Below are 57671 nucleotides of genomic sequence, written 5' to 3'. Positions count from 1 at the left end.
TGATCGTCCATTAGTTGATTTTGGCGTAAGGCAACCAGTTGGTGTTGGCGATATGACTAGCGGGTTATTTTTAGCTAATATTTTACTGGGGAAATCATTGGTTGAAGCCTTAGAACATACTACTTCAGCTGTCTATGCTGTTATGCTTGAAACGTTAAGACAAGATGAGTATGAGTTACAATTAGTGGCAGCACAACATGAAATTGAAAAACCAACACAATGGTTTAATGCAAAAAAAATTGATTAGTTGTAGAATATGTAAAGAAGGTGTTTTACAGCGGTTAGTATTAAGTTTATGAGGGGATAATGGACAATATTTCACTAGGAGTGATGCTCACTGATTTACGAGAACAAATGGGATTAACTCAAGATGATATTGCCAATAAAATTCATGTGCGGAAAACGGTAGTTGCTGATATCGAAAAAGACCAATTGCCTCACGCCCCTCTTGTTTTTGTAAAAGGTTATATTCGATCTTATGCCGATATTGTCGGTTTACCTGTTGATCAGTATCAACCTTATATTGATGAGTTAACCCAACAATCTAAATCTCAGCAAAAGAAATACCAAACGCAAGCATTTATAACTAAAAAGCCAGGAAAGCTCCCCTTTATTTTTATTGGCTTATTTATTCTTTTTTGTGCTCTCGGTATAACGTTATATTATGTGAATAAAGAAAGTAAAAATAACCTTATTGAAGTAAGCCATTATATTTCACCATCCCCATCTACTCGTGTTAATAGTTAGCAAATTTTCTTATTCTCATACAGACATTTGTCTTAAATCTTGTTAAGATTGCTGGCTAGTTATTTTGTAATATAGTTAAGAGTGTATGAGCCATCAAGATTCGCCAATTTTTAGACGAGAATCTACCCGAATTTATGTCGGTAATGTCCCTATTGGTTGCGGAGCGCCAATTGCGGTTCAATCGATGACAAATACTCGTACCACTGATGTAGAAAAAACCGTAGCCCAAATTCAAGCGCTTGAGCGTGTTGGTGTGGATATTGTGCGCGTTTCCATTCCAACGATGGATGCAGCAGAGGCATTTAAATTTATTAAACAACAATCCAAAGTTCCGCTCATTGCTGATATTCATTTTGATTATCGTATTGCTTTAAAAGTGGCGGAATATGGTGTTGATTGTTTGAGAATTAACCCTGGTAATATTGGTAATGAGTCAAGAATTAGGGCTGTTGTTGATTGTGCCAAAGATAAAAATATTCCTATACGCATTGGTGTTAATTCGGGTTCGCTGGAAAAAGATATTCAAGAGAAATATGGGGAACCAACACCAAAAGCGATAGTTGAGTCAGCAATGCGCCATGTTGATATACTTGATAGGTTTAATTTTGATCAGTTTAAAGTGAGTGTAAAAGCTTCAGATGTATTTACTGCAGTGGATGCTTATCGATTGTTAGCGAAGCAAATTAAGCAACCATTACATTTAGGTATAACTGAAGCCGGTGGCGTGCGTAGTGGTGCTATTAAATCGGCGATTGGATTAGGGTTATTGTTATCAGAAGGCATCGGCGATACGCTCCGAGTATCTTTAGCCGCAGATCCTGTTGAGGAAGTTAAAGTCGGTTTTGATATATTAAAATCACTGCGTATACGGTCTCGGGGTATTAATTTTATTGCATGCCCAACCTGTTCTCGCCAAGAGTTTGATGTGATTAATACAGTCAATATACTAGAACAGCGATTGGAAGACATTATTACACCAATGGATGTATCTATTATTGGTTGTGTGGTCAATGGTCCAGGGGAAGCATTAGCTTCAACTATGGGAGTTGCTGGCGGTCATAACAAAAGTGGTTTTTATGAAGATGGTGTGCGTATTGGCCGTATCAATAATGAACAGATGATTGATGAATTAGAAGCTAAAATTCGTGCTAAAGCATCCATGTTGAAAAATAGAATTGCAGCAACTGAATTATAATTTTACTAAATAGCGAATAAATAAATGACTGAGAAAAAGATCCAATCAATACGAGGAATGAACGACTTACTTCCAACAGATAGTGCAAGTTGGCAACAAATTGAAAAAATTGTCAAAGGCGTATTAAATAGCTATGGTTATAACGAAATTAGAACACCGATTGTTGAAGATACGGCACTATTTAAGCGAGCTGTTGGTGAAGTCACTGATATTGTTGAAAAAGAGATGTATACTTTTAACGATCGTAATGATGAAAGTATAACGCTGCGCCCAGAACTCACCGCAGGTTGTGTTCGTGCGGGGATTGAGCATGGTCTTTTTTACAATCAAGAGCAACGCCTTTGGTATTTAGGACCAGCTTTTCGTTATGAAAAACCTCAAAAAGGACGTTATCGCCAATTTCATCAATTTGGTGTAGAAGTATTTGGACTAGAGGGTCCAAACATTGATGCGGAGCTTATTTTATTAACAGCTCGTTTTTGGAAAGCGCTTGGTATTGAACAATATACTTCTCTTGAGCTTAACTCAATTGGTTCGTTAGAAGCCAGAGCCAATTATCGAAATGCACTCGTTGCTTTTCTTGAACAATATAAAGATAAATTGGATGAAGACTGTGTGCGTAGAATGTATACTAATCCATTACGCGTACTTGATTCAAAAAATCCAGTGGTACAAGAGCTACTAAACCAAGCTCCTCAACTATTTGATTATATAGATGAAGAGTCCGAAATTCACTTTGAAGGTTTATGTCGATTATTGGATAATGCTGGAATCAAATACAATATTAATCAAAGATTAGTTCGTGGGTTAGATTATTATAATCGTACTGTTTTTGAGTGGGTCACAAGCAGTTTAGGTGCTCAAGGTACCGTTTGTGGTGGTGGTCGTTATGATGGTCTGGTCAGTCAACTGGGTGGTCAACCAACACCAGCTGTTGGTTTTGCCATGGGCGTTGAGCGTTTAGTGTTATTAGTTCAGGCGGTTAATCCAACATTAAATTGCGATAATTCGATTGATATTTATATGATATCATCTGGTGATGAGAAGACAATTGCAGCCACACAGAGTGTTGCTGAGCTGTTGCGTGATGGTCTACCTGATTGGCGAATTATGACAAATTACGGTAGTAGTAATTTTAAGAAACAATTTGCTAAAGCCGATAGGTTAGGTGCTAAAATAGCTGTTATCATTGGTGAAAATGAACTAGCTAATCATTCAGTAATGATTAAAAATTTACAAACAGGCGAACAAGTTGAAGTTGCACAAAAAGACGTAGTTCAAACTTGCTTGTCAATTAAGTAAAAAATAGGAGAAAAACGTGAGTCATCAATTATCGAGTGAAGAACAACTTGAAGAGATAAAGGGCTTTTTTGCTAAAACATGGAAAATTATGGTTGCGGTTCTTGTGATCGGATTATTCGCTTTTTATGGCTGGCGTTATTGGCAATCTTGTAAAGCTGAAAAAGCGATAGAATCATCAGATAAATATGAGCAATTACTTACTCAATTAGATGATAATAAGCCAGATTCAGTTAATGAATTGATTTCTTTTGCGAAAGATGACGATACTATTTACAGTGTGTTTGCGAATTTACGCGCTGCAAAATTTTATGTTGAAGTATTAAAAGATTACCCTGGTGCACAAGCATTATTATCTGATGTATTAAAGAAAACCGATTCAGAGCCTGTCAGAACCATTACCCATATTCGTATTGCACGCTTACAGTACCAACAAGGTCAATATCAAGACAGTTTAACATCGTTAAGCAATGTAACAAGCGAAAGTTGGGGAGCTGTTGTTAATGATATCCGTGGTGATGTGTTAGTTAAAATGATGCGTTATGCAGACGCAGTTAACGCTTATAACGTTGCTCTAACTTCTAATCCAACCAAAGATTTAGAAGGAAATATTAAAATGAAGTTGAATCAAACTGAATATTTGCAATCAAAACAACAAGTTGAACAAGAAGCCCAAGCAGCTAAAGAAAAGGCAGAACAAGAAGCTAAGGCAAAACAAGCTGTAACTGACGAAAATAAAAATTAATTATCCTGCGATAAGGGGCTATACAATGAAGTTATCAAAATATCTTTTTACTGGTGTTTTAATGTTTTCACTTGCTGGGTGCTCTTTATTCGGTGGGGACGAAGAAATTGTTCAAATTTCACCTTCACCGAAAGTGGATAACCAATTTTCTATCCAACAAGTGTGGAAAAATAGTACGGCTGGCAATACTCATATTTACTCATTATTAGGACCAAGTAATTATGATAATGCTATTTATGTCGCCAGTCGTAGTGGACAAGTTAAAGCCATTGATTTAGCTAGCGGTAATACTATATGGGATGTAAATTTATCTCAAAGTACCTTTTTTAGTAGTAAAACAGCACTATTTTCAGGGGGCGTAAGTGCCGATGATAAATATGTCTATGTAGGTAGTGAGCGTGCTGTTGTATATGCATTAGATCGCTTAGATGGGAAAGTGGTCTGGGAAAAACCTGTAAAAGGTGAAGTGCTTGCTCGCCCTGTATCTTCTCAAGACAAATTAATTATTCATACAGCAAGTGGTATTTTGCAAGGTCTTAATCGCGATACCGGTGATAATTTATGGGATGTTTCTTTCGAAGTTCCTGCACTGTCGTTAAGAGGTAACTCTACACCAACGATTGCCCATGGTGCAGCCATTGTTGGCGATGATAATGGTCGAGTAAATGCTTACTATATTAACGACGGCCAATTAATTTGGCAGCAACGTATTTCTCAGCCATCAGGCTCTACTGAAATTGCTAAATTAAATGATGTTGACTCTAGTCCTGTAGTTGAAGGTAATTTAGTCTATACTGTTGGTTATAATGGTAGTGTTGTTGCACTCGATTTAAGTAATGGTCAGCCTGTTTGGCACAAAGAACTTGGCTCTATTCATAACTTTGCGGTTGATACACATCAATTATTTGTTATTGATCAAAATGATAATGTTCAAGCGATTGCTAAGAACAGTGGGGCTGAGCTTTGGACTCAAACAAGTCTTTTACATCGCCAGTTAACAGATCCTGTTATCTACCAGAATTATGTTGTATTTGGTGATTTTGAAGGTTATTTATATTGGTTGAATGTTGAAAATGGCGAAATTGTTGCTAAGACAAAAGTCAGTAGTAGTGGATTAATTTCGAAACCATTAGTTGTGGATAATAAAATTATTGTTCAGGCTAAAAATGGTGATATTTACGCATTCACAAAAAAATAAAGTAATTGAGAATAAATATGATACCTGTTGTCGCACTAGTTGGTCGTCCGAATGTTGGAAAGTCGACTTTATTTAATCGATTAACTCGAACTCGAGATGCCTTAGTAGCTGATTTCCCTGGATTAACGCGTGACCGTAAGTATGGGCGCGCAGAGATCAAAGGGCATGAATATATCGTCATTGATACTGGTGGTATTGATGGCACCGAGGATGGGGTTGAAAGCTTTATGGCTGAACAATCCCTACAAGCAATAGAAGAAGCAGATATTGTGCTTTTTTTAGTTGATGCAAGAGCTGGTGCTATGCCTGCTGATCATGCCATTGCTAAACATCTTCGTTCTCGTCAAAAAGCAACATTTTTAGTTGCTAATAAAATTGATGGTATTGATGCTGATAGCGCTATTTCTGATTTTTATAGTTTAGGATTAGGTAACATTCATCCGATTGCAGCAAGTCATGGTCGTGGTGTTAATGTGTTAATCGAAACGGTATTAGATCCTATTTTTCATTTTGAAAATGATCAGCATGAGGTTTTGTCTGATGAGCCTACCGATGATGAGCTTCTTGATGCTTATGATGATGTTGAAGATGATGCTGAGTCACTGATTAACCAGCCAATCAAAGTTGCTATTGTTGGTAGACCGAACGTTGGTAAGTCAACACTCACTAATCGAGTTTTAGGTGAAGAACGCGTCGTTGTCTATGATATGCCGGGTACGACGCGTGACAGTATTTATATACCTATGACACGTGATGATCGTGAATATGTCATGATTGATACCGCAGGTGTTCGTAAACGCGGAAAGGTTACCGAAACTGTCGAAAAGTTTTCAGTTATTAAAACATTACAAGCAATTGAAGATGCTAACGTTGTTATTTTGGTTATAGATGCCAGAGAAGGTATATCTGATCAGGATTTATCATTACTTGGTTTTATTATTAATAGCGGGCGATCACTTGTGATAGCCGTTAATAAGTGGGATGGTTTATCTCAAGATATCAAAGAGCAAGTAAAGTCAACGTTAGATGATCGGTTAGATTTTATTGATTTTGCACGTGTACACTTTATTTCGGCACTTCATGGCAGTGGCGTTGGTAATTTATTTGATTCCATTCAAGAAGCCTATGATTGTGCAACGCGCCGAGTTAATACCGCTTTATTAACCAAGATTATGCAAATGGCGCAAGACGATCATCAGCCACCTTTGGTTCGAGGGCGTCGCGTTAAATTAAAATATGCACATGCGGGTGGCTATAATCCTCCAATTGTGGTGATTCATGGTAATCAAGTTGAAGATTTACCTGATTCTTATAAGCGCTATTTAATGAACTACTTTAGACGATCGTTAAAAATTATGGGGTCACCAATTCGAATTCAATTTAAAGAAGGAGCCAACCCATTTGAAGGGCGTAAGAATAGTTTGACGGCTTCTCAACAACGTAAACGTCGCCGTTTAATGAAACATGTACGAGGTCGTAAATAGCTGATGACAACAAAAAAGAGCGTTGATGGTGGCGGGCAAGAAGGTATTTGCCCAAAATGCCATAATAAAATGAGTACTGTGTCGCCACAACATTACGACTGTCCTTATTGCAAACAGCATTACCTAGAACAGTATGTCTGCCCCATTTGCCAGCAGAGTGCTCAAATGGTTAAAGGTTGTGGCGCTATAAACTATATTTGTCACACTGATGGCTTAATCTCCAGCAGTAAAGTGATATTTCATTATTTACCAGAATAGAAAATTGTATCTATATTTAAAGCCATAAGAGGTTATTTTATGCGAATTATTTTATTAGGCGCACCAGGAGCAGGAAAGGGAACTCAAGCACAATTTATTATGCAAAAATACGGTATTCCCCAAATTTCAACGGGTGATATGTTACGTGCAGCGGTAAAAGCGGGTACGCCTCTTGGTTTGCAAGCAAAAGAGTTAATGGATGCAGGTAAATTGGTTACCGATGAGCTTGTTATTGCATTGGTTAAAGAGCGTATTGCGCAAAGTGATTGTGCAAATGGGTTTTTATTAGATGGCTTTCCACGTACCGTTCCGCAAGCAGATGCAATGAAGGCGGCTGGCATTAACGTTGACTATGTACTTGAATTTGATGTGCCCGATGCAGTGATTATTGATCGTATGAGTGGCCGTCGTATTCATGCTGCTTCAGGTCGTGTTTACCATATTCGCCATAATCCGCCAAAGGTTGAAAACATTGATGATGTGACAGGTGAGCCCCTCACCATTCGCAAAGATGATAATGAAGAGATCGTTCGTAAACGCCTTGTTGAATATCATGATTTAACTAAACCACTTATTAATTATTATCAGCATGAAGCAAAAGAGGGACGCACAAAGTATTTCCGTGTTGATGGAACACAGCCTGTCGCTCAAGTAACAGAACAATTAGCGAAAATTTTGGGATAATTCGTTATCGATTAAAAGCGCAAGAGGGTTAACATGATCTTGCGCTTTTTTAATTCATTAGGTTAATTTTTCTATTTATACAACAATAAACTAAAAGACAAGATATCATAAACTTCACTAAAAAACATTCAGAAAAGTTATTGATTTTATTAAAGTTTTTATTTTTGGTAAAATATGGATTTTACTCAATTTTTTAGCTATCGGATTGATTCAACTCAACCTATTTTATAATCAATAGAGAGCCTTATTTGTGAAAATAAGACTCTATTTTTAATAAAAAATAAAATATTATAAAACCATTCTAACAATATCGATTTCGCTTAATTCTTTATAAAGATTTTCAACTTGATCAATATGAGTGGCATTAATAGTAATTGACACAGAATGATAATTACCTTTGCTACTTGGTTTAATTGATGGCGTATAATCACCAGGAGCGTGGCGTTGAATCACTGATACCACTTTGTCTACCAGCTCTGGCTTTGCTTCTCCCATGACTTTATAGGTAAAAGAACAAGGAAACTCTAATAATTCATTTAATTTTGTTTTTTGCATAATTGTATTTTTCTCACTTAATTGGAGCAATGTATCAGTAAGACTACTAAGAATAGTCACTATATATAGGCAATTTAGTCTTCTTCAAGTAATGAAATATAAACATTGCTTTTTAAAGGCTATAATTTGATCTATGATAAGAAAATTCTAACAGCTTGATAAATGTATCTTGCTATTCATTCTCTATAAGGTTAATACAATATGTTATCTCAGCTCAGTGATAAAGAACCTTTCGGAACATTATTAGGTTATGCGCCAGGTGGCGTTGCCATTTATTCTTCTGATTATGAAACATTGGATCGAACCCAATACCCGACTGATGCATCATTTCGTAGCTATTCTGGGTATGAGTATATGGGATATAAATGGCAATGTGTTGAATTTGCAAGGCGATTTTTATTCTTAAATTACGGTATTGTATTTACTGATGTGGGTATGGCTCACGAAATTTTTTCACTACGCTTTTTAAGGCAAGTTGTTAACGAAGCCATTTTACCTTTACAGGCGTATGCTAATGGCAGTAAAAAAATACCAGAAGCAGGATCTTTATTGATATGGGATGATGGCGGTGTATTTGATAGAACAGGTCATGTCGCTGTTATTACTGAAGTGTTTGAAGATAAAATTAGGATAGCTGAGCAAAATGTAATACATACCCGCTTACCCATTGGGCAACAATGGACGCGCGAACTTAAAATGACAGTGAGCAATGAGGGCTATCAATTACATGATACGTTTGATGACACGAAAATCTTAGGTTGGATGATTCAAACTGACAAAACCGAATATACTTTACCACAACCAACAATTCCTAAGCCTTTACTGGAAATCCACAGTGCTCATATTAAAAATGAAAGCCAATTTGCTAAAAAATGGTTAAATGAATCAGACCCATTAGAAAGTGCGTATGTATTAGCAGCAGGTCATGCGATTAGCCATGATGATCAATATCGTTATTTCACCATTTCAGAAAGTGCCGAACAAGAGTTAATTCGGGCAACAAACGAATTACATTTAATGTATTTACATGCTACCGACAAGGTGTTAAAGGATAATAATTTATTAATTAATTTTAATGTTCCTGAAATATTATGGCCAAGATTACGTCTTTCTTGGCAGCAACGCCGTTATCAAATGATTACTGGACGATTAGATTTCTGTATGGATGAGCGTGGCTTTAAAGTTTATGAATATAATGCCGATTCGGCCTCTTGCCATACGGAAGCGGGGCATATTTTACAAAAATGGGCAATCCAAGCGGGATTAACCCGAGGAACTGATCCTAGTTGTGGCCTACTTAATTCTTTAGCTAACTGTTGGGTGCATAGTGACGCCGAACCTTTTGTTCATATTATGCAAGACAATGATAGTGAAGAAAATTATCATGCACTATTTATGCAAAGTGCTCTTACTCAAGCTGGATTTAGTAGTAAGATTTTACGGGGCCTTAATGGGCTATGTTGGGATAAACGTGGGCGGCTTGTGGATGATGAAGGCCGTCAAGTAACTTGTGTCTGGAAAACATGGGCTTGGGAAACGGTTTTAGAACAGCTTCGAGAAGAAAGTGAAGCACAAGTTGCTGGGTTACCTATTCGTACAGGGCACCCTGAAAATTCAGTGAGATTAATTGATGTATTATTACGGCCAGAAGTGTCTGTTTTTGAGCCATTATGGACGGTTATTCCAAGTAATAAAGCTATTTTACCTGTGTTATGGTCATTATTTCCTAACCACCGTTACTTATTAGAATCGACTTTTGAACTTAATGAAAACCTAATTAAAAAAGGTTATGCTATTAAACCGATCGCAGGACGGCGGGGTAGCAATATTGAATTAGTGAATAGTAAAGAACAAGTGCTTGATAAAACACAGGGTAAATTTGTAAAACAAGAAAACATCTATCAAGAATTATGGTGTTTACCTAAGGTCGATGATCGATATCTACAGTTATGTACTTTTACTGTTGGTGGGCATTATGGCGGTGCTTGTTTACGGTCAGATCCTACATTGGTTATAAAAGGTGAAAGTGATATGCAACCATTACGCGTTTTAACAGATGATGAGTTTATAAAGTGAGTTTTTATAAAGAGGTTGCAGATAATTTATACGTTTTAGTATAAAACAGAAATAATAGCAATTGTGCTTATTGGATAAAATTAACCGGATAATCGCGTGGCTTTTTTAAAATAATTTTTATATAACCTATTATTTTTTATGATGAATTGATTGTATTTTGAGTTAAAAAACAGACGAAAAGCTCATAATATCGGCTAGCAAACCAATTACAACATTCAAGTTTTTCTGTTAGAATTGATATAATCCTATAAAAAGATAAATAAAATTAAGGAATAAAAAGGAATATATGGCAAATACATTACTTCGAAGTGGTGATATCAAAGATTTCAAAATGTTAGGGCATGATGGTAAGGCTGCCTATCTCGTTGCAACTCAAATCCGCGAAATGTTTCGAGTTAAATTAGGTAAGCAATATGCTGATTGTTTAGCTATCCCCCAACGTAATGATCAAGGCAATATTATTGATTGGTATATTCCTTTTGACTCAGACCAGCCTGATGGCCAATATTATATCGTACCTTGGAGCTCTGCTAGCGAGTCTGAGCAAGAATCAGCACTAACTTTGCTTAGAGAATTTGAACATAAAGTGATGAATTTCGGTAAGCAACTAGCGAGTAATCCTAATTTAGAAGGGGATCAACTCCTTTTTAGCCGCCTTATTTATGATCCCAAAAATAATGCCGACAGCGCTGAGCCTAATTTGATGGCGATACGTTTTCCAAGTAATCAATTTGTTTATATCGTTAATGACAAACCCGTTATTACTTTTTGGGGATTTGTTTATCCGCAAACACCTCAAGTTAATTCTCCATTCTATTGTTTAGAACCCGCAAAAAAAGTTGCATCAACAGCAACGGTGCCTCCAGTTCAGACACCTATTAATAATAAACCATGGTGGAAGCGTTGGTGGATATGGTTACTGGGATTATTACCTTTATTGTTGCTTTTGCTAGCATTGTTTTTATTGCGTGGTTGTTGGTTAAAACCTGAAATATCGATTAATCCAAATTTGTCTTTAGAAAATGCTCCAATTAATCAAGCAGAAAAAAATGAACAACAAGATGAGAAAAAACCTAACGTTGCATTAAAAACTGAGCCAAAAGATGTCGTTGTAGAAAATCGGTTAGGCGCGACCAATAACGTGATACCAAATGACACAGCTTTAGGTGATACGAATAATGTTAATCGTGTTCCTACTAATGCTGATGCAACTGGTGATTCGGTTGATCATCCTGTACCAGCTGATAGCACAAATGATGATAAGAATACTCCAAAACCAGATGCTAAAGATAATGAAAATGGGTCGGTACCATCTCCAGATCTGGATAAAACTGATGGAAAGGATGAAAAATCCAATGTTCCCGATCCGGATAAAAAAGATAATGTTGACGAGAAAAATAGCCAAGATGGCACTGACCAAACGACTTCTCCAACCGATAAAAATAATAAATCAGATTCGACTTCAGCTGCTGATCAGGCTGACCATTTAGCTTTGCCTACTGATGCAATCAAGCAAGGAACCACCGATTTCTTAAATGGTCAATGGTCTGCAAACGGGGGGATCCAAGATAAAGCTACCGGCAAGCCATTGCAATTAAGTTATAACTTTAATGATGGCAATGGTGAAGTGACTATAACACGTAGTGATGGTGTAAAATGTACAGGTAATGTTAGCACTGGCATTAAAAACGCTAATTTAGATATAACAGGTAACACTGAGGCTGTTTGTAGTGACAATACCAAATATCAATTACCAAAAATTCAATGTACGCAAGGCAAGGATAATAAAGCCAATTGCCAAGGAATTTATAATAATGGGACTGCATTCCCAATAACGATGAAAAAACAATAAAGGTTGTATATGCTTCCAGAATTACGCAATTATGGTCAAGAAGTGACACTTATTATGAATAGCGGTATTCAGTTTCTTGACTTTGCTCTTAAAATTGATTGGAAAGATAACTATTGGCGCAATAGAGTTAATGGTAACTTTATTGATCCCTCCGAAAGTGGCGCACTGATTAGATTGATTGAAGATGTGGATAATGGTCAATTTTTTTCGCCAGATAATCCAACATTTGCCGTTAATCCAACACAAGAAATAAGTGTTGAGCAATCGTTAAAATTATACGACGGTATTTGGTTACCAGTGCCTGTTTTACGCTCAATACCGCCTGAACGCTTTGATAAAGGACCTCATAACTGGAGCCGAGTTCGAATTGTTAGTATTCCTGAGGGGGAAGATCCCGATGGTAATACACATCGAATTACTTTTGCTTTTGATACAAAAGTGTTTGCTAATTTACAAGATGTGGCTTACCTTGCACCAACGGAAAATGATGTAATGACTGGTGCCGTATTTAGTTTAGCACATCGTTCAGATCACATTTCCTGGTATTTAGAACTAAAATGGATCACCAATTGGTTAATTGATCTTTTTCAAGAGTTGGCGGGTGATCCCCAGCGCTTAAAAATTCACAGAGATGATCTTAATATAGAGATGAAAAATAAAGCTTATTATGGTCATTATCTTAATATCATCCATTTACTTGCCGACTCATTACATTTACCGACAATTAAAATTGTCTCAAATACTAAAAATGATTTGGTGAAATCAATTCCTGTTGACATGATTTTAGATGTAGGAAATTCTCGCACTTGCGGCATTTTAATTGAAGATCATGTTCAAGATAAAGATAGTTTAAACCATCGTTATGAGCTTGAAATTCGGGATTTAACGCAACCAGAGCATATTTATAATGAACCATTTGAAAGCCGAGTAGAATTTTCCCAAACCTTTTTTGGTAAAGAGCATTTTTCTTTGCAAAGTGGGCGACGAGATACGTTTCGTTGGCCAAGCATTGTTCGTGTTGGTCAAGAAGCAAGCCGGCTTGCCAGTAGGCGGGAGGGCAATGAGGGGGCAACTGGGCTTTCAAGTCCAAAACGTTATTTGTGGGATCAAGATAAATACGAACAAGGTTGGCGTTTTAACTCTCATTATGTCAAAAGCGATCATGAACCGTTTGCAACCGCAGAGCCTTTTTCAAGTTTAATTAATGAATATGGGGAAGCGTTACACATTCTTAGCAATGATATTCAAGAAGAATATGATCGCAAAATGCCCGTTTTCCATCCAAAATATTCTCGCAGTTCTTTGATGACATTTATGCTCTGCGAAGTATTAATGCACGCATTAATGCAAATCAATAGTGTTGCCCAACGTAATAAACTTGAACATGCTAAAACACCGCGTAATTTACGTTCAATTATTTTAACGATTCCTCCAGCGATGCCTAAGCCTGAACAAGCTATATTCAAAAGCTGTGTATATCAAGCAATCGGCTTGGTTTGGAAAAGCCTTGGTTGGGATAGTTCAGATGACAATATTGACTTCAATAATCCAGAGCAATTACAAAGTGTTTGGCCAAATATCCCTGAAGTTTATATTCAATGGGATGAAGCAACGTGCGGTCAAGTTGTGTACCTTTTTAATGAGACACAAAATAATTATAATGGACGTAGTGAAGAATTTATTGCTTCCATGATTCGCCCAGACAAAGAAAATAAACAAAAACTGACCATTGCAACGGTTGATATCGGCGGTGGTACAACCGATTTAGTCATTAATGATTATCAATTAGACTACGGCGTCAGTGCACAAACCAATAGTAGTAATGCCTATATCGTACCTACACAACGTTTTCGTGATGGATTTAAAGTTGCTGGTGATGATATCTTGCTTGATATTATCCAAGATACCGTGTTAACGGCTTTAACAATTGGCTTAAAACAAGCGGGCATTGCTGACCCGAATCCAATTTTATCCACAATTATTGGTTCGCAACAACTATCTATACAAGATGCAGTATTGCGTCAGCAACTTACTTTACAGTTATTTACGCCTGTTGGTTTACAAATATTAAAAGCGTATGAGCTTTACGATCCGTTACACGCAGAACAGCATGTGTATCGCTCTACCTTTAGGGAATTATTACACCATAACATTATGACGGATAACGTGCTTAGTTTTATTAATGATCCAATTAAGCGCGCATTAAACAATCCTGATTTTTCGGTGCTTGATTTAACTATCGAAATTAACTTAAAACGTATTCATTATTTGTTTATTCGTGGTGATTATTACAATATTTGTAAAACCTTTGATGCACTATCGGAAATTATTAGCTGTTATCAATGTGATGTGCTTTTATTAACTGGTCGCCCTTCGCGTTTACCAGGTATTCAAAGTTATTTTCGATCACGGTTATCAGTACCTGCTGGGCGAATTTTACCATTACACGGGTATCACACCGGTAGCTGGTACCCATTCCATAAACAAGAACGTATTGATGATCCTAAAACGACAGCCGCAGTGGGAGCTATGCTGTGCTTTTTAAGCAAGAATTTACGATTACCTAATTTCTATTTTAGATCATCTAATATGGATTTATATTCAACTGTTAAATACATTGGGCTGCTAGATAATTTGAATATGATTAAAAAGGAAAATGTCTATTACCAAGATATTGACTTGGATAATCCTGATTATGATTTTCCTGAACTATCATTTGAAATTAGAGGAACCACAAGGCTTGGATTTAGGCAGCTTGAAGTTGACCGTTGGCCTGCATCGCCTATCTATATTTTGACAATTGAAAATAGTGACGTGGCTAAACGATTGAGTGCTGAAGGTGTGGTGTTACAAGTGACTTTAGGTATAAAGAACAAACAAAAAATGGTTGAAAATTTTTATATTAAAGATTTAAAAGCCTCTGATGGGCGGGCTTGTAATAAAAATCAGGATATTAAACTCAGCTTAAACACAATGGTTAACTCTGGTTTAATTAGTGCACAATATTGGCTTGATAGTGGAATGATAAAACGATGAATAACTTAAATGAACAACTTCCTAAATCTTGGGATCAGGTCTATCAAGCGTCCGCAAAGGCTATTGAATGGGTGCATCAAACACGTCATTCATCCAAACGTTTAAATAGTGAAGCCGATAATTTAATTCTGGATTTGCGCCGTTTGCGTAATAGTGCAAAACGATTAGGTGATGTTTCTGCCAAATCTGTTGCAGTTGGTTTTTTTGGGTTATCACAAGCGGGCAAATCTTATCTTATTTCAGCATTAGCCGCTGGTGAAAATGGTAAACTTGAAACCATTGTGGATAATGAAGTTCTCGATTTTATCGATCACGTTAACCCAGTCGGAAGTGGCAAAGAGGCAACAGGCCTTGTTACCCGCTTTAGCCGTATTGCCAAAGGTGGTATACCTAACTATCCATTAGAATTGAAATTATTTAAAGAGATAGAAATTGTCAAAATCTTGATAAATGCTTACTTTAAGGATTTTGATCAACAAAAAGTCTCCAATAAAATTGAGTTAGTACAGCTAAATCAGTTGATTCAACGTTTAGAAACTAAAAAACAGACCAGTTATGTAGGTGGCGTTAACGAAGACGATATTGTTGATCTTTATGACTACTTATCTGAAAACTTTGGCAATTCCCTTGATGAGTTGAAAGGGGGATATTGGGAAAAAGTCATCCTTTTGCTCCCTTACTTACCAATAGCTGAGCGAGGGGAGTTATTGGCTGTTTTGTGGGGTGGGCTTGCCGAGCTCACTACAATTTATACTCAATTAGCCACAACACTATCGAGTTTAGGTCATGTTGAAACTGTGTATGCGCCACTTTCTGTATTAGTTAAAGATAATAATGGCACTAAATCACAAATTGACAGTATTATGAATGTTGATATTCTTGAACGATTGAACACTAATAAAGATTCATCAGTGACCATAACGCCGTTCAATGGAGTGCCGACAGATATCTCTTTAGCTCAACTGGCTTTTCTAACCGCTGAATTACTCTTCCCTTTAGTTAATAAAACCAGAGTGCCAACATTTGAAAACGTCGATTTGCTCGATTTTCCTGGATATCGTGGTCGCTTAAACTTGGTTTCAGTTTCAGATGTTAAAGAAGGTAACCCTATTGCTCAGCTTTTATTGCGAGGCAAAGTTGCTTATCTTTTCGAAAAATACACAGATAGCCAAGAAATGAACGTGCTAGTTGTTTGCACTCCGTCAGATAAACAATCTGATGTTAATGATGTAGGTCCCGTTCTTGAGCGTTGGATTGATAAAACTCAAGGTGAAACTGCTGAAAAAAGAGCCACTAAAAAAGCGGGTTTATTATGGGCAATCACTATGTTTGATAAACGCATTGGTACCTCATTAACACTATCAGAAGATAATCTTAAAAATAGTTGGGGTAAAGGTGGTTTGCTACAACAAACTATTTTAGAACGCTTTGGTAGTTATGATTGGCTAAGTAACTGGTCCAACGAGCATAAATTTAATAATGTCTTCTTAGTTCGCAAACCTGGATTTGATGTGCCGTTTTTAAATGTCGATTCAAAAACTAGCCAAGAACAAGCTTATAATGAAAATTATCAAGATAAAATGAATGTATTAAGAAGCACATTTATTCAAAATAGTGATATTAAAGAATATGTTTTTCAGCCAGAGGAAGCGTGGGATGCTATGCTAAAACTCAATGATGGCGGTATAGGGCGAATTAGTCAATATTTAGAACAAGTTGCTATAACTGAAGTTAAACAACAGCGGATTGTTGAACAACTTAATGAAAAAATTGATTACATTATTAATATGCGTTTTGATACTTGGTATCAAGCAGATAGTAATGAAGAGCTCGTTAAGAAAAAACAAGTTATCGCTAATGTTGTTAAAGAACTACAAAATAAAGCTTTATTATTAGGCGAATTACTTAAAACGTTTGAATTACCCGATCAAACAATTCGAGCACTTTATCATTCTAATACGATAGAAAATGAAACACAGCAAGATAGTAATGATAATTTGTTAGATAATTTATCAAATGCTTTCGGATTAAATGCGGATTTTGAATTATTTTCTGATGTGAATTCATCGTTAACTACCAAACAAGCAACTATATTAACAACAGAATCAAAGTTTGCAAAAACGGTTTTTTCGGCATGGTTAGAGCATTTAAGAAATATCGTTTTAGATAAACATATTTTACAGTTTTTTGGAATTACTCAAAAATCACTTTCTTTTATTATAGAAGAACTTATTACTGCTGCGAATCGCATGAAACTTGAAGCAAGTTTAAGTGAGCATATTTTGAATAATGAAAATATGGGTAATAAACGTGATGATCTTGAGTCTAGGCAAATCAGTACTATTCATAATTTACTGGCAGACTTTATTGCTTGGTTAGGTTTTATTCAAGGTCAAGTAACTGATATACCAATGAGCAAAGTTAATCAAGGTAAGCCAATATTTTCTTCACCATTAAGTGAATTTAATGTTCAATCATCGCATTCATTACCAAAGCTAGACGATAATACTAAAAATTATTCTCAATATGCGATCTTTGATTGGTTTATTGCGTTTGCGGTGCTTGCGCAAGAAAATGTAGGCCACCATGCAGGGCGAGAAATTAGTCAAGAACAAAATAGTCGATTAGGCGAAATTCTTGGTTTTTTCAAGCAATCGCAGATTAATTAAAAATAAATAATAACGTATTGAATAAATATAGTAAATGAGCCTTTTTGAATAAAAGGCTTATCACTCGATAGAGTGAATGATGCTCAAAATGTGGGTGTAAAATAGAGGATATCATGGCATTAAGAATTGAATTAGACGGTTATAAACCCGGTGTTGCGAAGTTTTTAGCTCAAAAATGGAAAGGCAGTGCTGAAATTGATATGCTTATACAACGTAATCAGGATGGGTACTATTTATCTGATTTGAATCAGTGGGCTCCTGAAAAAAGCTGGCATACAGTTGAAAATATGTCTGTAGAGAATGAACAGCTAACAGGGCAAGTCAGTGAATGGTTGGTTGACACTTTGTTGTCACAGGGAAATCAGGTTCGTTTTCTTATACAAATTCGTGATAAACAAAATGAGAATTATATTGATGGCGGGGTTGTTAGTATTGCTGACACCGTGTTTGCATCAACGGCATTAAATGTGCAGGCAGCATTACCTAATGACGAACCAGTTATAGCAAAACCAGAATTAGCAAACGAATCTATTGTTGAAGAAGAGACGCCATTAATTGAAGAGTCCAGCATGGATACTGAGAAGACAATGCTGGCTGAACCTGTTGAAACGGAAACAATACCAGAGCCTGAACCTGAAATACCGCTTGAATCGGTTAAACCGAAAAGTCGCTTAGGATTAATCGTTGCTATTATAATTGGTTTTATGATGTTAATCGGGATTGCTTTTGCTACTTGGTATTTTTTCTTTTTCAAAAAGCAATCACAACCAATAACACCGGTGCAAATTAGTGCCCAATGCAGTTTAAATAATGGTTTTACCAATGACTTAACTTTTATTCAACAATGTTTACAAACCAAGCCAGAAGTTGATGCAATTATTCAGATAATTACTGAAGCTAAAAAAGCTGAAAAATGTAATATTGCTCAACGATTATATGCAAATCAAGCTCAGCAAAATGCGAAGATTGCTATACTTTATGCTAAAGAGTACGACGAGAAGTTTTATGAAAATAATAGTTGCTTTAAAGCAGATAAAGAAACCGCTATTTATTGGTATGAAACATCTTTGAATCATGATCCTGATAATACCTTAGCCAAAAATCGCTTAGCTGAATTGCAAAAATAGTGAGGAAAGGATATGAAAAAAATAGCAATTTCAAAACTCGTTATTGGTCTAAGCCTCGCTTGTGTACCTTGGATAGCTTCGGCAGCTGAACCGCTCAAACAAGAAGGTAAAAAAACCTTATATCAGCGTGTATTAAGCACACCAACGTGTGAATTAAAAAATAATATTACAGATCCTACCGGCAAATCTGTGCCAGCATTTTCTCGCTATTATGTTTATGAACGTAAAAACGACAATAATCAGCAATGGCTTAAAGTTGGGCCTGATTCTTATGGAAAAGCGATAGGTTGGATTAATAATTCATGTGCAGTTGCTTGGAATATGCAAATGACATTAGTTTTTACAAACCCTGTTGATCGTGATCCTTTGTTATTTTTCAAAGATAAGGCTGCATTAACCGCTATTGTTGATGCTGATAAGCCAGAGGTTTTATTAAAGCCTATTCGTGACACGTTAAAAGCCAATAAGCCAGCTTCAGATGTGGTTGCTCAAGAGCCTAAAGAGTTTGTTGATTTTAAAAGTAACTTCTATTTATTACCTATTTTACAAGGTGAAGAGGTTATGAATGGGCAAGGTTTTTATGAGCGAGTGCTAGAAGTAGCATCAGTAAGTAAACAGGATTCATTGGTAAAAAATAATACAAAACCAGCTAATGGCCAAACTACTGATGATAGCACTAATCAAGTTGCTCCATTTAAAGCCGCCATTGTGTTTGTTATTGACTCCACTATTTCAATGGATCCTTATATTTCAAGAACTAAAGAAGCGGTAACGCGAGTTTATCAGCACATTGAAAAAGAAAATTTACAAGATCAAGTTAAATTTGGATTGGTTTCATTTCGATCGAGTTTAAAGGCCTCGGATAAACTTGAATTTGTTTCTAAACTTTTTGCCGATCCCAATAAAGTGAAAGATAAAGAGGATTTTAAACAGCTAAGCGCTTCGCTTAAACAAGCTTCTGTATCAACCGCATATTTTGCCGAAGATTCTTATGCTGGGGTTGCTCAAGCATTAAATGATATTAATTGGAATAGCTTTGGCGCGCGTTACATGATTTTGATAACAGATGCTAGTGCAATTCCCGGTGATGATAAACTTTCTAGTACAGGAATGGATGCTGCGCAATTAAGACTTGAAGCTCAGCATAAGGGCGTCGCTATTTACGCACTACATTTAAAAACGCCAAGTGGTGAAAAAGATCATCAGATTGCTGCAACGCAATATTCGGATCTAACTTATAATGATTTCATTCATAAATCGCTTTATTATCCTGTTAATGCGGGAGATGTACATCAGTTTGGCCAAAAAGTTGACTTGCTGGCAAAAGCCTTATCAGAACAAGTTAAGCTTGCGTATAAAGGCGAGGCTTCTGTCGGCAATGCACTTAATGCAAAAGATGATAATTCTGATATGTTAAAAGATGCATTGCTACTCAGTAAGGCCATGCAGTTAGCTTATTTAGGCGATACCAAAGGGACTAAAGCACCAACCTTTTTTAAAGCATGGATTGCAGATAAAGATTTCGTTAAACCGACGATTCCAACAGCCGAGCCTCGTATATTATTAACTAAATCGCAACTTAGTGATTTGAGTGATATTGTCAGCAAAATTGCTAATGCGGCTAATGACGGGTTAATTTCAGCCGATGATATGTTTTCCCAGCTTCGTTCTGTTGCTGCTGCGATGGGGCAAGATCCAAGCAAATTAAAATCAGATTCGGTGACCAAAATTGCTGACTTAGGTCTGCTTGGTGAATATCTAGATAATATTCCATATAAAAGTGATGTGACAGGGCTTGATCAAGATACTTGGAAAAGCATGAGCGGACTTGAGCAAGAAAAATTTATCCGTAATTTAAATAGTAAAATTCGTTACTATCAAAAATGTAATGCCGATGTCGATCGTTGGATTTCGTTAGCCGAAGGCAGCGACCCTCGTGAAAATGTTTATCCTATTCCATTAGAAATGTTGCCTTAGATATGTTAACTATTAAGCAGTTATCTATTTTGCGCTCAACAGGTAAATCCTTTTTTAGTGTTTGCCTGCCAGAGCTAACCGTCAAAGCTGGTGAAGTTGTTGTTATTCAGGGCGATAGTGGTGCAGGCAAAAGCACATTACTTGAAATGGTAGGAATGATTTTAAAACCAGATGAAATTGGCCACTATAAATTGATTGTTGATAATTATGCAATCGACATTGCAACGCTAATCGAGCAAAACCAGCTTGATAAACTGGCTGATATTCGAGCTCAGTATTTGGGTTTTATGTTACAAACAGGTGGATTACTACCTTTTTTGACAGTTCGTGATAACATTTTATTATCATTGAAGTTATTACAAAAAAAAGTGGATAACAGCCGGTTTGATTATCTAGTGCAAAAACTTAAAATTGACCATTTGCTAAACAAATATCCTAAACAGTTATCTATTGGTGAAAGGCAACGCGCTTCTTTTATTCGTTCCATTATTCATAAACCGGCATTATTACTTGCCGATGAGCCAACCTCGGCATTGGATCCCTATAATGCAAGTTTACTTTTTGATTTAATTATTGAGCAAGCTCAGCAAGACAATATTGCTGTGATGATTGTAACGCACGATTGGCAACGCATTGCAAGCAAAGGGTTATTTACTTTATCAGCTAACTTAACTTCCCCCCAATCCTCAGTATTTTTACCATTACAAGATAAGGCGTAAAAAATGACTAAAGCAATATTAAAATGGTTACTTGTTACTCGCTTATCTTTAGCTGACTTATGGTATGACAAAAAAGTTTCGTTTTGTATTATTGCCTCGGTGATCTCAGTGATTACGCCATTATTATTGTTATTTAGCTTAAAATATGGTGTGGTTTCTCAACTTAGAGAACAATTACTTAATGATCCACAAAATTTAGAAGTCAAAATCGTTGGTAATTTACAGTTTACGAGTGAAATGTTTGAGTGGATAAAAAAACAGCCTGAAACGGCTTTTGTTATCCCTCTAACACGCTCATTAAATACACAAGCTGATTTAATGAAAGATGCGAGTCATTTTGTGAATAATGCCGAAATTATTCCTACGGCTACAGGTGATCCAATAACAGAAGCTACGCCTTTGCTTAATAATAAAAATCAAATTATATTAAGCGCATTATCGGCAGAAAAAATGCAAGCAACTATCGGTAGTCGTGTGAAAATGGTGATAACAAGGCAGCTTGATGGAAAACTGGAAAAAGGCATAACCACATTAGATGTGGTAGATATTATTCCCGAGAGTCGTTATAGTCGAGCAGCTGCTTTTGTTTCTTTAGATTTACTTATTGCCATGGAAGATTTTTATGATGGCTACCAAAGTGATATTTTTTTAACGTCTACTGGGCAATCAAATCCGCCAAAACATACTTCGTTTGCGCGAGCCCGTATTTATGCCAATTCACTAGATAATGTCGCCCCATTAGCCTTTAAATTACGAGAAAAAAATATAGAAACGCGTACACAAGCTAATGCGATTGAAAACATGCAAGCAATCGATCGAGTGCTCAATTTTATTTTTAGTGTCATTGCAATTACAGCTGTTTTAGGGTGTATTTTGTCATTTACAGGGGCATTTTTATCAAATATTGAACGTAAACGCAAAGATATTGCCTTTATGCGATTACTTGGATTTCGTTCAAAAAGCATTATGCTTTATTTAATCAATCAAGCAATGATTTTAAGCTGTTTAGCTTTTGTTATCTCTTGTGTGCTTTTTGGATTAGGAAATAGTGCCTTTAATTTAGTTTTAGGTAAAAATTTGATTTCACAATCCGTGGTGAGTCAATTACAATTTTATCATCTTATCGTTGCTTTTTTACTGACTTTATTTATATCAAGCGGCGTTGTGGTTATAGGAGGGCGACGTGCTATTAAAATTCAACCAGCAGAAAGCTTACGTGAAGCATAGTTATCCCCAATGTATTCGATTGGCTTATTGGGGATTGGCTACAATAAGCTTACTTCCCTCATTAAGCTTTGCTGAGCCTTGGGACAGTAAATTTTATAATCCCAAACCAGCCAAAGATGATGTCATTTTACCCATGCCGTGTGATGGTAGTTTAGTGATGAAAAAGGTATTTACTCCTACCAATAAATCGTTAGATGATGTCAAAGTTATTTTAGGAAGTAATCAAAAAGAGCTTGGTTTTGCTGAATATGCGACACCCAACTATATAGCAGGAAGTTTTTCTGATGCAGGTAAAGAACGGTACTATTTGATAGGTAAATATGAAATTACCGTATTGCAATATCAATCTGTAATGAATGACACCTGCCCAATACCTAAAGTGAACCTCTCTTTTCCTATCACTGATATTAGTTGGTTTGATGCTATAGCTTTTACGAATAAATATAATCGTTGGTTAATTGAAAATCGGTCAAAGCTAAAATCAATTAGTTTGCCTAATGGTTATGTCCGTTTACCGAATAATACCGAATGGGAATATGCTGCACGAGGTGGTTCGAAAGTAACCGAATCAGAATTTCGTGAATCACGGTTCCCAATGACGGGTAATCTTGAAAATTACGCGTGGTTTTCTGGTGCCAAGTCAGCTAATGGAAAATTACAACTTATTGGACGGCTTGAACCTAATCCGCTAGATTTGTTTGATATCTTAGGTAATGCAAGCGAAATGATGTTTGATTCGTTTCGAATGAATAAGCTCGATCGTTATCATGGTCAACAAGGCGGTATGACAGTGCGTGGTGGTAGTTATTTGACACCTGAATCATCAACTACCAGTGCTTTTCGTACCGAAAAACCTTTTTATGATGATAAAGGTGCTTATAAGAGTAAAGATGTTGGGTTTCGTTTGGTTTATACAACAGAAGTGATGAATTCTAGTGATAAAATCAAAGAGTTAGAAAAAGAATGGAACCAATTAGGTAGCGAAACGGAAAGCTCAGAAAATGCTAATGTTGTTAGTGAGCTTGAAAAAATCACCAAACAAGTGGAAGACGAGAAAACGAAAAAAGAATTAAATCAACTTAATACACTGTTACGTAGTGCTAACCAAGCTCGTGATGAACAACGAGATCGATCCATTCAGTCAGCATTACAATTAGGTGCATTTTTGTGTGCGAATGTTTCTGATTTAAGCAGTAAATTTGAGTATAATGACAATTTATATAGAACCATGGCTAATGAAGTTTGCGATCCAAAAGAAAGCGATACTTTAGATGATGATAATATGTGTTCAAAAGTGAAGCTAGATAATTTGAAACAAGTTGTTGATGAGTCTAAAAATGCTCGGGACTTTATATTGAAATATTATTCCGATACTATTGTTAATACTGCGTCAAATTACGAGAAAATTACTATTAATGATCAAGTTAGCTCTACTCAATTTATTTTAGAGAATAGTGGCAAAGCTAATATGAGTGACTATTTAAAACTCTATTTCAAACATATTAATCAATATATTGAATCGGGGAAAATTGCGAGATCAGCTTGGCTACAAACATGCAATGAAATAAAAGGAAAAAGATGATGAATAAAATTATAGTAACGCTGTTTTTGTGTGTATCGCTTATTTTAACTGGCTGCCAAGGGGGGGGAGGAGTCAGCTCTAGAAATGCCGATCCTGCTCTAACGAAAAGTAACACGGCTAAGTTTTTTAGTAAATCCGCATGGCAGTCTTGTGCTGTTGGCGCGGGTTTAGGCGGTATTGGTTGTATGTTAGCAGGTGGAAAAGCTGGCGTTTGTATTGCATCAGCTGCGGTTGGTTGTGGTGTGATGATGGGCGCTAACTATTATCTTGACAGTAAACGAGCAGAATATGCTAATGCCGAAATGCGCCTTGATGTTTATATCCAAGACATTCAACAAAATACTTACGAAGTTCAAGCAGTAACTGAAACAGCTAAAGCTGTGTTGGATAAAAATTTAGCGACTCTTAAAGTGTTAAATAATCAAATCAAAAAAGATACGTTAAATAAAAGACAAGCTAAAAATGATTTAACGCAAATTGATGCTAATATTGCCTATTTAAATGATAAATTAAAACGCATGAGAAAAGTTGAAAATGATTGGGTTTTAATCTCTTCTCAAGAACAACAATCAGGCGTTAATGTATCAAAACTCGATAAACAAATAAGTCAATTACATAAACAAATTACAGTACTTGAAAATCAAATTAATCTTGTTACACAACAACGTTCAGCAGTTAAGGTTAGCTAATTATGAAAAAAACACATCTTCTATTACTCAGCCCACTTATTTTTTTAGCTGGTTGCTCAACGACTCCCGAGCAGTGCGATCCGACTAATACTAACATTGGTATTATGGATAAAATTAGCTGTAATTATTCAGGAAATTACCAAGCTCGGATCGATCAGAAAAAGCAAATTCTGGAAAATGAAGTAAGAGCGAATCAGCAATTTAAAGAAATCTATGCGGCAATTGAAAAACAGAAAAACGATACCTCATTAAGTGTTAAACAAAAACAAGCGCAACAACAAAAATTGAAAAATGATTTAACTAAATTAACAAACGAAGTTAAACAAAAGGCTAAAGGTCGTGATGATCTACAAGCTCAAGTTAAAGACATTGAACAGCAACTAAAAAAAGCTAACAATTCAAATAATTCACAAATTGAAAAGCAAGTTGAGTTAGAAACGTTAAACAAAAAACTTCAACAGTTGCAAAAGGCATTAAATATATAAATTTTTGTTTAATCGCTTTTTTATAACAGTATAAGAAATAAAAGGAAACAGTTACGCAATGCAGCGAATAGCAAGGTTTATGTGTGATCATAATAATTCCGAAAAGATGTCTTTATTAGATCAATATAATTCTTTGCTAGCGCTGCTAGAGCCACATTTAACCGAGCGTACTTTTTCAATTTTAGCTATACCGAGATTGATTAACGATAATCAATATATTGGTTGGTATACCCTTTTAGAAGGGCAAGCTGTCTTATTGAGTGAGATTTGTAATCAATCACAGAAAAGTAAGATAGAAAAAACATTGCAAGATCGTATTAACGATATCGAAGCAGTGGTTAAGTCAATGCCAATAACTGCTGAGCAGCAAGGATTTATTTCATCATGGTTACCTAGAATTAAAAGCTTAGGTAACCCTATTTATGTTATTAATGACGAACCCGTTATCATTAATAACTTTGAAGATCCGATTTTGCCTCCCGCGCCACCTCCTATTATTCCACCAAAAACATTCTGGCGCTGGTGGCATTTTTTACTTTTAGCTTTATTATTGCTTGGTCTGTTTGGGCTCCTTTGGTATTTATTTTGCCCATATGAAAAACAAAAGCCTGTGGCTCAAGTTGCTGAGCCAGCCATTACTCAACCAGTAGAAGAAAAGAAACCAGAACCTGTTGTGGAACCCCGCAAAGAAGAAGTTGAACCAGTTGTAAAATCGACATCAGAGCCAACTTCAGAACCAACTTCAAAGCCAACGGTCGTTGCACCTAAGAGCTGTATCGCCCGTGAAGAGATTGTCAGTAACAGTGATGCACCTAAAATGGTTATGATATTTGATAATTCAGCATCAATGATGTTTACATTGATGGAGTCTCAAGCTGCTATTAATAAATTCTTGAATACAGAAGATTTAATGTCGCCAGAAGAAGCTGAGGCTTATATAAAACGCATGACACGCCTGCCTAATCGGTTATCAAGTAGTAAAAAAGTAGCATTAGCAAGCATTGATAAAATACAAGCAAACGTTGATATTGCATTAGTCACACTCTCATCTTGTCCTGTAGCACAAACTACACCGTTTTATAGTTATGACAATAGAAGTAAGTTAAAAAATAAAATTAACAGGTTAAAACCACTAGATAATAACAGTGCAACGCCATTATATAGTGGCATAAAACAAGCCAGCAAAATGCTTGATGGTGTAAACCGTGATGATTACATATTAGTTATTAGTGATGGTCAAGACAATTGTGCCAAAGCTAATATTTGTTCGTTAGCGAGCAAAATAGCCACTCAACAGCCGCGTTTAAAGATAAATATTGTGGATATTGCTGGGAAGCATAAAATTGATTGTGTAGCTAATAAAACTGGCGGTAAAGTCTATGTAGCTCAAAGTCCAGCACAGATAGTTGCACAAATGAATAGCGCCGTTTCAAGTATGAATATTAGCAAACCACTATGTGAATAATTATTTTCAAATGATGCTATATAAATGTATCTAGCATCATTTGTATTTCTGTTTATGGGCATGTTTCAAAATGAGTACAGTTTTAGTCTAAAATTGAACTATAAGGGATTAAATTAATAATGCAGCGAATAACTCGGATAGCTTTTGAACACCATGACTCCGAAAAGATGTCTTTATTAGATCAATATAACTCTTTGTTAACACTGCTAAAACCGCATTTAACAGAGCGTGCTTTCTCGATTTTAGCAACACCAAGATTGATTAACGATAATCAGTATATTGGTTGGTATACGCTTTTAGAAGGGCAACCTGCTTTATTGAGTGAGATTTGTAATCAATCACAAAAAAGTAAGATAGAAAAAACATTGCAAGATCGTATTAACGATATCGAGTCAGCAGTTAAGTCAATGCCAATAACTGCTGAGCAGCAGGGATTTATTTCATCATGGTTGCCTAGAATTAAAAGCTTAGGTAACCCTATTTATGTTATTAATGATGAACCCGTTATCATTAATAGCTTTGAAGATCCGATTTTGCCTCCCGCGCCACCTCCTATTATTCCACCAAAAACATTCTGGCGCTGGTGGCATTTTTTACTTTTAGCTTTATTATTGCTTGGTTTGTTTGGGCTCCTTTGGTATTTATTTTGCCCATATGGAAAACAAAAGCCTGTGGCTCAAGTTGCTGAGCCAGCCATTACTCAACCAGTAGAAGAAAAGAAACCAGAACCTATTGTGCAACCCCGCAAAGAAGAAGTTGAACCAGTTGTAAAATCGACATCAGAGCCAACGGCCATTGCACCTAAAAATTGTGTTGCTCGTGAAGAGATTGTCAGTAACAGTGATGCACCTAAAATGGTTATGATATTTGACAATTCAGCATCAATGTCATTGACGTTGATGGAATCTCAAGATTCTATTAATAAATATTTGAACACTGATTTCTATTCAATGTCGCTAGAAGACGCTGATGCCTATGAAAAACGCATGACACGCCTGCCTAATCGGTTATCAAGTAGCAAAGAAGTTGCATTAGCAAGCATTGATAAAATTCAAGCAAACGTTAATATAGCATTAGTTACACTCTCAGCTTGCCCTGTAGCACAAACTACACCGTTTTATAGTTATGATAATAGAAGTAACTTAAAGAATAAAATCAACAAGTTAAAACCACTAGATGATAACAGCGCAACACCGTTATATAGTGGGATAAAACAAGCCAGCAAAATGCTTGATGGCGTAAACCGTGATGATTACATATTAGTTATTAGTGATGGTCAAGACAATTGTACCAAGGCTAATATTTGTTCGTTAGCGAGCAAAATCGCTACCCAACAGCCACGTTTAAAGATAAATATTGTGGATATTGCTGGGCAACATAAAATTGATTGTGTGGCAGAGCAAACTGGTGGTGAAGTTTATGTAGCTCAAAGCCCAAAACAAATAGTTGAACAAATGAACAATGCTGTTTCAAGTATGAATATTAGCAAACCGCTATGTGAATAATTATGTTGAAATAATATTATATAAATGCATATAGCATTAATTGTATTTCTGCTTATGAGCATGTTTTAAAATTAATGTAGCTTTAGTGTAAAGGTAAAATGTAAGGGATTAAATTAGTAATGCAACGAATAACTAGAACTGTCTTTGAACATAATAATTCAGAGAAGATTTCTCTACTAAACCAATATAAATCCTTACTACTATTACTAAAGTCACATTTAACTGATCGTACGTTTTCAATTTTAGCAACACCAAAGTTAATTGATAACAATAAATATATTGGCTGGTATACTAATCTTGAAGGTCAACCTGTTTTACTTGATAGTATTGCTAATGAATCACATAAAAATCAAATAGCTAAGACATTACAAACACGTATTAATGATATTGAACAAGCTGTTAAATTGATGATCTTAAGCGATGAAGATCAGCGTTTAATTTCGTTTTGGCTTCCAAGAATTAAGAGTTTAGGTAATCAGATTTATGTTATAAATGAAGATCCTGTTATTATTAATGCCTTTGAAGAGCCTGTTATGCCCGCACCGGCTCCTGTTATTGTGCCTAAACCATTTTGGCGTTGGTGGCATTTTTTACTTTTAGCTTTATTACTGCTTGGTTTGTCTAGTTTCCTTTGGTATTTATTTTACCCCTTTGATAAAGAAAGGGCAGTTGCCCCTCAGCAGCCAGCGCCAGTTATTTCATCATCTGTTGAAACAAAACAAGTAGAACCTAAAACAGAGCCAGTTGTTGAACCACAAGATCTTTTGCCGACATCAGAGCCTGCGCCAATTGTAACATCTGAGCCTAAACCAGAGACAGTGCCTGTACCTGAGCCAGCACCAAAGGTAAAAAATCCACCTAACTGTATAACCAAAGAAGAGATGAATAAAGATCCTAATCCATCTAAAATGGCAATTGTGTTTGATAATTCATTATCCATGACGGTGACATTGAATGAATCGCCATCAGAAGTGGAGCAATATTTTCAATATTTGACTTATGGTTATAGGAATATGTCCGAGCAGGAAAGAATCCAATACGAAAAGCGAATGACGCGCTTACCAACTCGTTTATCAAGTAGTAAGAGTGTGGCTACATCAAGCATTGATAAGATACAACCGAACATTGATATCTCGCTTGTGACACTAACAAATTGCCCAGCAGCATATGTTTCGCCATTTTATAATTATGCTAACCGAGGAACACTAAAGCGTAAAATTAAAAAATTAACACCAACTGCAGCAGGAGGGGGAGGGACACCTTTATATAACGGGCTAGAAAAAGCCAGCAAAATGTTAGATGGTGTAAAACGTGATGACTATATACTTATTATTAGTGACGGCGAAGATAATTGTACAAAAAATAACATTTGCACCTTAGCGAATTATATTGCTACGCAAAAGCCTAGGTTAAAAATTAATATCGTTGATATTGCCGGTGAACACAAAATAGACTGTATTGCTAATGTCACTGGTGGCAAAGTTTACATTGCTCAAAGTCCAAAAGATATGATCAAACAGATGAATAAAGCGGTTTCAAATTTGAAAATTAATAGACCAGTATGTCAATAAAAAAACACAAAAAATAGTGGATTTATTAGCTAATTTATTGATATAGATTATTGATAATTATGCTATCATCTATTTTTTATTTATAAATTATTAAGCGTTATCACAAGATCTAAGTAAAAATTTTCACAACTTGATTTAGCGTTTAATATTTAGTTTTGTCAGCTATTCATTCGGTACACTTCGTGTTTGTTCCAAATTATTCAAAAAGCATAAATATTGGCTAATACTATTTGTTCATTAGTCATTTAATTTTTTATGCGGAACCATTCTTAACAAATCCTTACAAATATTTTAATCGCAAAAGTGGTCAATTTTTTTTCAAACGTTATAATTCAGGTGATAACAAATTAATTTAACTTATTTTACTAGCCAAAAGTTATAACAGAGTTAAATAAAACAGATAAGTAATTGAGGAAAGGAGTATTTTGTGCATTACCGCGATAGAATGCAGCAGCTTTATGTTTTAAATCTATTAAATCACTATTGTAGACAGGTTTTCTCGTTCACTTCATTAATATTAGTAAAATTCCCTATAACATTATCCCTGTTATTGCTATTGCCGTTTTCGTTCGATTCTCAGGCATTATCAGCTACCACAACAAACACGATTCAAGGTAGTGCGCCTTATTTAACGTTTAATAACGGTAAAACAAAAGTGATAAATACAGAAGATTTATTAGCTATTACCTTATCAGATGGCACTACCATTACTCCAATTACTAATACTTCAGCAACAAACCCAATCGTACTTCCTCGTGTTGGAGAGACTTTTGCTGATGTTGGCATGTTAGTACCATCAACAACTGATACGATAGAGTTAAAAGCACTTATTGATGCGCCTTATTATTATTGGGGTGATGATGATGGTGATGGGCAGGAGGTTAATGGCGTAACGGCTATGGGTAGCTTAACCGTTAATATTACAGATAAAAATAATCAGGTAGTTGGTCGCGCTGATACTTTAGATATTGCTAGAGCGCCTTATAAAGTAGTGTTAAGTAATACAAATAGTAGTTTAAGTACCCAGTATGGTGTACCTAATCGTAGTACTTTTAACGCTGGCACAGTGACTTACTACATCATTCCAAAATCATCACCAGCCGTTCTTTATGCTAAGCCTAATTTGAGGCTTGGCGGAAATAATGAACCAGGCTTTAATGGGTGGAAATTTGCTGGTCCAGCTAATATTTGGCAGCCAAACAGGGGCTTTCTTCCTCAATCTATAATACCGACATCATATAACCTTAACTTCCCAACCACGGGCGCAAATGGCCTATATTTTGATTTAGATATATCGGAAGGTACCCAATTGACTTGGCCTTCCATTACCGATGAGGGAATAACGGCTATTATGACACCCAATGCGAATGGCACCCGTGTGCGAGTTTTGCTAACAGGTCCTGTGGCAACTGATGATCAAATAAAGGAGGCAAACCCAGCTCGAATTTACACACCAGCCTTACCAAAAACTTTTGAGTTAGTTGGTTATGATAGTAGCGGTGCAGCAGTGATAAAATATGGGTTTGTGTTACAGAAGTGGTTTGTCAGCCGTGGTGAAAGGTCAGCAACCAACATCGAAACTGAAAATTGGTGTGCTAGTTTAGGTTATCGTCTTCCACAAGCAAAAGATCTTACTAATGCGGTCTGCTCAGGAGCAAACGAAACTATTTACTGCCGAAGTTTAGTTGGTGCCACGCCAGCATCAAGTGGCCATCATTATCAGCGTCAAATCGGTGCTGGATTTTTCTCTGAGTGGGGGGATATAACCCATTATAAAGGTGCTGGTATTGTAAATGCTTGGTTCTGGACGAGTGATCCCTATGGAGGATGGAGATTTCGTATCGATTCAACTTCTGGTGCTGCTGATGGAAGTTATCCTTACAGTCACAACAATGGGTTGTGTATCTATCCGTGATGATAATTAGCTTGACAAGCAGGATTATCAGCTAATTAAGGCTAAGCATTAAAGAAGTTGCCTCAACTTAAAATGGAGAAAAACGCAATGATAATATTGAAGAATAACGTGCTTATTATTAATGTTAATCAACAACAATAAGCGTCGTTTCAATATAAAGCTAAAAGGATCAAAAAGAATTCTATACTGAAACGCATACCTAATTAAAAATTTTTAACAAGATTCTGTTTTTCTTTATAACTTGTTAATTCAATTTGTTATTTCTCTTGTTTTAATCAATAAAAGACTAGGTTGGGTGCCTAGTCTTTTATGTTGTATATTAAAATAGCGTGACCTTTAAAAATCTAAATTGGCTGCTTTAAGAGCATTTTCTTCAATAAATAATCGACGAGGTTCGACTTCATCACCCATGAGAGTTGTAAACAATTGATCTGCTTCAATAGCATCTTTTATGGTGACTTGTAACATGCGGCGACTGGTTGGATCCATTGTAGTTTCCCATAACTGTTCTGGATTCATTTCTCCAAGGCCTTTATATCGCTGAATTGTTAAGCCTCGGCGAGACTCTTTAATTAACCACTCAACCGCTTCTTCGAAGGATTCAACTGGCTGTTTTCGTTCACCTCGTTGAATAAATGCGCCACTTTCAAGTAGATCTTTCAATTGTGCTCCAAGGTGGCAGATATTACGATACTCATTGCTATGAATGAAGACTTGATCTAAAGGGTAATGAGTATCTACACCATGGGTTCTGATTTTAATAATTGGCACATGTAGTTGTGTTTTTTCATTATATTCAGTTGAATAAAGGTAGCTACTACCATGTTGCTCCTTGTTGGATAATTTTTCAACAATAGTTTTTGCCCAATTTTCTGCCATTTGTTGATTTTGTAAAATATTTTCGTCTAATACCTCATGATACACTAATTCAGATAGTAGCGCTTTTGGATAGCGGCGTTCCATCTTGGTAATGAGTTTTTCGACTTTTTGATATTCAGCAATTAGCCTTTCGAGAGCTTCGCCGGCAAGCGCTGGTGCATGATCGTTGACGTGCAATGATGCGTCTTCAAGAGCTAAAGCGATTTGAAATTGTGTCATTGCTTCATCATCTTTAATATATTGTTCTTGCTTCCCTTTTTTGACCTTATATAGTGGTGGTTGAGCAATATAGACATAACCACGCTCAATAATTTCAGGCATTTGACGATAAAAGAACGTTAATAATAATGTACGAATATGTGATCCATCGACATCGGCATCGGTCATGATAATAACACTATGGTAACGCATTTTATCTGGGTTATATTCATCACGACCAATTCCACAACCGAGAGCGGTAATTAATGTTCCCACTTCTTGCGAAGAAAGCATTTTATCAAAACGGGCTTTTTCTACGTTTAAAATCTTACCTTTAAGTGGTAATATCGCTTGGTTTTTACGGTTACGACCTTGTTTTGCCGAACCACCCGCAGAGTCCCCTTCCACTAAGTAAAGCTCAGATAAGGCAGGATCTTTTTCTTGGCAATCAGCAAGTTTACCGGGTAATCCGCCTAAGTCTAAAGCGCCTTTACGACGGGTCATTTCTCGAGCTTTACGGGCTGCTTCACGGGCTCTTGCGGCGTCAATGATTTTCCCAACTACAATTTTGGCATCACTTGGGTTTTCAAGTAGATATTCTGCTAATTTTTCGCCCATTACTGATTCAACCGCAGATTTAACTTCTGATGACACTAATTTATCTTTGGTTTGTGAGGAAAATTTAGGATCTGGCACTTTGACTGAGACTACGGCAATTAACCCTTCGCGCGCATCATCGCCCGTTGCACTGATTTTGGCTTTTTTACTATATCCTTCGTTTTCCATATAGTTATTTAATGTGCGAGTCATTGCTCCACGGAAACCAGCTAAATGCGTTCCCCCATCTCGTTGAGGAATATTATTAGTAAAACAGTAGATATTTTCTTGATAGCCGTCGTTCCATTGCAATGCAATTTCGACACCAATGTTATCTTTTTCAGTACTAAAATAGAATATTTTCGGATGAATAGGGTTTTTATTTTTATTTAAGTATTCAACAAAAGCTTGAATACCACCTTCATAATGATAATGCTCACTTTTGCCTGTTCGCTCATCAAGTAATCTTATTGATACACCTGAGTTTAAGAACGATAACTCACGTAGTCGTTTCGCTAATATTTCATAAACAAATTCAATATTAGTAAATGTTTCAGGGCTTGGCCAGAAACGGACATAGGTTCCTGACTCAGTTGTTTCGCCAATAACTTTAAGAGGGGCTTGTGGTACGCCTAATTGATAAATTTGTTGGTGAATTTTTCCTTCACGATAAATAACTAATTCTAATTTATCTGATAAAGCGTTAACCACTGAAACGCCAACGCCATGCAAGCCACCAGAGACTTTATATGAGTTGTCATCGAATTTACCACCAGCATGTAATACAGTCATGATAACTTCAGCCGCTGAAACGCCTTCTTCCTCATGGATGCCAGTTGGAATGCCACGACCATCGTCACGCACAGAAACGGAGTTATCAGGATGGATAGTGACTTCAATATGGCGACAATAACCCGCTAATGCTTCATCAATGGCATTGTCTACCACTTCAAAAACCATATGGTGAAGTCCTGTGCCATCATCAGTATCACCAATATACATACCTGGACGTTTACGAACAGCATCAAGTCCTTTGAGTACTTTAATGCTAGAAGAATCATAAGAATTAGACATGGATTTCTCGACTTAATTGATTGTTTATATCATTCTATAAATTTACGAAATTATACCAGATTTTATGTAAAAAATCTTATCATTTTCATCGATCATATGGGTAATTTGTTCTTGGTTAACCGCGGTAATAAATACTTGCGAATTGGCTAATTTTAACCGTTTGGCTAATAACTCTCGTTTATGGTTATCTAATTCAGAGGCAAAATCATCAATTAGGTAAACACAAGCTTGAGTATTTTGCTTTGAATAATATTCACCTTGAGCTAAACGTAAAGCACACATTAATAACTTTAATTGACCGCGGGATAATAAGTCTTCAACAGGAATATTGCTGACACGTAACCGAATATCAGCTTTATGTGGCCCTACTGATGTATAGTTAAGCAGCTTGTCTCGCTCGTAGTGTTTGTTTAATATTTCAGCATAATCAGTGTCATGTTCCCAACCTTGATAATAGTGGCAACTAAGGTGATATTCAGGTAAAAAATCCAGGCAAGTTTGAATGATTTCAGGAAAAATTTGTTGCGAATAATTTGCCCTAATGTTGCTAATCTTTTCAGCAATGGGTACGATTTGTTTATCCCAATGTAATAATTGATTATAATTCTGGGATTGCTTTAATAATGCATTTCGCTGTTTAAATAGCCGTTTTAAATTGTTCCATAAATAAACAAATTCAGGGTAATGATGGAAGCATCCCCAATCAATAAATGCACGACGATATTTGGGGCCCCCTGTCAATAAATCAAATCCTTCTGGTGTGATTAATTGAATGGGTAATAATTTGGCTAAATCAGTTAATCGAAAGCCCTCATCACCATCTATTTTAATTTTATTATTGCTATTACGTGATTTTGCAAGACCAATTGAATGAACCTGTTGGTTGGTATTTTTTATTTCACTAAATAACACAAGTTCAGGTTGTTCGTGTTGGATAATTCGATTGGATTGTGTATGTCTAAATGCACGCCCGTGGCCAAGCATGTAAATAGCTTCAAGCAAGCTAGTTTTCCCACTTCCATTATCACCAACAATAAAGTTAAAGTGCGGCGATAAAGACAGTTGTGCATAATCAATATTACGGAAATGATGAACTTGGATTTTTGAAAGAGTCATATGCTTATATTATTCCGGCCGAAGCCGGAAGGTTAGATGGGGTTGATTATAAGCGCATTGGCATAACAACATAAGTGGCGGATTGATTATTAATATCTTCAATTTGTACACTGGATGTTGCATCAGTTAATAACAGTTGTACGCTATCACATTTCAATGTGTTTAATATATCAAGTAAATAGGTTACATTAAAGCCAATTTCAAGCTCTGATGATGCATATTTGACGTCAATGACTTCTTCTGCTTCTTCTTGTTCGGGGTTATTGGCCGTAATTTTTATTTGATTGTTATGGACATGAAGCCTAATTCCACGGAATTTTTCATTAGATAAGATCGCAACACGTGATAAGGCGTTTCTAAGCTCATCACAGGATACTTCAAGTGGTTTATCGGGATTGCGTGGTAATACGCGTTTGTAATCGGGGAATCTACCATCAATCAGTTTTGATGTGAAAGTGAAGTCTCCAAGGTTAACACGCAAATTATTATTACCAATTTGCATAGTGATTAATTCGTCGTTATCACTTACTAATTTGGCAAGTTCAAGAACCCCTTTTCTTGGCAAAATGACAGAGTAAGCCGTTTTAATATTCTGTTCAATTGGCTGGGCACATACGGCTAGTCGATGACCATCTGTTGCAACTGATTTTAATAATCCATCTTCAATTTCAAATAACATACCATTTAAGTAATATCTTACATCTTGGTTAGCCATAGAAAATTGAACAGCATCAATTAGCCGTTTTATGGTTTTTTGTGGAACGGAAAGATCAATATCACTTTGCCAGTTTTCTAAATTAGGAAAATCGCTAGCAGGTAAAGTAGATAAAGAGAACTTGCTACGACCAGATTGAATCACCAATCGGTTATCATCAACGCTTATCGAAATTTGAGCATCATTGGGTAAGTTTCGGCAGATATCAAGAAACTTTCTAGCCGGCACAGTTGTTGCACCTGGTTCGCTTGCCTCAATCAATGGTAAATGAGATATCATCTCTATTTCAAGATCTGTCCCAGTCATTGATAGTGTGTTATCACTTACTTGCAATAATAAATTTCCCAAAATTGGTAGTGTTGGGCGACTACTCAAAGGTGCACTGACAAGCTGCAATGGTTTAATCAGTTTTTCACGATCGATAATAAATTTCATAGTATTGATTCTTTGTTAAGTTGATAAAGTTCGAATTAAATTGGAGTAATCTTCTTTTATATTATTACTTTCTTCTTTTAATTCTGCAATCTTTCTACATGCATGCAATACCGTTGTGTGATCTCTGCCACCAAAGCCATCACCGATTTCAGGCAGGCTTTTATTAGTAAGCTCTTTTGCAAGCGCCATAGCGACCTGCCTTGGTCTTGCAACAGAACGAGAACGGCGTTTAGAAAGTAAATCTGATACTTTAATTTTATAATATTCAGCAACCGTCTTTTGTATATTTTCAATAGTAACCAGTTTTTCTTGTAAAGCTAGCAAATCTTTTAAGGCATCTTTAACAAAATCAATGGTAATAGCTTTCCCCGTAAAATTAGCATTAGCGATGACTCGGTTAAGCGCCCCTTCTAACTCACGAACATTGGAACGTAATCGTTTAGCAATAAAAAAAGCGACTTCTTCGGGCAATTTTATTTTATTTTCTTCTGCTTTTTTCATTAAAATTGCGACCCGAGTTTCAAGCTCAGGCGGTTCTATTGCGATGGTTAGCCCCCAACCAAAACGTGATTTTAAGCGATCTTCAACGCCATTAATTTCTTTTGGATAACGATCAGAGGTTAAGATAATTTGTTGGTTGCCTTCTAATAAAGAGTTAAACGTGTGAAAAAATTCTTCTTGAGATCGCTCTTTATTTGCAAAAAATTGGATATCATCAATAAGTAATGCATCGACTGAGCGATAATAATTTTTAAACTCTTCAATCGCATTATTTTGCAATGCTTTGACCATATCTTGCACAAATCGTTCAGAATGCATATAGACAACTTTGGCATTGTTTTTTTCTACCATTATTTGATTACCCACTGCATGTAATAAGTGCGTTTTACCTAAACCAGTAGAACCGTATAAAAACAAAGGGTTATAAGCTTTGCCTGGATTTTCAGCGACTTGTTTGGCCGCGGCCACTGCAAGCTGGTTTGATTTACCTTCAACAAAGCTATCGAAAGTATGTTTATGGTTTATACCTGAATGGTAGACATGATTATTCTTTGTTTCCTTTGTTGTTTTCCAAGCAGGCACAACATCTGCTTTACGTTGGCTACTTTGGGCTTTTTTATCAGTGGATATGGTTGAGCCAACTTCAAGAAATAATTTTAGAGAATCATCATTAAAAAGTTTATTTAATAATTGGCTAATGGTGGGTAAATATTTATTTTTTACCCAATCTAGGACAAACCTATTTGGCGCATAAATATAGAGTTTATTATCGACCATTTCCGCTTGCAACGGGCGAATCCATAAATTGAATTCCGTTGTAGGGATTTCTTCTTGTAATTGCGAAAGGCAATCTTGCCAAATAGCGGTAGGCACGGCAACTCCTTCAACTTTTCTTACTAACAATATCGTAAAGCATTATAATCTTTTTTGTGGATAATTTGTAGTTCTAAGGTGATATATAATTTAGTTGTTAACAAAAAAGATAGATAAAAAAACCCAGTTTTTAACTGGGTTTTAATCAATAAGTTAAGAAACAAAGATTATTTTGTTGATTTAATTACTTCAACTTCTTGTTCGTTAAGTGCTTTAACTTCAATTTCAACACGGCGATCTGGAGCTAAACAAGCTTTTAAGCTAGCACCACGAAGTGCATTACATTTAGTGCCAGTAACTGGTTGAGATTTACCCATACCTCGTGCACTAATAACGTGAGAAGGCACGCCATTGGCAACTAAGTATTTCATTACTGAATTAGCGCGTTGTTCTGATAGTTTTTGGTTGTAGCTAACTGAACCAATACGGTCAGTATGACCAATTACTACGATAGCACTTTCAGTTGGTTTGATCTTAACTAGATTTGTAAGTAAGTTGTCTAATGCTTGACGACCTTCAGCTTTTAAGTCAGCTTTTGCATAAGCAAATAGTACATCTTCATTTAACACATAACGGTTTACTTCAGTTTTTAATTCAACTGGTGCTGGAACAGCTGGTGCACCTAAACGGTAAGTAATACCTAAGGTTACAGTACCAGCATCTGGAGATGCGTCAGTCTTAGTGCGAATATGTTGAACATATTGGTATTCTAAACGAGTAGAGAAGTCTTCCGCAAAACGATAATCAACACCTAATGCGTAAACTGGAGATAGATGATTTTTTGTACCACCGTGGCCATACACTTCTCTCGTATCGCCACCATTTTTCCATTTAGCTATAGTTACCATCCCACCTGCACGACCATAGATATCAAAACCGTCAACGATTGGATAGCTTAATTTACCTGTCAAAGATACACCCTGAGCAGATACTTTGCTATTACCAGCCTTAGTTTTATCGTCGTTCCACTTTCTTTTATATTTAGCAGATCCTAACCAGTCATAGCCTAATTCAACGGCTAAATAAGGGTTTGCTTGGTAACCAAGAAAAGCACCGCCAGCAACATTGCTACGTTCTCCAGTCTTAATACCAACTTCATCTTTATCAAAGCCACGAACTTTATTTGCATCTAATCGATAAAGCTCTGACCAACCTAATTTAGCACCTGTATAAAAAGTGTTGTCTTCGTATGCTGCGTTAGCTGCAGTGGTTGTTAAACTTGCAACTGCGATTGCTAGAGCTAGGGTTGTTTTTTTCATTTTATTGCCTCAACTTATATGTTGTTATAGACGATGTTTAGTTTTTTGTTGCTTAAAATTTACTTCAAATAAAAAGAACAATTACTTATTTTTATATAATTATGCTACACATAATCTGACGCTAGTATAGCATAGATAATGGGCAAAGCTATATTTATTGCCATCATGATATGAAAATTTTTAAATAGTTTTATCAAATAATTTTGTTAATTGTCAGGTAAAAGTCATTAATTGTATTGGCTAAGGTATTAGCCATAATAAAAAAGTCTGCTTCCAGCTTTTTATCAAATTCATCTGATCCTATATCTTCATTTTCGTCTAAAATAATAGCATCAAATTTAATTCGTTTAAATGTTAAATCGCTATTAATGATAAAGCTTATGCCTCTTTCATCAATAATTTTAATCTTAGTTATCCATTTCCCTAAATCAAAATGGATGCGCATTTCATCACTAGTGATATCTTGATTTTTACAACTAATAATCCCATTACCTTCAAGAGGATCTTTAAGTTCGGCTTGATCACCTAATACAAATGGTGGAAAATTCAGATTTTCTTTAACCCATGTGGTCATGATTTGTTCAAGTGGTTTGTCAATAGACAATGGCGTTAATGCTAGTGAACCAAGCTCTTTGCGTAAAATTGCTAAAATATCTTCAGCTTGTTTAAAGCTACTACAATCAACAATAATGCGTTTATTGTGCGTATCGATCCATAGCCAATAGTGATTATATTTACTAAATGCTCTTGGCATCAAATCAATCATAACTTCGTCTTTTAAAGTGGCTTTTTCATTTTTACTGAGCTTTCTACTTAGTGCTTGCTCTTGTTTATCAATTTTTTCTAATAGCGCTTGTTTGATGACGGGAGCTGGTAATATTTTAGTTTCTTTTTTGATACGTAATAATAAATGCCCTTGCATATCGACAAGCAAATCATCTTGATTATTATCATGATAAGGCGAAACCCATCCCATCTTTGTGGTATCTAAATTACCGCAGGGGGTAAAAGGGTGAGACTTTAAGGCTTTTTCTATCGCATCTTTATTAAGTAGCGTGTCACTATTGAGTTGATAAATTATGGCATTTTTAAACCAAAGCATACTTTTCTATTTCCTGAATTTTGTGATGAAGATTTTATTTTGTTTAAACTGATACTAACTGATAGTGCGTAACAAGTCGTTATCTTTTCATTGTCAGTATCGATGTTTATGAATTAAAAATTATAAGATACACCTGCATAAATTGAGGCTGTTACATTATTATCAATCATTGGGCTGTTAGTTACATCGCCTGTCAGTTCATCAATATGAATGCCACCGAAAGTAGCAATATTATCGGTTAAAGAATATTGTGCACCAATTTCAAAGTAAGGCGTAACAGAACTATTTGAATTAAAATAACGCAAACCTGAACGTGAAGACTCTTTATGAGAAACGCCATAATAATAGGCATTATGTTTACTATTAGCCCAATTAATACCAATCGTGGGCGCAACAATTAAATTACCTTGTATGTAAGGCAAGGTATAGTCAGTATTCACTAAGATACTGTGACTTTTACCAAGAACGTCAGCGCCAATACTGCTTGAAAAAATCCCCCAATCAGTAATGATATCGTAATTTACTTCTGCCAATAAAGTAGAGTGACGGCTGTTAAGTTTTTTTAGCATGTGATTGTTAGCATCATGAGGTTTAAATTCATTAGCAAGATAGCGAGCACCAAATGATAGACTTTGATTATCGTCGCTTAATGCGTAAATACCGGTAGATAGATCATCAATAAAAAAGGAACCATTATCATAATCAATATGAGGAATAGGATAGAAGCTTGAGCGATAACTCTTATAGGGGGAATTAGACCAGCCTAAGCCGATACCTAATGATGTGGGATCGGCTGATGCAATTTGAGTATACCCTAAGGGAAACATTGATAAGATTGAAATTATGCAGCTTAAATTTTTCATTCTGATACCCACTTCTCGCAATATGACTCAAGACAATTATTGCAATAATTTTGCCTCTCGGGGTTATCGTCACAAAATCTATACACTAATCGTACATTGTTACAATCCATTTTCTTTAATAATAATGCCACATTTTATCGTGTTTGAATATGGATTAGTGAGATAAATTATGAGTAAACCAACTTTAGAGATGATTAATAGTCGCCCTGATGATGCGACTTTGTTAGCAGATGAAGCAAAATATTGTTCTTTTGGTGACACTGTTCATTACGTTGAACCGCCAAAAATCTTTGATGGTTGTGAAGGTAGCTACATGTATGACAAAGAAGGCAAAGCTTTCTTAGATCTACAAATGTGGTATTCAGCATGTAACTTTGGTTATGCTAATGAACGCCTAAACAACGTTCTAAAAAAACAAATTGATACCTTACCACAATGTGCCAGCCAATATTTGCACCCAACTAAAATTGAATTAGCTAAAACCATTGCTCAAGGTATGGAAAAACGCTTTGGCTACGAAGGTCGAGTGCATTTCAATGTAGGTGGGTCACAATGTATTGAAGACTCATTAAAATTAGTTCGTAATGCCTCGGGTGGTAAATCATTAATGTTTGCTTTCCAAGGTGGATATCATGGACGTACTTTAGGTGCTTCATCAATTACATCAAGTTACCGTTATCGTCGTCGCTATGGTCATTTTGGTGATCGTGCCATGTTTGTTCCATTCCCTTATCCATTCCGTCGCCCTAAAGGCATGACAGCAGAAGAGTATGGTGAACATTTAGTTGCTGAATTTGCGCGTTTATTTGAAACCGAATACCACGGTGTTTGGGATCCAAAAGTGGGGCAAGCAGAATATGCCGCATTTTATGCTGAGCCTTTACAGGCAACTGGTGGTTATATTGTACCGCCGCGTAATTACTTTAAAGGTCTTAAGAAAGTTTTAGATCAGTATGGTATTTTATTAGTCGTTGATGAAATCCAAATGGGTTTTTATCGTACGGGTAAACTTTGGTCTATTGAACACTTTGATGTTAAACCTGATGTTGTGGTGTTTGCTAAAGCATTAACTAATGGTCTTAACCCACTGGGTGGTTTATGGGCACGTGAAGAGTTAATTAATCCACAAGTATTCCCTGTTGGTTCAACCCATTCCACATTTGCTTCTAACCCATTAGGTACAGCGGTTGGTCTTGAAGTGTTAAAAATGACTTCTGAAACGGATTACGAAAAAATGGTAATGGAAAGTGGTGCATACTTCCTTGAAGGTTTAAAAACACTTGAGAAGAAACATAAAGAAATTGGTGAAGTTGACGGCCTAGGTTTAGCGCTTCGTGCTGAAATTTGTACTGAAGATGGCTTTACTGCCAATAAAGCTTTAGTTGATAAGATGGTTGATATTGGTATGTCAGGTGATCTTGATTGGAATGGTAAAAAAATGGGCTTAGTACTTGATATTGGTGGTTATTACAAAAATGTCATTACTTTTGCTCCATCGTTACATATTTCTCGTCAAGAGATTGATCAAGGTATTGAATTACTCGATCAACTTATTACACGTGCTAAAAAAGAACTTTAATTACTTATTCCTATTTTCCCCGTTAATTTTATTGGCGGGGCTTCTTATCGAATTGAATCAATTACTCGTTATATTGTTATGAAATACATCAATCAGTTAGAACCGAATGAATTAATCGACAATTTTTTAACTCATCCACCACAAGATTTTTCAGCTTGGTTGAGTGAAGATGGTGTGCCTGTTTTTTCTGCTAAGTTCGATTTACTTACTACTGCTGATGACAATTTTAAAAATAAAATCGAGAAATTACCATTTTCAAAAAAATGGCGTCACTGGTTACAACCCAAAACTTGTTTTGTGGGATCGACGGTTTCTGAAAATGCGTTGTTGACTAATGATGTTGATGCTAATGAGTTGGCGAATAATCTTAAAAAAGCCTATGCGAAGCAATATCCTTTTATGATTATCAAAGATATACCGTCTGCATCTCCTTTATTGAGTAAAAAAGATAATCAATATTCAACACAATTTATTTCAGCCTTAAAAGAACAAGGATTTATCGAAGTAGAAGGTCAGGCATTAGCTTGGGTGCCGATTGATTTTAAAAACTTAGATGAAGTTTTATCGCGTTTTTCTTATAGTCGCCGTAAAAATTTCAGACGTAAACTACGCTCACGCGAAAAACTGAGTATCAAGGTTTTGCATAGTGGTGATGAATCTTTTTTTAACGATGCTGTTTTAGATGAGTATTATCAACTTTATCTTAATGTCTATCAGCAAAGCGAAGTGCATTTTGATTTACTTACCAAACCCTTTTTTACGCAGTTATTACAGAGTAAAACGAGAAATGCGCATATTGTTACTTATTATGATGATGATCAATTAGTCGGTTATAATATCTGTTTTGTTGTTAACAATATGTTGGTAGATAAATATATTGGCATGGTTTATCCCAAAGCGAGAGAGTTAAATCTCTACTATGTTAGTTGGTTTTTTAATCTTGAATATGCGCTACAGCAAGGATTTAGTCATTATATTGCCGGTTGGACTGATCCAGAAGTTAAAGCCTCTCTTGGCGCTAGTTTTACATTATCAAAGCATTTAGTTTATATCCGAAATCCATTATTACGGGTGATATTACGCAAATTCATTGGTCATTTTGAAAGTGACAAGGAGAAAGTAGCATGACCTCCCCAATTATACTCAATTTTGATCACAGCGTCGGTCAGATTAATGATGCCAAAACAATTGATGTTAATAACTGGCAAGAGAGTATTCGCTTTGGTTGCAGTGAAAAAAAATTCAAACAATTTCAATCATTACTAGAACAATCTTTGCCTGAAAATTATGGCACGGTACTTATGGGCAGTGGCGATTATCACCATATTTCATTATTATTAATTGAAAATCTCGCTAAACAATATTCAGCCGAAAATCCAATTCAAGTTGTGATTTTTGATAACCACCCCGATAATATGCGTTATTTATTTGGCATTCATTGTGGTTCATGGGTTAGCTATGTGGCAAGTTTGCCTTTTGTTAGTCATGTACATGTGCTTGGTATTACCTCTAATGATATTGGGCTTACTCATTTTTGGGAAAACAGATGGGCACCGCTTTTCCATAAAAAGCTCACTTACTGGAGTTTAAACGTCAATACCGCTTGGGCGAGAAAAATCGGTTTGGCTCACGCGTTTCGACATTTTGAATCGCCAGATGATCTCATTGCCAGTTTTTTATCGGAACAATACCATTGTGCCCAGCCCATTTACTTATCGATTGATAAAGATGTATTAAGCGAAGAGGTGATCCATACTAATTGGGATCAAGGTCAGTTGCAAACTTACCATTTATTAGATACGATTTCCTCAATTAAACAACGCATTGTTGGTAGTGATATCACTGGTGAGTTATCAATATGGCAGCCATCGAGTTGGTTTAAGCGTTTTTTAAGCTCATTAGATAAGCAACCCATTATTTCATCTGACAAGCTAAATGAGTGGCAACAAGAACAGCATCAGCTAAATTTGACATTACTAAACGCATTAGCATTGTCGTTATAAAAAATTTCAAGGAAAGCAGGTTTGAGTATAATCCTGCTTTTTTTGAGTAATTATTTTTAGTGGGTTTGATTGCTGGATTCTTGTTTAGCCAATTTACTTTCAGCGATAGCTAAAAATAGAATTCCAGAAACAATGAGTATGGTGCCAACGAATTTGAACAAGGTGACTTGTTCGTTAAATAACCAAATTGACGCAATCATCACCGTAACGACTTCAAAGTGTGATGCGGCAAAAGCTGGGCCTACTGGCGCTTTTTTTAATAGCGTCATCCAAGTAAAGAAAGTTAAAATATACCCCGCTATTGAGATATAAATCCAAGGATTAGTAAATACGCGAATTAGCCATTCAATGCTCATTTCTAGCGGTTGAGCCTCAATAGCCGTCAATTTGAAGCTGCATTGCGCAATTGTGTCAAAAAAGAGCAATACAGAAAAACCAATAACATAGAATCTAGCCATATTAAGACATCCCTACAAAAACGACACCAGCAGTAATTAATAGCATTCCAATTAAGCGGTAAATAGTTAGTAGTTCTTTGAAAATAATGCGCCCAACCACCATGATAGTAATGATATTAAATGAAGCAAGTAACACCCCTTGAGAAAGAGGAACTAAGGTTAAAAAGGCTAACCATAGTAAAAATTCAGCAACGTAGGATATAATCCCAACCCAAATCCACTTATTTTTAGATAAATCGAGCCAGTAATACCAACCATCACGATTATTGGGTGCGATGGCTGCAAATTTAAAAGCGACTTGCCCTAATGTATCAAAACAGATATTACAAACCCAAAGTATGATAACTAATGGTGACATTATGCTTTTATTCCTTCTGCTATATTATCAAAGAACGAGGCGCATTCCTTAATCACTTCACGGCGCTGGCTATCGATGGTAATTAAATGATAGCTATCATTTAATACCACCAATTTTGTTGGCCCTGACACCTGTTTTTCAACCAATTTTGCATTAGTTTCTATATTGGCGATATCATCATTACCAGAATGCATAATTAAGCAAGGTGAAATGACTTTGGGTAATTGCTTGCGCATATGTTTTGCTAATAACTGCATCTCAGCAAGAGCCGGAAAAGGATTACCCGCAAGCCCTGCTGAGGCGGCATCACCGCTTAACATGCTTTCAGATACCACCGCCCGAATACGTTCATCTTTAAGCCCATAAGGCGGTTGTTCGATAAAAACTTTTTTTTGAAAAATACCTAATTTCTTAAAATAAACTAACAAGAAAAAGAGTTTTTTTGCCCATAATGGCATGCTCCAACCATCATAACGAAATGTAGGAGCTAACACACCAACGCCTTTGATTTGCTCAGGTCTGTCAGCTGCTAATTTTAGTGCTAGCAAAGCGCCCATTGACAGTCCTGCAACAAACACATTATCGACATGTTGGGCTAAATAATCAGCACCATCTTGCACGCTTTTATACCAATCTTGCCATGTTGTTTTACACAGATCTTCTTCGGTGCCACAATGCCCAGCGAGTTGGATGGCATAAACCGTAAATCCTGCTTTATGTAAACCATTGGCCAAAATTCGCATTTCATTGGGAGTGCCAGTTAAACCATGAATTAATAGCACGCCATTTCTGTTTCCAGGTAAAAAGTAAGATAAATCTTGAATTGTACTCATTAGTATTCCTTGTTATTTTACCATCGTGACGGGGATAACAGCATGTTTAGCCTGTTTTAATGCGGTGGTTACCTCTGCGAAGCTGGTAATTTTGCAGTGATTAATATGATTTTCTTTGCAATAATTAACTAGTTTATCTTTGGCAAACACAAAATCAACATGATGTGACACGCAGTAATCTGATGTGCCATCGCCGACATAGAGTATTTGCGGAAAATATTGCTGTTTTTTAACATGATGACATTTGCAATTGCCACTTTGTTTAATACAGTCTTTATTCGCATAAGGGAACTCTAGACGCCAACTGCGCAAATCATTATGCATCAATTTATTGGCGAAAATAGGTAAACGCGTAATGCCATGACGTTTTAAAATAAACTCAATTGCATAATCTAGCCCGTCGCTAACCACGTGAACAGGAATATTGTTTTGTTCGGCATAATTAATAAAAGATTTAAAATCCGCGTCAATTTCAATTTGAGATAAGACTTCATTAAGTTCATCGAGGCTTGCATCCATTAATGCAATTTGTTTGCTCATACATTCTTGAGAGCCAATTTTGCCACTTACCCACAATTCTTCAAGTTCATCACAACCAGCTTGCCCAAAGTGGCTCAGTAATGTATCTGTCACATCTTTTACACTAATGGTTCCATCAAAATCACACAAGACAATTGGCGTCTTATGTTGTGTATAATTTGGAGAAGAAAGGGAATTTGTTATTGATGAAAAAGCATCCATATTGATTTGATATAAAACTAGTTTATTTATAAATATTGGCGCAGATTTTCTCATAGAGTGGCAATAAACTTTGTAGACTCTTTGTATATGTTTTGTAACGGCCAATAAAATGTCTGTATAATGAGGCACCTCTAAATATCAGCTACGCAATTAAGAGCGCATAATGAGTGAACGTATATTAATCATTGAAGATGATCAACGGCTAGCCAATTTGATTCAAGTTTATCTAATTCGCCAAGGATACCTTGTGGAATGGCATAATAGTGGTAAAGGAGCCGAAGAAAAAATTCAACAACTTAATCCTGATTTGGTGATATTAGATGTCATGCTTCCTGAAAAAACGGGTTTTGATATCTGTCGTGATATACGTACATGGTTTACTAACTATATTCTCATCATGACGGCTAGCGAAGATAATATTGATGAAATTGTTGGGCTTGAATTAGGGGCCGATGATTATTTGGCAAAACCTGTTGAGCCAAGATTATTGTTGGCACGAATACGGGCTTTATTCCGCCGAAAACAGATAGAAACGGATAAAGAGCATACTAAAGAATGGATTGTGCCACACAATAATAAAACCCTTATATTTGATAATTTAGTTATCGATGGTGAAAACCGCAAAGTACTACTGCAAGAGCAAGAAATTGATTTAACCACCGCTGAATTTGATCTGTTATGGTTGCTTGCGCATAATGCAGGGATCATTTTATCTCGAGATGACATTTTTTCTCAGGTCAGAGGTATCGATTTTGATGGTAGTGATCGTTCAATTGATGCACGAGTTTCAAGGCTTCGACGAAAATTACTCGATGATCCAGATAACCCATCACGCATCAAAACAGTTCGAGGAAAGGGGTATTTATTTATGCGAGAAGGAGACAGCCATTGAGCCAACTATTAGCTAAACCGCTATTTTTTAATCGCCGAATTATATTCTACCTCGTCATCTTACTGCTGCTACAAAGTATTATTGCTTATGGTGCTTTACTTGTATTTGATTCATTACCTTCTTCATTAACGGATATACCAGATGATCATATTGTGTTTCGAGAATCTCAGCGTGGCACGGTCAACCTTATTCGTATGCAAATCAACCAGCATAAAGATCGCTCTCTTCAAGAAGTGGTTAACGAACTACAACCCTATTTTGCTTATCCTATCAAAGTACTGCCTGTAAATACTCCGTTATCCGAAGTGGTGCTTGACGAGCTAGCAAAGCTTGGGTTTTCTTATGATAGCGACAAAGAGGTCGTTTATATTGATGTAAAAGATGGGCATTTGCTCCAATTAGGCCCAATAGTTGTGCGGGATATTTTGGCATCCAACACTATGTCATTAACCCTATTTTTGATTATTTGGGCATTATTTAGTGCAATCATCTTTTTTATTTTAATTTATCTGGCTTTTAGTGCGGTTTGGAAAGATCTGGTCAATATTAGACAAACTGCCGAACAGCTTGGGCAAGGTAATTTAAAAGCACGAACTGAAAATGTAAAAGGCTGGTTATTTAAGCCACTTGCTAATGTATTAAATAATATGGGAACGCATATAGAACACTTAGTGAGCACTAATCAAACGATATCTCATGCCATGGCGCATGAATTACGCACACCGCTTGCGCGTATGCGATTTGAACTTAGCATGCTGGAAGAGTCTAACGACGAGCAAGAAAAACGACTTTTACAAAAAGGCATGAGTGATGATATTAACGAGCTTGAAACATTAATTACGGCTAGTTTAAATTACTTCAAAATGCAACAAAGTAATATTGAACTAAACCTAACACCCGTATCGCTAAAAGCGTGGGGTGACAAAATCTGCCAATCACTCACATTATTTAAGCCAAAAGGATTTGAACTCACTTGTAATTGCCAAGATGTGCAAGCGATAATTGATACTAATTTAGTTGAAACGATTGTTAAAAATTTGTTACTAAATGCCTTTAAATATGCAGCACATAAAGCGGTTTTAAATATCACTAAACAAGGAAATCAAGTCATCTTTGAGATTGATGATGATGGTACCGGAATCCCATTTGATGCGCGCGAAAAGATTTTTATGCCCTTTGCTCGGCTTGATACTAGTCGAACCCGCTCAACCGGTGGTTATGGGCTTGGTTTAGCTTATGTAAAATTAATGGCAGAATTTCATGATGGCAAAGCCTTTGTTGTAACCAGCCCGCTTGGTGGTGCAAGGTTTGTGGTTTCGTTAAAATCAGGTGATGCTTAAAAACAATTGTTCTTTATCGCACTTTGTAAAAGTGCGTCAGAAAAGTCATTAATTTTATTGAAGTTTTTATTTTGCTGTTTTTTGTAAAAGATCGTGCTTTTGGATGCAATAACGGTCTGTTTTAATTAAAAGATTTATTTACAAACCATTTTTGTTGTTGCAAATAGCTTGTTTTCCGTTTCAGAAATAGGAAAAATTTGTTATATTCTTCGATTAACATTACAAGTAATGACAAAGCTAATATTCTAAATTTGTTATTAATCAATATATCATCAGAGGTTTTTTATGAGCGGTTCATTACCGGCCGAGACAGATAATCGTCCAACTAACTTTATTCGTCAAATTATTGATGCTGATTTAGCGGCGGGAAAATATAAAACAACACATACCCGATTCCCTCCAGAACCTAATGGTTATTTACATATTGGCCATGCTAAATCCATTTGTTTAAATTTTGGTATTGCACAAGATTATCAAGGTAAATGTAATTTACGTTTTGATGATACCAACCCAGCCAAAGAAGATATAGAGTATGTTGAATCAATTAAACAAGATGTTCGCTGGTTAGGATTTGAGTGGGATGGCGAAATTTGTTATTCATCTGACTATTTTGACAAACTATATGAATATGCAATTGAGCTGATCAATAAAGGGCTTGCTTATGTTGATGAGTTGTCAGCTGATGAAATCCGTGAATATCGAGGAACACTCACTCAACCCGGCAAAAATAGCCCATATCGTGATCGTAGTATTGATGAAAACTTAGCACTTTTTATTCAAATGAAAGAAGGCAAATTTGCAGAAGGAAAAGCCTGCCTACGTGCTAAAATCGATATGGCCTCGCCATTTATTGTCATGCGCGATCCGGTGCTATATCGTATTAAATTTGCCGAGCATCACCAAACAGGCAACAAATGGTGCATATACCCAATGTACGATTTTACCCACTGTATTTCTGATGCGATCGAAAATATCACGCATTCACTCTGTACACTTGAATTCCAAGACAATCGTCGCTTATATGATTGGGTTTTAGATAATATTACGATTGAAGCTCGCCCTCACCAATATGAATTTTCAAGATTGAATTTAGAATATGCTATTACTTCTAAGCGTAAATTAAACTTATTAGTCTCTGAAAAAATTGTTGATGGCTGGGATGATCCACGTATGCCAACCGTATCAGGATTACGTCGTCGAGGTTATACACCAGCCTCTATTCGTGACTTTTGTCGCCGAATTGGTGTCACAAAACAAGAAAACACGGTTGAAATGAGCACCCTGGAGTTTTGTATTCGCGAAGATCTTAACGAAAACGCACCACGCGCAATGGCTGTGCTTGATCCGGTTAAAGTGGTTATTGAAAACTTTTCAGAAAACCTTGATGAAGTGCTCAGTATGCCAAATCATCCTAATCGTCCTGAACTTGGTCACCGTGAAGTCACATTCACACGTGAAATCTATATTGACCGCGCTGATTTTAGAGAAGAAGCCAACAAAAATTACAAACGTTTGGTATTAGGCAAAGAAGTGCGACTACGTAATGCTTATGTCATCCGAGCTGATCGCGTTGAAAAAGATGCTGAAGGCAATATTCAAACGATTTATTGTAGCTACGATCCCGCTACGTTAAATAAAAACCCTGAAGATGGGCGTAAAGTGAAAGGTGTTATTCATTGGGTTTCAGCAAAATTTGCCAAACCTGCTGAAATTCGCTTGTATGATCGCTTATTTAACACACCAAATCCAGGTGCAGCGGAAGACTTTTTATCAACCATCAACCCGACTTCTTTGGTAATTAAACAAGGCTTTGTTGAACCAAGCTTACAACATGCGGATATTGGGCATGCTTACCAATTTGAGCGCGAAGGTTACTTCTGCTTGGATAGCAAATTTGCAACTGAAGATAAGCTAGTGTTTAACCGAACAGTGGGCTTAAGAGATAGTTGGAACGAAGCATAATTAAACTTGCAATCATCGCCGGCGCAAGCCGGCGAATGATAACTAACTAGATGACTTTACTTTTCATGTTTAAATAATTTTGTTTGTTGATCTAAATAGCTGAGTAAATCAGGCATTCGGTATTTACCCGCCATTGATTGCACATTTTCTGCTGCACGCTCTAACGATATACCCATTGACGTTACATATAGTGGGTGTTTACTTTGACCACGAATAACTTCAATCAAATATTCACTATTCCCAGCAAAAGGTTTTTTAGCAACGCCAATAATTGGGATCATTTTGTTTAACGCATTATACAAATGCCCACCAAGGCCTATCTTACCGTCATTCAAATGGACATAGCCATCAATAACGATGGTTGAGATCTGGCTTAAATCAACTTTATTAAGCAGTGACATTATGCAAGGTAATTCACGTTGATAAAATTGACCAGATTGATAAGGCGCAACATTATCTTGATAATCGATGATTAAGCTTTCAACCGCATTTTTCGAATCAGCCCAATGATTAAATAAAACGCCGACCGATTTGGCTCGGTCATTAATGTAATAGACATCAATTGCAAGTATCATAGTGAGTTATATTCTCTTCAAAAATTATGTATAAGTAAATTAATACATTAAAACTAACCGCTTGAGTAACATAGCATAAACATTGACATTAATTCAATGTGATAATATTCATACCTTATTGGCTATTGTCTTATTTATTATTAACACTATTTATTATTAATACTATTGCTACTCAATGTGTTAAATAGCTTTGATAGCGTCTTTCAAAAACTTGTGCTGTGTCAGATATCATTTTGATATCACAATGCAATTGTAGTTGTAACGTTTTTAAATATGCCCAGACTTCTTGATTACGCTGTTCGCGCTGTTGATAGATAAGTGCTTTAGCCTGTTTATCTAATGCTTCTTCATTACGCGAATAATCTTTTTTCTCTTCAATTGTTAGGCTTTTTAAATGGGTAAATTGCGCAAGTTGTATTAATAAAGCAATAGGAAAGCCACGTTGCCGTAAATCAAGCTGAGTAATTTTATCAAGGGGCAAATTTTGTAATAAAAACTGGAAATTACTTTGATTAATATCAGCAATTATTTTCCCATTCACTGGCGAATAGTCAAACCATAGCCCTGAATTGGAGTCTAGCCTAATTTGGCAATGTCGTTTAGCTTGTATGGCCAATAATAATGTTAATAAGGCATGGTTACGCTCATCACATTGTTGTTGTTTACTGGTTCTTTCTTGTGCTGGCAATCTGTTTAAGTCATAATCCGTTATGCCACTTTCTTTAAAAAAGATACTTTTTAAGTTGGGCAACTCCATGAGTTGCGTGAGCACGGGTAAAGACAAATGTTCGGTGGACAGTTGTAATTTTTTAATGGCTCGAAAATGGGTGTGGTTAATAAAATAGTCAAAATTATCATCGCGCTGAATATTTATCTTGATCTCATCCGCTAATGGGTAATGCGCCAGTAATTCAGTTAGATTATTGGCTGGTAAAGGCAAATCGTCTCGTTTAACTAAATTACCTAAATGTGCGATATTATCAACCGCCAAAAAGCAAAACTTGATTTGGTTGTTATTGTTAAAATTAAAGCTAATATTTTCTTGCTCTCTCATAATAGGGCTGTGGTATTTAAAAAAACCGTAATCATCTTCAGCCGTGATCTTACCTTGGGTGATTTGGTACACTTTATGCAGTTTTTGTTCACGATGGTCATAAGCCAGCCCTGTAAACAGCACATCATTTAAAAAGTACAAACCGCTAATTTGTTGTAAATAACTTAACTCTACCCGCACAGGTAGGTTAAATGGGATGATATTATTTATATTATTCATTTTTATTCAATGTGTTAAATAGCTTTGATAGCGTCTTTCAAAAACTTGTAATGAGTCAGATATCATTTTGATATCACAATGCAATTGTAGTTGTAACGTTTTTAAATATGCCCAGACTTCTTGATTACGCTGTTCGCGTTGTTGATAGATAAGCGCTTTAGCCTGTTTATCTAATACTTCTTCATTAAGCGAATAATCTTTTTTCTCTTTAATTGTTAGGCTTTTTAAATGGGTAAATTGCGCAAGTTGTATTAATAAAGCAATAGGAAAGCCACGTTGCCGTAAATCAAGCTGAGTAATTTTATCAAGGGGTAAAGTCTGCAATAAAAAGTGGAAATTACTTTGATTAATATCAGCCACTATTTTCCCATTCACTGGCGAATAGTCAAACCATAGCCCTGAATTGGAGTCTAGCCTAATTTGGCAATGTTGCTTAGCTTGTATAGCCAATAATAATGTTAATAAGGCATGGTTATGTTCATCACATTGTTGTTGTTTAATTACTTGTTCTTCTTCTGGTAAGCGTTGTAATCGAGATTTACTGAAGCTATCATCGTCAAAAAAGATGCTCTTTAAGTTGGGCAACTCCATGAGTTGCGTGAGCACGGGTAAAGACAAATGTTCGGTGGACAGTTGTAATTTTTTAATGGCTCGAAAATGGGTGTGGTTAATAAAATAGTCAAAATTATCATTGCGCTGAATATTTATTTTGATCTCATCCGCTAATGGGTAATGCGCCAGTAATTCAGTTAGATTATTGGCCGGTAAAGGCAAATCGTCTCGTTTAACTAAATTACCTAAATTTGCGATATTATCAACCGCCAAAATACAAGACTTGATTTGGTTGTTATCGTTAAAGTTAAAGCTGATATTTTCTTGCTCTCTCATAATATTAATCGTTGTCAACTGCTTATAATGCCACTCAATCTTGCATCGGTTTCCAGTGTAGCTCATTTCATAATAGCGAATTAGCCCCGAGCCATCTGGGTACCAGCTGATCGTTTCGACAACATAGCCATCAACCCAGAACAATTCTATAGAGACAAAGCCATTGCGATAACAGTAGGTAATCCCGTTAAATAGTTTTCCTTGATAGAACAATTCATAATCATAATCATGCTCTTCATCAATCACATCATAATCAATTTTTATTGGGCTGTGGCATTTAAAAAAACCGTAATCATCTTCGTCCGTGATCTTACCTTGAGTGATTTGGTACACTTTATGCAGTTTTTGTTCACGATGGTCATAAGCTAGCCCTGTAAACAGCACATCATTTAAAAAGTACAAACCGCTAATTTGTTGTAAATAACTTAACTCTACCCGTACAGGTAGGTTAAATAAGGGGGTATTGTTTATTTTATTCATTTCTTTCACCTTTTCGTCCTGTATAAACTTTAATTTGCGGATCTAATATACCACTACAATTAGCACAGGCTTCAAATTCACGTAAAAAATCGTCTTCTTTGGCTGGGCGATTAGTTTTCAGGGTATATACTTCAATAGTACTTAAATATTCTTTGGGATCTAGTCCCCGTGCACGCAGTTGTTTAAACACATAATCGACAGCCAATATTTCAGCATGAGCACCTGGCATACCATCAAAGTTTGATAGATGATTTTTATGTTTGACTAAATAGTTTTTTATTAAATCTTCTGTTAATTTATCCATTTTTTCGTCAGGGTATAATCCGGCTAATTTTGATATATAACGGTCAATATCGATCACTTGAATCGGCGCCGAATTACCAGTAAATTTGTTTGTATCAGCAAAGACTACCTTAGCTTCAGTGGCTTGTTTCAACTTAAAAGGTAAATTGGCAAACTCTTGGGTTGTCTCAAATGTAATGCCTTCAACCATACATATTGCTCGAGAGATAGCGGTAAGCTCTTTCCAATCGCCATTTCCCAACCTTCTACTTCTAGCCATTTGCTTAAACCTACCAATATTGAAAGGATGTCTGCGCTCTCCAAAAAATGAGTCTATTACAATTTTACTTAAAGGTTGATCATCTGCTCTGGCTAGAACCTGTATTTTTTGACTACTTGCTAATTTATCAGGTAAAGCAAGTAGCCCACCGTTTAAAGCATAGTCTATTGCTTCAATGGGGTTATCTAAATTTATATGCTTGAAAAGTTCTTTTTTTAAAAACAATTCAGTCATAGGGGGTATAGTTAAATTATGTAAATAATCTTGGTTAATGACTAATATGTTGGGGAGCAACTTAGGGGGGGGGTGTTATAGTGTTGTCCAGAAAGGGTAATAATTTTAGTTCTTGTAATTGTCTAACTGCTGTTCTTGTTTCGGGTATTATGGCTAGTTGTGTTGATGATTCCCCGCCATGTTCAGTTGTTGTAATTTCGGGGATTCTTCGTGTTGATTGTGTTGTTGATTCCCCGCCATGTTCAGTTGTTGTAATTTCGGGGATTCTTCGTGTTGATTGTGTTGATGATTCCCCGCCATGTTCAATAGTTGTGATCTCGGTGGTTTTTCGTGTTGATTGTGTTGATAATCCCTCGCCATGCTCAAGTATTATTATCTCGGGGTTTTTTAGCATAGCATCAACTTCTTCTCTTGTCATTTTTCGAACTAAAGAAGCGTCTTCTTCTATAAAACTAAAACTGGCACGAGCACTTTTAATGTTGATGTAGGTTAATGCACCAACGGTTACTCCTGCCGCTATTAGCCTTAATATTCTTGATAGTTTTTCATCGGGGGGAATTGTTTTATCTTCTATGGTTGAATAAATGGCCGATGCAACGTCAGTCGAAATCATGATACCTAGGGCACTGTCTGCGGCTACTTGGCCAATAATCATTGCTTTAACGACATTGGGATTACTAATATTGCCCACTGACATCGGCAAGAATGCGTGTGGTTTCCATTTTGTTAAGATTTTAAGTTAAGTTAATAGGGATTTGGCTGATAGCATCCATAACCAGTTGAGCATTTTTATGTTTTCCAGCACTTCGTCCCACGATTTCTCGATTGCTTACATCAATAATCACACAAAGGTAATGCCATTGTTGTTTTACTCTCACATAAGTTAAATCAGTCACTAACACTTTTCGTTGTTGACCTACGGTAAACTCACGATTAAGTTGATTACTTACTGTTGATTCGTTGCTTTGTTTTGTATTAGCACGATATTTTAATCTGTTAAGTAAGTTGATGTTTTAAATCATCGGGTAAGAATTCTTGAAAATAATCGATTCTGCCGTCATTAAAGGTTATTTTGATATTACTATTTTGTTGTAGGGCAAATAAGGCAAGCGCTTGTGCTCGATATTGCTGTTTTTGTTTTTCAGCATAAACGAGATTCGTTTTATATACGGAAGATTCTCGATAATTTAATGTTTGTAAAGCAGGTAATTCAGCCAATCTTCCAATGGTTGAAAGTTCTATATTTGCATAGCATAACTCTAATTGCTTAACCTGATTTAACAGTCCACGATCTAACCATTGGTTAAATAATGAATCCTCAATTGACCAGATAGAGAGGTTATCGGCAAAAATATTCTGTTTTGCCAATAAATCATCAAAGGTTTTAAAATCAAGACCAAGATCATCTCGAGGCACTAATAATGAGACATAAGCATAATCACCCTCAATAATTGCTTGTTTAATCTGTTCTTGTTCATTGAAATGTAATTCTAAATTACCTGAATGATCTGTTTCTGCATAATCTAAATAGCGTGATTCAATCCTTTTACATGCATTATTTTCCCACTCCAGATACCAAGTTCTATCGCCAGTTGTTTCGGTAATATCAATATGTTTTTCTTCGTACCTTTTTATTCGACCTGTACCATCAGGATGATAACTAATATCTTTTACAATCCAACCGTTAATACATAGTGATTCACCTAATACAAATCCTGAAGAGTAATCATAAAATAAACCAGTAAAAGGCTTACCGTGATAAGTATAAGGAATATCATTCATTTCATAATCAAAGTCACCACTATGTAGCAATTCATAATC

49 protein-coding genes (1 of these 49 running past the window's edge) are annotated in these 57671 nt (G+C 36.1%); 30 read left to right on the top strand and 19 right to left on the bottom strand.

Going from position 1 to position 57671, the window contains the following annotated elements:
• From pdxY to adk, 9 genes are all read left to right on the top strand, one after another.
• A protein-coding gene (pdxY, locus tag A9G47_RS08320; protein WP_065568413.1) for a pyridoxal kinase PdxY crosses the window boundary here: on the top strand, positions 1-247 show its final stretch. It extends 620 nt beyond the left edge of the window; the window shows 247 of its 867 coding nt (coding positions 621-867); its start codon lies off the left edge, out of view; the stop codon is at positions 245-247.
• 59 nt (positions 248-306) lie between these two features.
• Complete coding sequence (locus A9G47_RS08315; protein ID WP_065568412.1) at positions 307-747, top strand: helix-turn-helix domain-containing protein; 441 nt, start codon at positions 307-309, stop codon at positions 745-747.
• An 85-nt stretch (positions 748-832) separates the two neighbouring features.
• Positions 833-1942 (top strand): flavodoxin-dependent (E)-4-hydroxy-3-methylbut-2-enyl-diphosphate synthase, encoded by a 1110-nt coding sequence (gene ispG, locus A9G47_RS08310; protein WP_065568411.1) that lies wholly within the window; start codon positions 833-835, stop codon positions 1940-1942.
• A gap of 24 nt (positions 1943-1966) precedes the next feature.
• Positions 1967-3244, top strand: coding sequence for a histidine--tRNA ligase (gene hisS / locus A9G47_RS08305; protein WP_065642675.1), 1278 nt, complete (start codon positions 1967-1969; stop codon positions 3242-3244).
• Positions 3245-3260: 16 nt separating this feature from the next.
• Positions 3261-3986 (top strand): YfgM family protein, encoded by a 726-nt coding sequence (locus A9G47_RS08300; RefSeq protein WP_065642674.1) that lies wholly within the window; start codon positions 3261-3263, stop codon positions 3984-3986.
• Between the two features lie 25 nt (positions 3987-4011).
• Entirely contained in the window at positions 4012-5184 is a 1173-nt protein-coding gene (gene bamB, locus A9G47_RS08295) for an outer membrane protein assembly factor BamB (protein ID WP_065642673.1), read from the top strand.
• A 17-nt stretch (positions 5185-5201) separates the two neighbouring features.
• On the top strand, positions 5202-6668 hold the full coding sequence (gene der / locus A9G47_RS08290) for a ribosome biogenesis GTPase Der (protein WP_065568407.1): 1467 nt from the start codon (positions 5202-5204) through the stop codon (positions 6666-6668).
• 3 nt (positions 6669-6671) lie between these two features.
• Complete coding sequence (locus A9G47_RS08285) at positions 6672-6926, top strand: YfgJ family double zinc ribbon protein (protein ID WP_065642672.1); 255 nt, start codon at positions 6672-6674, stop codon at positions 6924-6926.
• Positions 6927-6965: 39 nt separating this feature from the next.
• A complete protein-coding gene (gene adk / locus A9G47_RS08280) occupies positions 6966-7610 on the top strand; it encodes an adenylate kinase (protein WP_065579715.1) in 645 nt (214 codons plus the stop codon).
• Between the two features lie 288 nt (positions 7611-7898).
• Here adk and ybeD read toward each other — a convergent pair whose 3' ends face one another.
• The gene (gene ybeD, locus A9G47_RS08275) at positions 7899-8165 is read right to left on the bottom strand and encodes a DUF493 family protein YbeD (RefSeq protein ID WP_065568404.1); all 267 of its coding nucleotides are present in this window, start codon (positions 8163-8165) and stop codon (positions 7899-7901) included.
• Positions 8166-8366: 201 nt separating this feature from the next.
• On the opposite strand from ybeD, the gene gss reads away from it, so the two are divergent.
• The 15 genes from gss to A9G47_RS08200 all read left to right on the top strand — a co-directional run bounded on the left by gss (position 8367) and on the right by A9G47_RS08200 (position 32060).
• On the top strand, positions 8367-10241 hold the full coding sequence (gene gss, locus A9G47_RS08270; RefSeq protein WP_065642671.1) for a bifunctional glutathionylspermidine amidase/synthase: 1875 nt from the start codon (positions 8367-8369) through the stop codon (positions 10239-10241).
• Positions 10242-10527: 286 nt separating this feature from the next.
• The gene (locus A9G47_RS08265) at positions 10528-12093 is read left to right on the top strand and encodes an SrfA family protein (RefSeq protein WP_065642670.1); all 1566 of its coding nucleotides are present in this window, start codon (positions 10528-10530) and stop codon (positions 12091-12093) included.
• A 9-nt stretch (positions 12094-12102) separates the two neighbouring features.
• A complete protein-coding gene (locus tag A9G47_RS08260) occupies positions 12103-15129 on the top strand; it encodes a virulence factor SrfB (RefSeq protein WP_065642669.1) in 3027 nt (1008 codons plus the stop codon).
• A complete protein-coding gene (locus A9G47_RS08255; RefSeq protein ID WP_065642668.1) occupies positions 15126-17798 on the top strand; it encodes a putative virulence factor in 2673 nt (890 codons plus the stop codon). Before A9G47_RS08260 ends, A9G47_RS08255 begins: the two co-directional genes overlap by 4 nt.
• Positions 17799-17911: 113 nt before the next feature.
• A complete protein-coding gene (locus tag A9G47_RS08250) occupies positions 17912-18925 on the top strand; it encodes a hypothetical protein (protein ID WP_065642667.1) in 1014 nt (337 codons plus the stop codon).
• A 12-nt stretch (positions 18926-18937) separates the two neighbouring features.
• Positions 18938-20902 carry a vWA domain-containing protein gene (locus A9G47_RS08245; protein ID WP_065642666.1) on the top strand — a complete coding sequence of 655 codons (1965 nt, stop codon included), beginning with the start codon at positions 18938-18940 and terminating at the stop codon, positions 20900-20902.
• A 2-nt stretch (positions 20903-20904) separates the two neighbouring features.
• On the top strand, positions 20905-21621 hold the full coding sequence (locus A9G47_RS08240; RefSeq protein WP_065568397.1) for an ABC transporter ATP-binding protein: 717 nt from the start codon (positions 20905-20907) through the stop codon (positions 21619-21621).
• 3 nt (positions 21622-21624) lie between these two features.
• Positions 21625-22848, top strand: a complete 1224-nt coding sequence (locus A9G47_RS08235; RefSeq protein ID WP_065568396.1) for an ABC transporter permease — start codon at positions 21625-21627, stop codon at positions 22846-22848.
• Positions 22805-24430: an SUMF1/EgtB/PvdO family nonheme iron enzyme gene (locus tag A9G47_RS08230; protein ID WP_218057452.1), complete on the top strand. Its 1626-nt coding sequence runs from the start codon at positions 22805-22807 to the stop codon at positions 24428-24430. The genes A9G47_RS08235 and A9G47_RS08230 overlap by 44 nt, the downstream gene beginning before the upstream one ends.
• Positions 24430-25119 (top strand): hypothetical protein, encoded by a 690-nt coding sequence (locus A9G47_RS08225; RefSeq protein WP_065568395.1) that lies wholly within the window; start codon positions 24430-24432, stop codon positions 25117-25119. The genes A9G47_RS08230 and A9G47_RS08225 overlap by 1 nt, the downstream gene beginning before the upstream one ends.
• A 2-nt stretch (positions 25120-25121) precedes the next feature.
• Positions 25122-25604, top strand: coding sequence for a hypothetical protein (locus A9G47_RS08220; protein ID WP_065642665.1), 483 nt, complete (start codon positions 25122-25124; stop codon positions 25602-25604).
• A gap of 58 nt (positions 25605-25662) precedes the next feature.
• Complete coding sequence (locus A9G47_RS08215; protein ID WP_065642664.1) at positions 25663-27069, top strand: VWA domain-containing protein; 1407 nt, start codon at positions 25663-25665, stop codon at positions 27067-27069.
• A gap of 119 nt (positions 27070-27188) precedes the next feature.
• Positions 27189-28574, top strand: coding sequence for a VWA domain-containing protein (locus A9G47_RS08210; protein WP_065642663.1), 1386 nt, complete (start codon positions 27189-27191; stop codon positions 28572-28574).
• 119 nt (positions 28575-28693) lie between these two features.
• Positions 28694-30145, top strand: a complete 1452-nt coding sequence (locus A9G47_RS08205) for a VWA domain-containing protein (protein WP_065642662.1) — start codon at positions 28694-28696, stop codon at positions 30143-30145.
• Between the two features lie 427 nt (positions 30146-30572).
• Positions 30573-32060 (top strand): hypothetical protein, encoded by a 1488-nt coding sequence (locus A9G47_RS08200; RefSeq protein WP_065642661.1) that lies wholly within the window; start codon positions 30573-30575, stop codon positions 32058-32060.
• A 336-nt stretch (positions 32061-32396) separates the two neighbouring features.
• Here the strand turns inward: A9G47_RS08200 and gyrB are convergent, their stop codons facing one another.
• The 7 genes from gyrB to A9G47_RS08165 form a co-directional block, all read right to left on the bottom strand.
• Complete coding sequence (gyrB, locus tag A9G47_RS08195; RefSeq protein WP_065568389.1) at positions 32397-34808, bottom strand: DNA topoisomerase (ATP-hydrolyzing) subunit B; 2412 nt, start codon at positions 34806-34808, stop codon at positions 32397-32399.
• 42 nt (positions 34809-34850) lie between these two features.
• Positions 34851-35924 (bottom strand): DNA replication/repair protein RecF, encoded by a 1074-nt coding sequence (gene recF / locus A9G47_RS08190; protein ID WP_065568388.1) that lies wholly within the window; start codon positions 35922-35924, stop codon positions 34851-34853.
• 46 nt (positions 35925-35970) lie between these two features.
• A complete protein-coding gene (dnaN, locus tag A9G47_RS08185; RefSeq protein WP_065642660.1) occupies positions 35971-37074 on the bottom strand; it encodes a DNA polymerase III subunit beta in 1104 nt (367 codons plus the stop codon).
• A 15-nt stretch (positions 37075-37089) separates the two neighbouring features.
• Positions 37090-38448, bottom strand: a complete 1359-nt coding sequence (gene dnaA, locus A9G47_RS08180) for a chromosomal replication initiator protein DnaA (protein ID WP_065568386.1) — start codon at positions 38446-38448, stop codon at positions 37090-37092.
• Between the two features lie 167 nt (positions 38449-38615).
• The gene (ompA, locus tag A9G47_RS08175) at positions 38616-39707 is read right to left on the bottom strand and encodes a porin OmpA (RefSeq protein WP_065588427.1); all 1092 of its coding nucleotides are present in this window, start codon (positions 39705-39707) and stop codon (positions 38616-38618) included.
• A 193-nt stretch (positions 39708-39900) separates the two neighbouring features.
• On the bottom strand, positions 39901-40809 hold the full coding sequence (locus A9G47_RS08170) for a recombination-associated protein RdgC (protein ID WP_065642659.1): 909 nt from the start codon (positions 40807-40809) through the stop codon (positions 39901-39903).
• A 113-nt stretch (positions 40810-40922) separates the two neighbouring features.
• On the bottom strand, positions 40923-41672 hold the full coding sequence (locus A9G47_RS08165) for a MipA/OmpV family protein (RefSeq protein WP_065642658.1): 750 nt from the start codon (positions 41670-41672) through the stop codon (positions 40923-40925).
• 169 nt (positions 41673-41841) lie between these two features.
• Between A9G47_RS08165 and A9G47_RS08160 the strand changes: the two genes are divergently transcribed.
• The 3 genes from A9G47_RS08160 to A9G47_RS08150 all read left to right on the top strand — a co-directional run bounded on the left by A9G47_RS08160 (position 41842) and on the right by A9G47_RS08150 (position 45254).
• Positions 41842-43251 (top strand): aspartate aminotransferase family protein, encoded by a 1410-nt coding sequence (locus tag A9G47_RS08160; protein ID WP_141672026.1) that lies wholly within the window; start codon positions 41842-41844, stop codon positions 43249-43251.
• Positions 43252-43329: 78 nt separating this feature from the next.
• Positions 43330-44379: a GNAT family N-acetyltransferase gene (locus A9G47_RS08155; protein ID WP_065582130.1), complete on the top strand. Its 1050-nt coding sequence runs from the start codon at positions 43330-43332 to the stop codon at positions 44377-44379.
• On the top strand, positions 44376-45254 hold the full coding sequence (locus tag A9G47_RS08150) for an arginase family protein (protein ID WP_065568381.1): 879 nt from the start codon (positions 44376-44378) through the stop codon (positions 45252-45254). Before A9G47_RS08155 ends, A9G47_RS08150 begins: the two co-directional genes overlap by 4 nt.
• Positions 45255-45310: 56 nt before the next feature.
• Here A9G47_RS08150 and A9G47_RS08145 read toward each other — a convergent pair whose 3' ends face one another.
• The 4 genes from A9G47_RS08145 to A9G47_RS08130 are packed head-to-tail and all read right to left on the bottom strand — an operon-like array spanning position 45311 to position 47698.
• Positions 45311-45712 (bottom strand): DMT family transporter, encoded by a 402-nt coding sequence (locus A9G47_RS08145; protein ID WP_065568380.1) that lies wholly within the window; start codon positions 45710-45712, stop codon positions 45311-45313.
• A 1-nt stretch (position 45713) separates the two neighbouring features.
• Positions 45714-46070, bottom strand: coding sequence for an EamA family transporter (locus tag A9G47_RS08140; RefSeq protein WP_065582133.1), 357 nt, complete (start codon positions 46068-46070; stop codon positions 45714-45716).
• Positions 46070-46903, bottom strand: a complete 834-nt coding sequence (locus A9G47_RS08135; protein ID WP_065568378.1) for an alpha/beta hydrolase — start codon at positions 46901-46903, stop codon at positions 46070-46072. The genes A9G47_RS08140 and A9G47_RS08135 overlap by 1 nt, the downstream gene beginning before the upstream one ends.
• Positions 46904-46915: 12 nt before the next feature.
• On the bottom strand, positions 46916-47698 hold the full coding sequence (locus A9G47_RS08130) for an MtnX-like HAD-IB family phosphatase (RefSeq protein WP_218057451.1): 783 nt from the start codon (positions 47696-47698) through the stop codon (positions 46916-46918).
• Between the two features lie 109 nt (positions 47699-47807).
• Between A9G47_RS08130 and A9G47_RS08125 the strand changes: the two genes are divergently transcribed.
• The 3 genes from A9G47_RS08125 to glnS all read left to right on the top strand — a co-directional run bounded on the left by A9G47_RS08125 (position 47808) and on the right by glnS (position 51838).
• Positions 47808-48536, top strand: a complete 729-nt coding sequence (locus A9G47_RS08125; protein ID WP_065568377.1) for a response regulator transcription factor — start codon at positions 47808-47810, stop codon at positions 48534-48536.
• Positions 48533-49876 (top strand): ATP-binding protein, encoded by a 1344-nt coding sequence (locus A9G47_RS08120; RefSeq protein ID WP_065642657.1) that lies wholly within the window; start codon positions 48533-48535, stop codon positions 49874-49876. The genes A9G47_RS08125 and A9G47_RS08120 overlap by 4 nt, the downstream gene beginning before the upstream one ends.
• A gap of 285 nt (positions 49877-50161) precedes the next feature.
• Complete coding sequence (gene glnS / locus A9G47_RS08115; RefSeq protein ID WP_065579731.1) at positions 50162-51838, top strand: glutamine--tRNA ligase; 1677 nt, start codon at positions 50162-50164, stop codon at positions 51836-51838.
• A gap of 56 nt (positions 51839-51894) precedes the next feature.
• On the opposite strand, the gene A9G47_RS08110 is transcribed toward glnS, so the two are convergent.
• The 7 genes from A9G47_RS08110 to A9G47_RS14270 all read right to left on the bottom strand — a co-directional run.
• Complete coding sequence (locus A9G47_RS08110) at positions 51895-52413, bottom strand: endonuclease V (protein WP_065642656.1); 519 nt, start codon at positions 52411-52413, stop codon at positions 51895-51897.
• 172 nt (positions 52414-52585) lie between these two features.
• The gene (locus A9G47_RS08105) at positions 52586-53686 is read right to left on the bottom strand and encodes a hypothetical protein (RefSeq protein ID WP_065642655.1); all 1101 of its coding nucleotides are present in this window, start codon (positions 53684-53686) and stop codon (positions 52586-52588) included.
• A gap of 6 nt (positions 53687-53692) precedes the next feature.
• On the bottom strand, positions 53693-55054 hold the full coding sequence (locus A9G47_RS08100; protein ID WP_065642654.1) for a hypothetical protein: 1362 nt from the start codon (positions 55052-55054) through the stop codon (positions 53693-53695).
• A complete protein-coding gene (locus A9G47_RS08095) occupies positions 55047-55850 on the bottom strand; it encodes a YwqJ-related putative deaminase (protein WP_065642653.1) in 804 nt (267 codons plus the stop codon). Before A9G47_RS08095 ends, A9G47_RS08100 begins: the two co-directional genes overlap by 8 nt.
• A 61-nt stretch (positions 55851-55911) precedes the next feature.
• A complete protein-coding gene (locus tag A9G47_RS08090; protein ID WP_065642652.1) occupies positions 55912-56547 on the bottom strand; it encodes a hypothetical protein in 636 nt (211 codons plus the stop codon).
• A 37-nt stretch (positions 56548-56584) separates the two neighbouring features.
• Positions 56585-56746 (bottom strand): DDE-type integrase/transposase/recombinase, encoded by a 162-nt coding sequence (locus A9G47_RS14275; RefSeq protein ID WP_176700681.1) that lies wholly within the window; start codon positions 56744-56746, stop codon positions 56585-56587.
• 100 nt (positions 56747-56846) lie between these two features.
• A partial coding sequence (locus A9G47_RS14270) for a hypothetical protein (protein ID WP_176700680.1) occupies positions 56847-57671 on the bottom strand: 825 nt, incomplete at its 5' end.

The sequence above is a fragment of the Gilliamella sp. WF3-4 genome (assembly GCF_001690275.1).
Classification (GTDB): domain Bacteria; phylum Pseudomonadota; class Gammaproteobacteria; order Enterobacterales; family Orbaceae; genus Gilliamella; species Gilliamella apicola_C.
The sequence above is the reverse complement of the archived record's forward strand: the minus strand, read 5'-3'. Positions and strand labels throughout refer to the sequence as shown.

Excerpts from the sequence above, each read along its gene's own strand:
- A9G47_RS08315 (WP_065568412.1), top strand. The coding sequence starts at position 307 with ATGGACAATATTTCACTAGGAGTGATGCTCACTGATTTACGAGAACAA.
- ispG (WP_065568411.1), top strand. The coding sequence starts at position 833 with ATGAGCCATCAAGATTCGCCAATTTTTAGACGAGAATCTACCCGAATT.
- hisS (WP_065642675.1), top strand. The coding sequence starts at position 1,967 with ATGACTGAGAAAAAGATCCAATCAATACGAGGAATGAACGACTTACTT.
- bamB (WP_065642673.1), top strand. The coding sequence starts at position 4,012 with ATGAAGTTATCAAAATATCTTTTTACTGGTGTTTTAATGTTTTCACTT.
- der (WP_065568407.1), top strand. The coding sequence starts at position 5,202 with ATGATACCTGTTGTCGCACTAGTTGGTCGTCCGAATGTTGGAAAGTCG.
- A9G47_RS08285 (WP_065642672.1), top strand. The coding sequence starts at position 6,672 with ATGACAACAAAAAAGAGCGTTGATGGTGGCGGGCAAGAAGGTATTTGC.
- adk (WP_065579715.1), top strand. The coding sequence starts at position 6,966 with ATGCGAATTATTTTATTAGGCGCACCAGGAGCAGGAAAGGGAACTCAA.
- ybeD (WP_065568404.1), bottom strand. The coding sequence starts at position 8,165 with ATGCAAAAAACAAAATTAAATGAATTATTAGAGTTTCCTTGTTCTTTT.
- gss (WP_065642671.1), top strand. The coding sequence starts at position 8,367 with ATGTTATCTCAGCTCAGTGATAAAGAACCTTTCGGAACATTATTAGGT.
- A9G47_RS08265 (WP_065642670.1), top strand. The coding sequence starts at position 10,528 with ATGGCAAATACATTACTTCGAAGTGGTGATATCAAAGATTTCAAAATG.
- A9G47_RS08260 (WP_065642669.1), top strand. The coding sequence starts at position 12,103 with ATGCTTCCAGAATTACGCAATTATGGTCAAGAAGTGACACTTATTATG.
- A9G47_RS08255 (WP_065642668.1), top strand. The coding sequence starts at position 15,126 with ATGAATAACTTAAATGAACAACTTCCTAAATCTTGGGATCAGGTCTAT.
- A9G47_RS08250 (WP_065642667.1), top strand. The coding sequence starts at position 17,912 with ATGGCATTAAGAATTGAATTAGACGGTTATAAACCCGGTGTTGCGAAG.
- A9G47_RS08245 (WP_065642666.1), top strand. The coding sequence starts at position 18,938 with ATGAAAAAAATAGCAATTTCAAAACTCGTTATTGGTCTAAGCCTCGCT.
- A9G47_RS08240 (WP_065568397.1), top strand. The coding sequence starts at position 20,905 with ATGTTAACTATTAAGCAGTTATCTATTTTGCGCTCAACAGGTAAATCC.
- A9G47_RS08235 (WP_065568396.1), top strand. The coding sequence starts at position 21,625 with ATGACTAAAGCAATATTAAAATGGTTACTTGTTACTCGCTTATCTTTA.
- A9G47_RS08225 (WP_065568395.1), top strand. The coding sequence starts at position 24,430 with ATGAATAAAATTATAGTAACGCTGTTTTTGTGTGTATCGCTTATTTTA.
- A9G47_RS08220 (WP_065642665.1), top strand. The coding sequence starts at position 25,122 with ATGAAAAAAACACATCTTCTATTACTCAGCCCACTTATTTTTTTAGCT.
- A9G47_RS08215 (WP_065642664.1), top strand. The coding sequence starts at position 25,663 with ATGCAGCGAATAGCAAGGTTTATGTGTGATCATAATAATTCCGAAAAG.
- A9G47_RS08210 (WP_065642663.1), top strand. The coding sequence starts at position 27,189 with ATGCAGCGAATAACTCGGATAGCTTTTGAACACCATGACTCCGAAAAG.
- A9G47_RS08205 (WP_065642662.1), top strand. The coding sequence starts at position 28,694 with ATGCAACGAATAACTAGAACTGTCTTTGAACATAATAATTCAGAGAAG.
- gyrB (WP_065568389.1), bottom strand. The coding sequence starts at position 34,808 with ATGTCTAATTCTTATGATTCTTCTAGCATTAAAGTACTCAAAGGACTT.
- recF (WP_065568388.1), bottom strand. The coding sequence starts at position 35,924 with ATGACTCTTTCAAAAATCCAAGTTCATCATTTCCGTAATATTGATTAT.
- dnaN (WP_065642660.1), bottom strand. The coding sequence starts at position 37,074 with ATGAAATTTATTATCGATCGTGAAAAACTGATTAAACCATTGCAGCTT.
- ompA (WP_065588427.1), bottom strand. The coding sequence starts at position 39,707 with ATGAAAAAAACAACCCTAGCTCTAGCAATCGCAGTTGCAAGTTTAACA.
- A9G47_RS08170 (WP_065642659.1), bottom strand. The coding sequence starts at position 40,809 with ATGCTTTGGTTTAAAAATGCCATAATTTATCAACTCAATAGTGACACG.
- A9G47_RS08165 (WP_065642658.1), bottom strand. The coding sequence starts at position 41,672 with ATGAAAAATTTAAGCTGCATAATTTCAATCTTATCAATGTTTCCCTTA.
- A9G47_RS08160 (WP_141672026.1), top strand. The coding sequence starts at position 41,842 with ATGAGTAAACCAACTTTAGAGATGATTAATAGTCGCCCTGATGATGCG.
- A9G47_RS08155 (WP_065582130.1), top strand. The coding sequence starts at position 43,330 with ATGAAATACATCAATCAGTTAGAACCGAATGAATTAATCGACAATTTT.
- A9G47_RS08150 (WP_065568381.1), top strand. The coding sequence starts at position 44,376 with ATGACCTCCCCAATTATACTCAATTTTGATCACAGCGTCGGTCAGATT.
- A9G47_RS08145 (WP_065568380.1), bottom strand. The coding sequence starts at position 45,712 with ATGGCTAGATTCTATGTTATTGGTTTTTCTGTATTGCTCTTTTTTGAC.
- A9G47_RS08140 (WP_065582133.1), bottom strand. The coding sequence starts at position 46,070 with ATGTCACCATTAGTTATCATACTTTGGGTTTGTAATATCTGTTTTGAT.
- A9G47_RS08135 (WP_065568378.1), bottom strand. The coding sequence starts at position 46,903 with ATGAGTACAATTCAAGATTTATCTTACTTTTTACCTGGAAACAGAAAT.
- A9G47_RS08130 (WP_218057451.1), bottom strand. The coding sequence starts at position 47,698 with ATGAGAAAATCTGCGCCAATATTTATAAATAAACTAGTTTTATATCAA.
- A9G47_RS08125 (WP_065568377.1), top strand. The coding sequence starts at position 47,808 with ATGAGTGAACGTATATTAATCATTGAAGATGATCAACGGCTAGCCAAT.
- glnS (WP_065579731.1), top strand. The coding sequence starts at position 50,162 with ATGAGCGGTTCATTACCGGCCGAGACAGATAATCGTCCAACTAACTTT.
- A9G47_RS08110 (WP_065642656.1), bottom strand. The coding sequence starts at position 52,413 with ATGATACTTGCAATTGATGTCTATTACATTAATGACCGAGCCAAATCG.
- A9G47_RS08105 (WP_065642655.1), bottom strand. The coding sequence starts at position 53,686 with ATGAATAATATAAATAATATCATCCCATTTAACCTACCTGTGCGGGTA.
- A9G47_RS08100 (WP_065642654.1), bottom strand. The coding sequence starts at position 55,054 with ATGAATAAAATAAACAATACCCCCTTATTTAACCTACCTGTACGGGTA.
- A9G47_RS08095 (WP_065642653.1), bottom strand. The coding sequence starts at position 55,850 with ATGACTGAATTGTTTTTAAAAAAAGAACTTTTCAAGCATATAAATTTA.
- A9G47_RS08090 (WP_065642652.1), bottom strand. The coding sequence starts at position 56,547 with ATGTCAGTGGGCAATATTAGTAATCCCAATGTCGTTAAAGCAATGATT.